This is a genomic window from Verrucomicrobium sp. BvORR106, from assembly GCF_000739655.1.
GTDB lineage: Bacteria > Verrucomicrobiota > Verrucomicrobiia > Verrucomicrobiales > Verrucomicrobiaceae > Verrucomicrobium.
The window spans coordinates 57,672-115,342 of the sequence record NZ_BATR01000191.1 but is presented as its reverse complement, the minus strand read 5'-3'; the positions used below and the strand labels follow the sequence as shown (position 1 = coordinate 115,342).

The 57,671-nt window shown below is 61.1% G+C and carries 32 protein-coding genes (1 of these 32 only partly in view); 14 read left to right on the top strand and 18 right to left on the bottom strand.

Annotated elements, in window-relative coordinates; translation table 11 throughout:
- Positions 1-200: 200 nt before the first annotated feature.
- The 3 genes from BV106_RS34455 to BV106_RS34445 form a co-directional block, all read right to left on the bottom strand.
- Positions 201-953, bottom strand: coding sequence for an SDR family NAD(P)-dependent oxidoreductase (locus tag BV106_RS34455; protein WP_038172725.1), 753 nt, complete (start codon positions 951-953; stop codon positions 201-203).
- A gap of 92 nt (positions 954-1,045) precedes the next feature.
- Entirely contained in the window at positions 1,046-2,836 is a 1,791-nt protein-coding gene (locus BV106_RS34450) for an IlvD/Edd family dehydratase (RefSeq protein WP_051946944.1), read from the bottom strand.
- Positions 2,837-3,145: 309 nt separating this feature from the next.
- Positions 3,146-5,446 carry a family 16 glycoside hydrolase gene (locus BV106_RS34445; RefSeq protein ID WP_063768053.1) on the bottom strand — a complete coding sequence of 767 codons (2,301 nt, stop codon included), beginning with the start codon at positions 5,444-5,446 and terminating at the stop codon, positions 3,146-3,148.
- Between the two features lie 146 nt (positions 5,447-5,592).
- Here BV106_RS34445 and BV106_RS34440 point away from each other — a divergent pair, with 146 nt between their 5' ends.
- Together BV106_RS34440 and BV106_RS34435 are read left to right on the top strand one after the other, a co-directional pair.
- A complete protein-coding gene (locus BV106_RS34440) occupies positions 5,593-6,195 on the top strand; it encodes a hypothetical protein (protein ID WP_265596380.1) in 603 nt (200 codons plus the stop codon).
- A gap of 69 nt (positions 6,196-6,264) precedes the next feature.
- On the top strand, positions 6,265-7,008 hold the full coding sequence (locus BV106_RS34435) for a hypothetical protein (RefSeq protein WP_038172722.1): 744 nt from the start codon (positions 6,265-6,267) through the stop codon (positions 7,006-7,008).
- Positions 7,009-7,091: 83 nt separating this feature from the next.
- On the opposite strand, the gene BV106_RS34430 is transcribed toward BV106_RS34435, so the two are convergent.
- The 6 genes from BV106_RS34430 to BV106_RS34405 form a co-directional block, all read right to left on the bottom strand.
- Positions 7,092-7,787 carry an SGNH/GDSL hydrolase family protein gene (locus BV106_RS34430; protein ID WP_051946942.1) on the bottom strand — a complete coding sequence of 232 codons (696 nt, stop codon included), beginning with the start codon at positions 7,785-7,787 and terminating at the stop codon, positions 7,092-7,094.
- Between the two features lie 138 nt (positions 7,788-7,925).
- Positions 7,926-9,188, bottom strand: a complete 1,263-nt coding sequence (locus BV106_RS34425) for a hypothetical protein (protein ID WP_265596379.1) — start codon at positions 9,186-9,188, stop codon at positions 7,926-7,928.
- Positions 9,189-9,325: 137 nt separating this feature from the next.
- Positions 9,326-11,680 (bottom strand): heparinase II/III family protein, encoded by a 2,355-nt coding sequence (locus BV106_RS34420; RefSeq protein ID WP_038172720.1) that lies wholly within the window; start codon positions 11,678-11,680, stop codon positions 9,326-9,328.
- Between the two features lie 119 nt (positions 11,681-11,799).
- Positions 11,800-13,272: a DUF1501 domain-containing protein gene (locus BV106_RS34415; RefSeq protein WP_038172718.1), complete on the bottom strand. Its 1,473-nt coding sequence runs from the start codon at positions 13,270-13,272 to the stop codon at positions 11,800-11,802.
- A gap of 6 nt (positions 13,273-13,278) precedes the next feature.
- Positions 13,279-16,617, bottom strand: a complete 3,339-nt coding sequence (locus tag BV106_RS34410) for a DUF1553 domain-containing protein (RefSeq protein WP_051946938.1) — start codon at positions 16,615-16,617, stop codon at positions 13,279-13,281.
- A gap of 67 nt (positions 16,618-16,684) precedes the next feature.
- Positions 16,685-17,944 (bottom strand): substrate-binding domain-containing protein, encoded by a 1,260-nt coding sequence (locus BV106_RS34405; protein ID WP_081892570.1) that lies wholly within the window; start codon positions 17,942-17,944, stop codon positions 16,685-16,687.
- A gap of 325 nt (positions 17,945-18,269) precedes the next feature.
- Here BV106_RS34405 and vccA (BV106_RS34400) point away from each other — a divergent pair, with 325 nt between their 5' ends.
- The 6 genes from vccA (BV106_RS34400) (at position 18,270) to vccD (ending at position 35,183) form a co-directional block, all read left to right on the top strand.
- Positions 18,270-22,556, top strand: a complete 4,287-nt coding sequence (gene vccA, locus BV106_RS34400; RefSeq protein ID WP_038172713.1) for a Verru_Chthon cassette protein A — start codon at positions 18,270-18,272, stop codon at positions 22,554-22,556.
- Positions 22,557-22,795: 239 nt separating this feature from the next.
- Positions 22,796-28,009: an autotransporter-associated beta strand repeat-containing protein gene (locus tag BV106_RS34395; protein ID WP_265596378.1), complete on the top strand. Its 5,214-nt coding sequence runs from the start codon at positions 22,796-22,798 to the stop codon at positions 28,007-28,009.
- A 554-nt stretch (positions 28,010-28,563) separates the two neighbouring features.
- A complete protein-coding gene (vccA, locus tag BV106_RS34390; RefSeq protein WP_038172709.1) occupies positions 28,564-32,664 on the top strand; it encodes a Verru_Chthon cassette protein A in 4,101 nt (1,366 codons plus the stop codon).
- A gap of 42 nt (positions 32,665-32,706) precedes the next feature.
- Positions 32,707-33,228 carry a Verru_Chthon cassette protein B gene (gene vccB / locus BV106_RS34385; protein WP_038172707.1) on the top strand — a complete coding sequence of 174 codons (522 nt, stop codon included), beginning with the start codon at positions 32,707-32,709 and terminating at the stop codon, positions 33,226-33,228.
- 54 nt (positions 33,229-33,282) lie between these two features.
- A complete protein-coding gene (gene vccC / locus BV106_RS34380) occupies positions 33,283-34,512 on the top strand; it encodes a Verru_Chthon cassette protein C (RefSeq protein ID WP_051946937.1) in 1,230 nt (409 codons plus the stop codon).
- Between the two features lie 8 nt (positions 34,513-34,520).
- The gene (gene vccD, locus BV106_RS34375) at positions 34,521-35,183 is read left to right on the top strand and encodes a Verru_Chthon cassette protein D (RefSeq protein WP_038172705.1); all 663 of its coding nucleotides are present in this window, start codon (positions 34,521-34,523) and stop codon (positions 35,181-35,183) included.
- On the opposite strand, the gene BV106_RS34370 is transcribed toward vccD, so the two are convergent.
- Together BV106_RS34370 and BV106_RS34365 are read right to left on the bottom strand one after the other, a co-directional pair.
- On the bottom strand, positions 35,177-35,935 hold the full coding sequence (locus BV106_RS34370; RefSeq protein WP_081892566.1) for a polysaccharide deacetylase family protein: 759 nt from the start codon (positions 35,933-35,935) through the stop codon (positions 35,177-35,179). The genes vccD and BV106_RS34370 overlap by 7 nt on opposite strands.
- 132 nt (positions 35,936-36,067) lie before the next feature.
- The gene (locus BV106_RS34365; RefSeq protein ID WP_038172701.1) at positions 36,068-37,999 is read right to left on the bottom strand and encodes a glycosyltransferase family 39 protein; all 1,932 of its coding nucleotides are present in this window, start codon (positions 37,997-37,999) and stop codon (positions 36,068-36,070) included.
- Positions 38,000-38,176: 177 nt separating this feature from the next.
- Between BV106_RS34365 and BV106_RS34360 the strand changes: the two genes are divergently transcribed.
- Together BV106_RS34360 and BV106_RS34355 are read left to right on the top strand one after the other, a co-directional pair.
- Positions 38,177-41,218 carry a DUF1553 domain-containing protein gene (locus BV106_RS34360; RefSeq protein WP_051946936.1) on the top strand — a complete coding sequence of 1,014 codons (3,042 nt, stop codon included), beginning with the start codon at positions 38,177-38,179 and terminating at the stop codon, positions 41,216-41,218.
- A gap of 48 nt (positions 41,219-41,266) precedes the next feature.
- Positions 41,267-42,733 (top strand): DUF1501 domain-containing protein, encoded by a 1,467-nt coding sequence (locus BV106_RS34355; RefSeq protein WP_038172697.1) that lies wholly within the window; start codon positions 41,267-41,269, stop codon positions 42,731-42,733.
- 81 nt (positions 42,734-42,814) lie between these two features.
- Here the strand turns inward: BV106_RS34355 and BV106_RS34350 are convergent, their stop codons facing one another.
- The 5 genes from BV106_RS34350 to BV106_RS34330 form a co-directional block, all read right to left on the bottom strand.
- Positions 42,815-44,980: a hypothetical protein gene (locus BV106_RS34350; protein WP_038172695.1), complete on the bottom strand. Its 2,166-nt coding sequence runs from the start codon at positions 44,978-44,980 to the stop codon at positions 42,815-42,817.
- 54 nt (positions 44,981-45,034) lie between these two features.
- Complete coding sequence (locus BV106_RS34345) at positions 45,035-45,481, bottom strand: type III secretion system chaperone (RefSeq protein ID WP_038172693.1); 447 nt, start codon at positions 45,479-45,481, stop codon at positions 45,035-45,037.
- 29 nt (positions 45,482-45,510) lie between these two features.
- Entirely contained in the window at positions 45,511-45,978 is a 468-nt protein-coding gene (locus BV106_RS34340; protein ID WP_038172691.1) for a hypothetical protein, read from the bottom strand.
- 144 nt (positions 45,979-46,122) lie between these two features.
- Positions 46,123-46,776, bottom strand: a complete 654-nt coding sequence (locus tag BV106_RS34335) for a hypothetical protein (RefSeq protein ID WP_038172689.1) — start codon at positions 46,774-46,776, stop codon at positions 46,123-46,125.
- Positions 46,777-46,894: 118 nt separating this feature from the next.
- The gene (locus BV106_RS34330) at positions 46,895-48,289 is read right to left on the bottom strand and encodes a hypothetical protein (protein WP_265596377.1); all 1,395 of its coding nucleotides are present in this window, start codon (positions 48,287-48,289) and stop codon (positions 46,895-46,897) included.
- Between the two features lie 359 nt (positions 48,290-48,648).
- Between BV106_RS34330 and BV106_RS34325 the strand changes: the two genes are divergently transcribed.
- From BV106_RS34325 to BV106_RS34315, 3 genes are all read left to right on the top strand, one after another.
- Positions 48,649-50,499, top strand: a complete 1,851-nt coding sequence (locus BV106_RS34325; RefSeq protein WP_265596376.1) for a hypothetical protein — start codon at positions 48,649-48,651, stop codon at positions 50,497-50,499.
- 81 nt (positions 50,500-50,580) lie between these two features.
- On the top strand, positions 50,581-51,042 hold the full coding sequence (locus BV106_RS34320) for an antitoxin Xre/MbcA/ParS toxin-binding domain-containing protein (RefSeq protein ID WP_265596375.1): 462 nt from the start codon (positions 50,581-50,583) through the stop codon (positions 51,040-51,042).
- Positions 51,039-51,497 (top strand): RES family NAD+ phosphorylase, encoded by a 459-nt coding sequence (locus BV106_RS34315; protein WP_265596374.1) that lies wholly within the window; start codon positions 51,039-51,041, stop codon positions 51,495-51,497. Before BV106_RS34320 ends, BV106_RS34315 begins: the two co-directional genes overlap by 4 nt.
- A gap of 10 nt (positions 51,498-51,507) precedes the next feature.
- Here BV106_RS34315 and pta read toward each other — a convergent pair whose 3' ends face one another.
- Both pta and BV106_RS34305 read right to left on the bottom strand, forming a co-directional pair.
- Positions 51,508-53,592, bottom strand: a complete 2,085-nt coding sequence (gene pta, locus BV106_RS34310; RefSeq protein ID WP_038172678.1) for a phosphate acetyltransferase — start codon at positions 53,590-53,592, stop codon at positions 51,508-51,510.
- 13 nt (positions 53,593-53,605) lie between these two features.
- The gene (locus BV106_RS34305; protein ID WP_038172676.1) at positions 53,606-54,796 is read right to left on the bottom strand and encodes an acetate kinase; all 1,191 of its coding nucleotides are present in this window, start codon (positions 54,794-54,796) and stop codon (positions 53,606-53,608) included.
- 284 nt (positions 54,797-55,080) lie between these two features.
- Between BV106_RS34305 and BV106_RS34300 the strand changes: the two genes are divergently transcribed.
- A protein-coding gene (locus tag BV106_RS34300) for a right-handed parallel beta-helix repeat-containing protein (RefSeq protein ID WP_038172674.1) crosses the window boundary here: on the top strand, positions 55,081-57,671 show its 5' portion. Its footprint extends 37 nt past the window's final position; the window shows 2,591 of its 2,628 coding nt (coding positions 1-2,591); the start codon lies at positions 55,081-55,083; its stop codon lies off the right edge, out of view.

Sequence of the window (57,671 nt, the reverse complement as noted above, 5' to 3'; positions counted from 1 at the left end):
GATATCCGCAGCTTCAAGGAGGAGGCGACATCCTACCGCTGCGGAATGATCGTCACCACTGTCTGTACCTCTCGCGCGACCCTTCAGGCCGCAACCCAGAGAAACGCTTCAACCCCAGGGTCTGCGTCCACTTCGTGGCCTCCGCCCCTGGGCTGGGCTCGGTGGGCCCTTCAGGCCCGAAACTTCAAACACCGACAACCTTAGTACGTGGCCCGGCCACCGGTGAGGTCGAATGTTGCCGCTGTGCTGAAGGAGCAGTCGGCAGAGCAGAGCCAGGTCGCCATGGCGGCGGCCTCTTCCACTTTACCGAAGCGGTTCATGGGGATCTTGGACCGCATGTAGTCCACATGCTGGGGCGTGAGTTGCTTGAGAATGTCGGTCTCGATCACTGCTGGCGTGATGCAGTTCACACAGATGTTTTCTGTGGCGAGCTCTTTGCCTAGGGATTTGGTCAGGGCGATGACACCGGCCTTGGCGGCACTGTAGTGCGAGGCATTGGGGTTGCCTTCTTTCCCAGCCACGGAGGCGATGTTCACGATGCGTCCGTAGCCGTTCGCCAGCAAGCTGGGTACTACGGCACGACAGCAGAGGAACACGCCGGTGAGGTCGATGTCCACCACCCGCCGCCAGTCGGCGGGATCCATTTCCCAGGTGCGTGCATTGGTCCCGGCGATCCCGGCATTGTTCACGAGGATGGAGAGGGCGCCGAAGCGTTGCAGCGTGTCCTTGGTGGCAGCAGCGACAGAGGTTTCAGAAGTCACATCCACCGTGGTGGAGTGCACCTTTTCTGGTTGATTCAAGGCCTCCTTGGCCTGCTCCAGCGCGTCCCCATCCATATCCCAAAGGCAGACATTGGCACCACTTTCCAAGAGCCGTTTGGCGATGGCAAAGCCGATGCCGCGGGCGCTGCCGGTGACAATGGCCGTCTGGCCAGAGAGATCGTATTGGTTCATAGGGATGTGGCATGATCCCACAGCGCCCCCTGTCAGCGAGGGCCAATACTGGGCATTTTGTGACAGGGGATCTTGGAGGCCTGAAGGACTGGCTAGTGATTGTCCCTTGGCACGGCTGCGCCGACGTTGCGGTAGCAAGTGGCAAAGTCCAGGCACATGCCGGTGCTGAGCTGGCCGGAGCAGCGTCGGTGGATCTCCTGCCACGGCGTCTGGTTCTCCAGCACAGGAGGTTGCCAGGCAGCGCGGCGTTTTTCGAGTTCCTCGTCAGACAACTGCACGTCACAACGGCACTGGTTGAGATCGATGACGATGCGGTCACCGGTCTGGAGGATCGCGAGGCCGCCACCCACCGCGGACTCGGGCGAGGCATTGAGGATGCTGGGGCTGGCACTGGTGCCGCTCTGGCGACCATCGCCAATACAAGGCAACTCGGTGATGCCGCGGCGCACCAGGTAGTCCGGAGGGGTCATGTTCACCACCTCGGGGGCGCCCGGGTAGCCGATGCTGCCGCTGCCGCGGATGACCAGGAAGCTGTTCTCATCGAGCTCCAGGGCGGGGTCGTTGATGCGCTCGTGATAGTCCTCGGTGCCTTCAAACACGACGGCCCGGCCTTCGAACCGGTTGGGACTGTCGGGGTTCGAGAGATAACGTTCACGGAAGCCGGTGCCGATGACGCTGGTCTTGATGATGGCGCTGTCAAAAAGATTGCCGGTGAGCACGAGGAATCCGGCATTGGGGCGGAGCGGGGCCTCATAGGTGCGGATGACATCCTGGTTCGAGGCGTGAACTGCGCCGGTGTTGTCCTGCATGGTGCGGCCATTCACCGTGAGACATTCGCCATGAATTCGGCCGGCGCGAAGCAGTTCGCCGATGACCGCCGGGACGCCGCCAGCCCGGTGGAACGCTTCGCCCAGATAGCTGCCTGCGGGCATGAGGTTCACCAGCAGCGGCACATCATAGCCGTGCGTCTGCCAGTCTTGAATATTGAGCTCCACCCCCATGTGGCGGGCAATGGCAATGATGTGGGGCGGGCAGTTGGTGGAGCCGCCAATGGCGGAGTTGACCACGATGGCATTCTCAAATGCCTGGCGGGTCATGACCTTGGAGGGTTTCAGGTCTTCACGCACCATGTTCACGATGCGGAGCCCCGTCTCATAGGCCATCTGTCCGCGTTCGCGATAAGGGGCGGGAATGGCGGCGCTGCCGGGCAGCGTCATGCCCAGAGCTTCTGCGAGACTGTTCATGGAAAGGGCAGTGCCCATGGTGTTGCAGTGGCCCAGGCTGGGCACGGAGGCGCAGGAGCGCTCCATGAACTCTTCGTAGTCGATCTTGCCCGCCGCATAGAGCTGTCGCGATTCCCACACGATGGTCCCGCTGCCTGCCAGCCTGCCCTTGTAGTGGCCGTCCAGCATGGGGCCGGAGTTCAGCATGATGCTGGGGAGATCGACGGTCGCTGCGGCCATCAGGGCGGCTGGCGTCGTCTTGTCGCAACCGGTGGTGAAGACCACGCCGTCGAACGGGTAGCCGTGGATGACCTCCACCATGCCCAGGTAGGCCAGATTGCGATCCAGCGCGGCCGTGGGCCGGCGCACGGTCTCCTGGATGGGATGCACGGGAAAAACAAAGGGCACGCCGCCTGAGTCCCGCACCCCGGCCTTCACTCGCTCCACGGTCTCCAGGTGCACCCGGTTGCAGGGGGAGATGTCACTGCCCGACTGGCTGATGCCGATGATGGGGCGGCCGCTCTGGAGCTCTTTCCGCGTCAGGCCGTAGTTCACGAGACGCTCCACATACAAGGCCGTCATGCCTGGATTGGACGGATTGTTCAACCACAGTTCACTGCGGAGACCGTGCGGCATGGATTCAGGAGCGTCATAGGACATGCGGAGATCAACGCAAATCCGGGCAAATCACGCAAGCGAATCACGTCAAAAGTTTTAGGACGTGGAGGTTTAACCACAGAGGCACAGAGAACACAGAGGAATACAAAACTTCAAAAGTCAGAGACCAAACTTCAAGGAAAGATCAAGATTCAAACTCAAACCCCAATTCTGTTAATTCTGTCAAAAAAATCAGTCTCTGTGTTCTCTGTGCCTCTGTGGTTTAACCTGCATTTCTTCTCTCCCAAGCACAAAAAAACTCCCGGGAAGGCTCTTGGCCTTCACCGGGAGTTGGGATAGATCGTGTATCTCTTACTTGAGCGGCTTCACGCGGATGTTGCGGTAGCGCACGAACTGCTTTGTGAAGTCGCCACCGCCGTGCACCTGGAGGCCGATGCTGCCGGCCACGGGCAGGCGGGCTTCGGTCTCGGTCCACTCCATGATCTTCATGCCGTTGATCCAGGTAGTGATGGTGGGTTTGTCACCGCCGGTGATGCGCATCTTGAACTCATTCCACTGGCCGGCCTTCCAGAACGTTTTCCACTGTTCGGGAGTCATCGCAACTGGCTGAGGAGTGCGATCAGGATTGAGCTCGATGTCGCTCTCCGTCTTGCCGAAGGTGAAGAAGCGCACGTGGGGTTTGCCGCCCAGACCTTCACCGTAGATGCCCATGAGGCTGCCACCGGTGTGGAAGTCGATCAGGCCCTGGTAGCACTTGCCGTCTTCCGTGCTGCGCAGGAAGAGGCCGCTGTCCGGACCGAAGTCGTTCTTCATCTCGAGTACGACCTCGAACTGGCTGTACTTCTCATCCGTGAGGATAAGGCCGCCGTTGCCGGGGACGTCCTGGCTGCCGGTGATGGCACCATCCACCACCTCCCACTTGCCGCCGGACTCGTTCTTGGAAGTGCGGCTATGGCCGGACTTGGCGCTCACGTGCCAGCCTTTCAGCGTCTTGCCGTCGAAGAGGGAGATGAAGCCATCCTTGTCAGGCTGGGCTGCCGGGACCTCCGCTTTGCGGACTTCCACATCGGTCTTGGCCGGGGCAGGTGCCGGAGCCACCACAGGAGGCTTGGGCTTGGTCACCATCTCGAAGTCATCGGAGCGGAACGGCGTGACGGGAAGTCCTTCCACGCTGTAGAGATTGAAGACCGGATTGTCAGCCCAGGCAAAGCGAACGGCGATGGGCTTGGCCACCTTGGCGCTCCATACTTCCACCTTGTCTTTGCCGACGATCTTACCCTCGGCCCAGGCCCACTTCTTGTCCTCACCGCATACGGCCAGGCCCTTGATCTCGTTCACATCCACGGTGCGCAGGCTGCTGCCGTAGCAGTTGATCGTGACGATGGCCTTGTTTTCCTTGAACTCAGCGCCGGTGAATTCCGGGCTGCGGTAGGGGATCTTCACGCCATAGTCCTTGGCCAGTGCCAGGCGCACGAGGCGGTCGGCCACGTCGCGCTTGTTCTTGGGGTGAATGTCGTTGGCTTCGCCGAGGTCGGTGATGACGGCCTGGCCGGAGTTCGGGAGCTTCTGGGTGAGGGTCTGGGCTTCGCGAAGTTCGGCCCAGGAGCTGTCGCCGGGTTCGGGTTTCTCGGCCATGAAGTCGGCCAGTTGCACCCAGTAGAAGGGGAAGTCCCCCTGCTTCCATTCCTTGCGCCAATGCTCAATCATGAGCGGGAAGAGATCGCGATACTCAAAGGCGCGACCGGCGTTGCTTTCACCCTGGTACCAGATGGCCCCCTTGATGCCGTAGCCGATGGTCGGAGCGAGTACGCCAGCGTAGAGGTTGCCGGGGCGATGTTGGCCTGCGAGCTGGTTCTGCGGAGCCCGGGGCTCGGGCGGCAGAGGTTTGCCGGCTTTTTTGGCTTCTTCCACCTTGGCGGGCCAAGCGGCCTTCGCGGCAGCGAAGTCGGCTTTGATCTTCTCGAAGTCGTAGGTAGCCTCGGTTTGCTTCCAGCGCTCCATCAAGCTGGCAAAGCGTTTGTCGCTTTCCAGGACGTCACGGCGGACCCAAGCCTCCGCAGCAGAGCCGCCCCAGGCGTTGTCGATCAGGCCGATCGGCACGTCCAGCATCTGGTGCAGCGTGCGGCCGAAGAAGAAACCCACGGCGGTGAACTGGCCCACGTTGGCCGGGGAGCAGGGTTCCCACTGGCCGTTGAAGTCCTTCTGGATCTCCTGGGTGCCCACTTGAGGCACGGAGATGAGACGGATGTTGGGGAACTTGGCCGTGGCAGTTTCGAGGTCGGCATCCCAAGAGCCCCCTACGGTGAAACCCATGTTGGACTGGCCGGAGCACACCCAGACTTCACCGATGAGGATGTTGTTCAGCCCCTTCTCGGAGGTGCCCTTGATGGTCATGCTCTGGGGCGTGGCATTGGCGGGCATGGGGTCCAGCTTCACCAGCCACTTGCCGTCTTTGTCCGCCTCGGCGGTCTTGGTCTGTCCGGCAAAGGTCACGGTCACTTTGGTGCCCGGCGTGTCCCAGCCCCAGATGGGGTCAGACTGCTTCTGCTGGAGCACCATGTTGCTGCCGATGATGGCCGGCAGCTTGAGTTCTGCGAAGCCAGCCGTGGAGACGGCCAGCGACGCACAAAGGATGAAGAGCGTTCGTTTCATGGTTGATGACAAAATCCTTGTGAGGAGTGCATGGGAACGTCGCGGGCGCGCCTTTGCTATCGGGAGGCGGCAAATTCTTGGTCCCGCGATGTTTATCCAAGAATCCGACTCCCTGATCGTGAAGCTCGAAAACCCCCTTCGATTTAATGAAATTGCCTTTAGAATCCACCAGCGCCCGCCGCTGTTTGAGCCTCGGGATCATCGTCTTGTTCGTCTGCGTGGGCCATATCGTCCGCGCAGAGCCACCCCCGCTGAGTGCCAAGGGAAAGGCCGCATTTGAGGTGCTCAAGGGCGCTCCGTCTTTCTCCAGCACGACCGTGGGAATCGCCGGGATCACCCCCAATGAGGTGTTTGCGTTTCGCGATCTACTGGACGAGCCGAAGGCAGACGAGGCTTTCAAGGTGCTGCTCAACGAGGCCACGCCTGAGGGAAAGCTCTACGCAGTGTGCGCGCTGTGGTTCACTGATCCGACGGAGTTTCAGACTCAAGTGAAACGGCTCAAGGACACCACCATGAAGGTGAATCATGTGGACGGGTGTGAACGGGGGGAGGAGCGGGTCAGCCGCCTGCTCTGGAGCCCTGAAGCCGGGGCGGTGCGCTTGAAGGACAGCCAGCAGACCATCAAGGAATGGCTGGAGGCGAACAAACCGGCCAACCTGTTCTACGACATCGGAGGAGGGGCCTGGTCATCCCTGCTGCGCGATGAGGGCGGCTTTCGCAAGCCGCTGCGGGAGCCAGCCAAACGCTGACGGTGAACGATCTTTACAGGGGGGCGGCGATGGGGCATTCTGGGAAGGTCTGCCTCATCGTCCTGTTTCATGAAGCCCCGAGCCCATTTCTGGAGTGGTCTAGCCCTGTTGGGCGTGTGTGCCGTCATTGACCCCGCTGCGACTCTTGCCGCGGAACCTGCGGCGACCCCGGCCATCGCGACCAATGCTTCTGATGCTGCCACACCGGCGGCCGCAGTGGTGGATAAGGACCTGCCACAACCCTTTGACCCCAAGGAAGCCGAGACGCTGCTCGCGCACTCGCCTTTTACCCGGACCCTGAACCTGTCAGACTCGCTCGTGCTCACGGGCATCGCCTATCTGGAGGGCAAGCCCGTGGCGACGGTGCTGGATCGGGCCACCAAGGAAAGTCACGTCGTCTCAGAGGTGCCGAATGCTCAAGGCTGGAAGCTGGCGGAGATTCACGCCAGCACCGTGCTGAACCGCACGGAGATCAAGCTCATGGTGGGTGGGGAGACCGTCGCCGTCCGCTACAGCGACGATCAACTCCTGCCCAAGAACACCCGTCCAGGTGGTGGTTTCCGCGGTCCTGGTGGGCCAGGAGGTCCTCCTGGGTCGGACGGGCAACGCTTCCGCACCTCCTCCCTCTTGGGCGACAATGGGCGTGATCGCTACATGGCGCTCTCCGACACCGCCCGGGACAAGTTCCGTGAAATGGTCCGCGTGAAACGCGAAGCCCAGCCCAATGCCTCCACCGAGGAACTCTCTGCCTTTGCGAAAAAGGAGTTTGAGCGGATTGAGGCGGAGGACAAGAGGAGTCGGGAGAGACGTTAGGAGTTATGGGTTAGATCTTATGGGTTATGAGAGGCTCAGTATGACCCATAACATCTAACGTTTAACACCTAACCCTTCACATCTCATTTCTCAATCGCTCTCACCACGAGTTCAGCGAGCGCCTTTGATCCTTCAGGCTTGAAGTGCACGTTCACGGGGAGCTGCCAGGTCTGGTAGTTTTCTTTGGTGGCGGTGTAGAGGTCATCCACGGCGATGTTTTTCTCCTTCATGATCTTCAGGGCTGCGGTGTTGTAGCGCTCCACGTCGGCATTGCTCCGGTACACCTTGTGAGGGCCCTCGGGTACGTAGGTGGTGGTGGCGAAAATGAGCTTCGCGCCAGTGGCCTGGAGTTTGCCCACGATCTCGCGGAGTTGTTTCTCGTAAACCTCCACGGTGGCCTGCGGTGGATCACTGGCCTGGTCGGACGTTTTGGTGGGATCATCACGCAGCATGTGTTTGAGATCGTGGAGGCCCCAGTTGAAGTGGATCACATCCCACTTGCCGCCATCGATCTGCAGCCAGCGGTCAATGTGTTGCACCCCGGCGGTGGTGCCGCTGCAATTCTCCGGCTTGTCGTTCTTCATGGGGCGTAGCACCACGGCTTTGTCCGCCAGCAACTGTTGTACGAAAGGCGTGTAGCCAATCGAGATGGAGTCGCCCAGCAGCAGCACTCGCTTTTTGGCTGGGGTCGCCGCTGGCTCGGCACCGGAGACAAGGGAGGTGAGTGCCAGGGCGGCAAGAACGCAGAACGTGGAGCGGGAGAGATGGCGGACGGACATGCGTGGTGAAACGCCTGCGACGGAGGGAAACTTCAAAAAAACAAACTTCAAATTTCAAACGACAAACTTCAAGATCCAAGGCTGCACCGTGAGGTTCACGTCAATTTGGGTTTTGAAGTTTGAACTTTGAAGTTTTTTTCACTTCGTCTCCGGCGGTGGCGGTGCCAGCTCCAGTTCACGGGCCAGCTTCTCCAGCCAATCCCGACGTCCCGTGGCAGGGACTTCCATGGCCTTGACCACGGGGGTGATGCGGGGGTAGCCACCGACTTGCTCCTGGCTGTCGATGATGTGGCCGGCACCGGTCAGGCTCTCGCGAATGATGCGTTGGTCAATGGCATCCCTTTCTGCAGGGCGGGCCCCGGCGAAGCGGGTGACATGCCAGAGGGTGGAGGCGGGGCTTTGAGCCTGCAAACCCTGCGGCCAGACGGGAGGCTCCGGCAGTGTGTCGAAGGGCTTGCGCAGCAGGGGCAGCGGTTTCCCATCCCAGAACCAGCCTTCGTTGTCTTTGAAATAACCGTCGGCGATGCCCTCGAAGATGGCAGAGGTCGGCTTGCTGCGGTCGCCGTGCAGCACCACATTCCCCACCACGGAGATTTTCGCCTTGGGGAGGTCTCCGGTTGTTTCATCGGGAACGGAGGCGTGAATCGCCCGCTGCCCGGGATTGGCGATGACGTTGTTCACCACCACACCGGAGGTGTTGAGCTTGAAGACCGGGTTGCGCTCCACATTGCTGGCGTAGAGGTTTCCCACCAGGGCGACCTCCTTGGTGCCATCCATCACCAGGGTTCCTTTCGAGTGCGGGCCCTTGCTGTGCGAGGAGTTGTCCAGGCCCTCGGCGATGATGCAATTGCGGATGATGATCTGATGTCCCTGCGCCTCTTCCAGAGGAGCGGATGATGAGGCAGAAATCTGCTCATCCAGACCCCAGGTGGCCGAGCAATGGTCGATCCACACCTTGGTGACACTGCCGTAGGTCGTGATGCCGTCCGGCTCCCAACCGCTCTTGCGGGCCATCCCGGCATCGCCAGGGCGGATGCGAAGGTGCTGCACCAGCACCTGACTGGCCTCGATGTTCAGCCCTCCTTTGATGATGGTGACACCTGGGCTCGGGGCCGTTTGCCCGGCGATGACCACCTGGGACTCCTCCAGTTTCAGGGACTTCTGGTCCAATTCGATCACGCCAGCTACATCGAACACAATGATCCGGGGGCCTTTTGCGCGCAGGGCTTCGCGGAGGCTGCCCGCTCCATCGTCCTCCAGGGTGGTCACCCGCACCACTTGGGCTTGATCCAGATCGAAGCCGAGATCAGGCACGATGGCGTCCTGCCACTGCCAGGCGGCCGACAGGAAGGACGGCGACGAGAAGGTGGCGAGTAATATGGCGGTGAGAATCGACCTCATGGCAGGGCAAACACTTTTCCACTCCAAGGAGTTGCAAAGAATTTACCCTCTCAGTCAAGGGGAGCAAATGAGCCTTAAGTCGTAGAAGCCCGCTCCTCGAATTCCTTCCGGACTGGAGCGGGCACGATGGATATTCGCTAGGGATTGGGCACCACCCGGAGCGTCCCACCTCCCGTGATCCCCGTGAAGTGCAGGCCCAGAGCGTCCCAGGTAAACTGCTCGGCACCGAGGGCGACCCCGTTCTGGTAGGCGGTGTACGTGGCGGTGGGGGAAAGAATGCCGCCATAACCAAAGTGGTAGGTCTTGGCGCCCGCAGTGTCTTCGGTCACTTGGGCGATGATGCCGAAGGCGGAGTACACGGCCGAGATGGCGCTGGTGAGGTGGGGGCTCTCAAAGTACGCCTCCGTGCCCTGGTGCAGCACCGAGCCATTCACGAGGGCAAAGGATGCGAAGGCCCCCGCGGTATCGCGAGTCACGGAGAATGCGGCATCGGTGAAGACGGCTCCGGCGGTATAGTCCGTGCCGGGAGTGGAGGAGAAGGTGAGCACATCATGGTACCCTCCAGGAACCGCGAGCTCCGCAGCGTGGGCGGTGGCCAGGCTGGTGCTGACGCGCGCCGCCGTGATGGCGGTGGCGCTGGAGTCTCGCGTGCTCAGAACCGAGAGAATGAGGCCACCGTTCGATGAAATAGCCCCCTGGACACCGGTGATGGCGATTTCCGGCGCGCCATAGGACTCCGCGTAGGAACCGGACAGGGAGCTGCCGCTGAGGTTGTGACTGGCGGCCATGAAGAGGTCGCAGGATTTGGTGCCCTTGTCCCAGCGATACTGGAGGAGGGCTGGCGCGATGGAGACCGGGTACTGGGTGCCCACCGGATGCCAGTTCACCTGGTTCGTCACGGAGGCGGCATTGGTGAAGCGGTCCAGCACGACGAAGTAAGTTTCATCCACCATCGCGAGGGTGCGACTGACGGTGTTCCCGCTGCCATTGATGCCGTTGACCGTGGTGGTGCTGAGATCGGCGAAGCGATTCGTCAGGCCGCCTTCATCCACACTGTCCAGCCGGGCGGCGCCCGTGATGGCATTGCCGTTGGTGATGTAGGAGGTGTTCCCGTTGACCGTCGGGATGTTCTTTCCGGTGACCGTGTTGATGTAGTAGGCGCGGTTGGCAGAGCTCGTCACCTGAGGGCCGCCGCCGGGCGTGACCACGCGCAGTTCGCCGCCATCGTAGATCACGAGGTCAAGCGGGTTGCGGGAATTGTGCCGGGTGTTGATCAGCTCATCGGACGAGTGATCGGTGGAAGTCAGCAAGGTGGCCTGGCGGGCGTTCGCGGCATGGCTGGAGCGCAGCACGGTCACTTCGACATCCGGAGAGCTCAGAAAGCGGGTGGGGGAGCTCATGGGAACAGTGGTGACAACCGTGTTGTTCACCGCCAGGAATCTCGTGGCCACGTGGTACTGCTGGTTCTCAAAGTTGCTGCTGATGGGGGAGGCGGTGAGATTCGCCTGGGACCAGCGCAGCTCGCCGCCGAGCGAGGTGCTGGTGTATTCACCCCAGATCAAATCTGCCGTGAGCCAGGTGCGGAGACCTTCCTCAAACGGCGCGTTGGAGCCATCTGGCTGGCGGGTGTGCAGGGCGAAGGTGAAGAGCGGTTGCAGGCTGGTGAACCAGTTCACCGTGCCTCCCGTGGCATTCCTCACATGGTGGGCGGTGCTGACGAGGTTGTTCAGGCTGTAGTTGGCGTACCAGGAGCTTTCACGGTACCAGCCGGTCTCGTCTGCCATGCGGTTCAGGGAGGCATTGACCAGCGTCTTGCCTTTGTTCAGCCAGGTGGCGGCGTTGGAGGAGTCCCACAACGCGAGAGACGTGCTCACAAGTGCCGAGCCGAACTTCAATGCATAGTTGTCGTCCGGGTGGAAGGTGTTGAGCTCAAGGTTGTTCCTTCCTGCATCCGCCCATTGCGCGATCTTGTTGCGCATGGTGGTGACATTGGCGGCCGTCACATTGGGCGAGCCTCGCAACAGGTCGAACGCCTCGACCATGGACTGGAGGCGGCCGCTGTCATAGATGTGCTGGAACGGGTTCGAGGGTTTAAACAAGATCCAGGCTGCCCTCGTTCCCATGCGGGAGATCGCCGTGGAGGCGGCCGCCCCGTAGCTCGCATAGGTGCCGGGTGGAACCTGTCCCATGCGTTCCAGGATGGCAGCTCCCTTGGCCACGTTTGCCAGGGTGTCCTCATTCGTGGCGGTGGCCAGGGAGGGGAGCTGGCCGTTCACGTAGTTTCTCACGCTGTTGTAGTATCCCGAGTAGAGGGGATCCAGGGCCCGGGCCTGGAGCGTGGCTGGCGGTGATGTCCAAATAACCGGTTGGGTGGCGGGGCCGGTGGGGACGGCGAAGGAGGTGCTGACCTGGATGCTGGCCGCACAGGCGGGGTGCAGGGGCGCGCAGGCCAGGAACAGACCCAGGCACGCGCAAGGGAGGTTTGATTTCATGAGGAGCAGGCAATTGTGATTTTTGTGGAGCCTGCGCTGGAATATCAAATTGCCCCGGAACCGTCAATGATGGACGGAGTGAGGTGAATTAGTTGCGATGATGAGCAAGTGTCGCCCCGCTAGGCGAGCACAGGCTTGATCACGTGTCCATGCACGTCTGTGAGCCGACGTTCGATACCATTGTGATAAAAACTGAGCCGTTCGTGATTCAGGCCCAGCAGATGCAGCATCGTGGCGTGGAGGTCGTAGATGGTTGTGACATCCTGAACCGCCTGGTGGCCAAAGTCATCCGTGGCACCATGGCTGTGCGCCTTCTTCACTCCCGCGCCGGTGAGCCAGACGGTGAAGCCCTTGGGATTGTGGTCACGGCCGTTGGCGTTTTTCTGGAAGGTGGGCATGCGGCCGAACTCGGTGACGAAGGCCACGAGGGTGTCATCCATCAGTCCACGCGCCTTGAGATCTGTGAGCAGGGCGGCACAGGGCTGGTCCAGGATGTTGGCGTGACTGGGGTACTGGGTTGCGATGGCCTTGTGACCGTCCCAGTTGCCCACGCCTTCCCCCATGGCGTAGCTGCCATTGAAGAGTTGCACAAACCTCACTCCACGTTCCAGAAGACGCCGGGCCAGGACGCAGTTTTTGGCAAAGCCGGCCTTGCTCGTGTTCGGATCATCCATGCCGTAGAGTTTTCTGGTCGCGGCGGATTCACTGGAGAAGTCGCTCACCTCAGATGCGGCGAGCTGCATGCGGGCCGCGAGTTCATAGCTGGCGATGCGGGCCGACAGCTCCGAATCCCCGGCATGTTGGGCGAGGTGACGCTGGTTGATCAGTTTCAGGAAATCGCGCGTCGAGGTCTCGGCCCCGGCACTGATGCTGGCGGGGCGGGCCAGATGAGGGATGGGGCGGTCGGCATTGAAGGCGGTGCCCTGAAAGGCGGCGGGCAGGAATCCGGAGGCCCAGTGACGCGGGCCGATCTGCGGGACCCCTCGTGGATCGGGGATGGCTACGAAGGCGGGCAGGTCCTGATTCTCCGATCCCAGGGCATAGGTGGCCCAGGAGCCCATACCGGGGAAGCCGTCCAGCGTGAACCCGGTGCTCATCTGGTTCTCCGCCGGGCCGTGCGTGTTGCTCTTGCCCGTCATCGAGTGGATGAAGCAAAGGTCGTCCGCATGACCGGCGATATTGGGCAGCAGGTCACTCATCATCTTGCCGCTTTGACCGCGCGGTTTGAAGTCCCAGAGGGGCTTGATCAGGTTTCCATTCTCTCCCTGGAAGGTGATGAGCTTCTCGCTCGCGGGCATGGGGGTGTCGTGCCGCCTCACCAGCTCCGGCTTGTAGTCGAAGGTGTCCACATGACTGAGGGCACCGGTGACAAAGATGACCAGGCAGCGCTTCGCCCGTGGCTCGAAATGCGGCGTCCGGGAGGCATACGGGTTCGAGGGATCAATCAACGGCCGGACCGGCGAGGGTGCGGCCAGGAGGCCGTCCCGGTCAAGGAGGTGGGCCAGGGCCATGCCTCCCAGCCCATGCAGCGTGGTGCCCAGGAAGGAGCGGCGGTTGAGGAGGTGGCTCGAAGCGGGAGTGTGGGCGTGCATGGGGGGTCAAAAGATTTGGATGAACTCGTTCGAGTTGATGAGCGCGCGGCACAGGGAGGGGAGACCATGCTGGGCGACCAGTTCCGCGGCAGCGGCGGCTTCCTCAAGGGATGGAGCCCGGTTGAAGGCGATCTGGAAGGCGCGGTCTACCTGGGATGCAGGAATATTTCCTGCATCCCAGGCCACCCGTGCGGCGAAGAATCCGGCCTGCTCCAGGGCAAACGTGCTGTTGAGCAGGCTCAGGGCCTGCAGCGGGGTGGTGGAAACATTGCGCCGGGGGGCGATCTGTCCGGCGTCCGGGCAGTCGAAGGCGCCGAACACGTTGTCCAGCTGCACGCGGGGCTTGTGCTGGTAGATCATGCGTCGGAAGTCGCCGGCACCGAATTCCGACTTGGAGTTGTAGATCTTCACGTAGTTAGTGTTGGGCTCGAAGAGGTCGAACCCAGGGCCACCCATGTGCAGGTCTAGTTTATTGCTGGCGGAGAGGATGGTGTCGCGCAGGACCTCTGCCTCCAGCCGGCGGGGCGGGAACCTCCAGAGGAGGCGGGTTTGGGCATCATGGGTCATGCCGGCTTGCAGGTCTGCCGGAGAGGAGCTCTGTCGATAAGTTTGGCTGAGGAGGATGACGCGATGCAGGTGCTTGACGCTCCACCCGTGGGTCATCAGCTCCTGCGCCAGCCAGTCGAGCAACTCGGGGTGGGTTGGCCTGCTACCATTGACTCCCAGGTCGCTGGGAGTGTCGACCAGCCCGGTGCCAAAGTGGTAGTGCCAGATCCGGTTGGCCATCACGCGGGCAGTGAGGGGATTCTGCGGATCCGCAATCCAGTCTGCCAGAGCAAGGCGACGCTGAGGGTCCGGGGCATCCTTTGGCAGGGAGGCGATGGGGTGAAGGGCCGCGACCACTCCAGGAGCGACCTCTTCACGGGGCTGGGTGACGTCGCCACGCTGGTAGCGGCGGGTCTCACCTGGCTTCCCCAGCACTCCGGCGTAGGCCATGGGGGCGGTCTCGGCCACGGCGATGGCGGCTTCGAGTTGTTTCCTTTGATCTTGTAGTTTATGAAACTTGGCTGCCTCACCGGGCGGGAGTCCCGTGCTGGTGGCGAGGCTGGCAGCGGCCAGCGTCAGCGTGCGGGGCAGACGGTCCTCATGCCCGGCCACCCGGGTCCAGGCCTGGCCGTCCTGGGAAACCTCCACCCGGTACTTGATGGGGAGCCGGTCGTTGTAGCGGGGGACGTTCTGACGGTCCCGGCTCCACACCACCCGGTCGATACGGGTGGGCCTGGCAAGCTTCAGCTGCACCCAGCCTCGTCCGTTTTCATTGGAGATCCAGCTGTTGTCATTGCCGTACAGGCCGTCGTTGACGTGTCTGAGCTGGTGGATGGCATAGCCTGGCAGCGTGCTGGAGGCCGTGGCCGTCGCGCCGGCGGAAGCCAGACCCACGTTGCGCGGCTCCGGCCCGGCGCTGAACACCTCCAGCTCATCCAGGCAGGGTTGCAGCTGCGTGGTTTCCTCGATCGTGAATCTCACGAAACTTGCTTCGACCTCGGGGAAGCGCTCCACGTTTGCCTTGCGGCTCACGGGCAGTCTCAAGGCTGGCCGCTCCTGGGGGGCGCTTTCCTCCTGCAGCACCAGGATATCTGCCGTGGGATAGCCCGCGTCACCACCGACCTCCAGAATCAATTTCGCCCCGGCCTCCAGCTCGTGCACGCCGATGTCCTTGAAGCCACTCCAGAGCTTGCGGTTGGGCATGGTGCCGGTTCCGTCGGCAAACTTGCGATGATCCGCCCGGGCAATCTCATGCTGGTCCTGGGTGGTTTCCAGCTTCCCGTCATCGTCCAGGATGTAGCGGGCATCTTCGTCATGACTGCGATAACCGGATCCCCAGGATACCCAGATGCGGAAGCGGCCCTGCACCTGGGGCTGCCAGGCCAGCACCTTGCCTGCCGCGTTGTCCCCCAGCCACACCCAGTAGCCATCCGCGAGGGTGGGTGAATGCTGGGCATCGCCTGGGAACGAGTTTTCACCACGTCCGGGGCCTCCCTCATACTTGGTACGCTGTGCGTTGGAGGGCTTCAGCTTCACCACGCGTGCGGCGTCATCCGGCGGGATCACCACGGTCCGGCGAGTGTGGGCCATGGGCTCAAATTGGTTGAGCTGGGTTACCACGGGAGCGAGCTCCGCGCGAAGGCCTGCGGCCCGGGCCAGACGGACCGCGTCATCCGCAGTTTTCATTGGCCGTGTGCCATGTCGCACCCCGGCGAACATCGCGGCAAGTGCGTAGTAGTCGGAATGGGTGACCGGATCGAACTTGTGACTGTGGCATCGGGCGCAGCCGATGGTGAGTCCCAGAAAGGTGCTGCCAGTCGTGGCCACCATGTCATTGAGATCATCCGCCCGCTGCTGGGCGGTGAGTACGGGATCCGGACTGCGGACGGTGTCGGTCGGGCCGCCCACGATGAAACCGGTGGCCACATCCTCACCCAGAACGTCCCCTGCCAGCTGCTCGCGGACGAACTGGTTGTAGGGCCGGTCCTCGTTGAACGCCCGGATCACGTAGTCGCGGTAGGGCCAGGCTTCCGGCCGGGGCGTGTTCTTCTCAAATCCGTCACTTTCCGCGAACCTCACGACGTCCAGCCAGTGGCGCGCCCAGCGTTCCCCGTAGCGAGGGGAGGCCAGGAGCTTTTCCACCAGCTTCGGGTAGGCGAGGGGGTCGGGATCCGCTACAAACTGGGCCACTTCCTCAGGGGAGGGCGGGAGGCCTACGAGGTCGAAACTCAATCTCCGGATGAGCGTGCGGCGGTCCGCCTCGGAGGCCCGGTGGAGTTGATGCTTCTCCAGCTGGACGGCAATGAAGTGGTCCAGAACGGCGGAAGGTCCCTCCTTGGCTGAGAGATCGGGAAAAGAAGCGATCGGCTGGTAGGCCCAGTGGGTCTTCGCCGGATGGGCGGGAGTCTTGTTGTCGTCAGGCCACTGGGCTCCAGCATCGATCCAGCGCTTGAGCAATTCCAGCTCTGCGGCACTGAGCGCAGGCCCCTTGGGAGGCATTTTTAGGTCAGGATCCTTCCCGCTAGCCAGGTGGTACAGAGGGCTTTCCAGGCTTTTGCCCGGCAGGATGGCCGCTCCATGCTCATCCCCACCCCGCAGAGCGACGTCGCGGCCATCCAGGCGCAGGCCCCCTCGTTGCTTCTCCGCGCCATGGCAGTCCAGGCAGTGCTCCTGCAGCAGCGGCTGGATCTGAGTGGCAAAATCCACCGGCACTCCTGCAGCCACTCCTGGCGCGGTCGGGCTGCAGGCCGCCACGAGGATGGAGGTGCTCAGGAGAAAACGCCGGGGAGTGCTGTGCATGCCCGATTATACGGAGGCACAGCGTTGTCTTCGACTCACGAGAGTACGTGAGTCCGTCTGCGGCAGGTCAGGGCTCGTCCTGTTTGCGCGCGCGCCACTGCTGGGGCGTCATGCCGTAGCGCTGGCGGAAGACCCGGCAGAGATTTTTGGCATCGCGGAGCCCCACATCGGCGGCGATGGAGTCCAGCTTGAGGTCGGTTTCTTCCAGCATCTCACTCGCGGCCGTGACGCGCAGGCGGGCGATTTCGTCATTGAGGGTGAGCTGGGCCTCCTGGCGGAGGGCGCTCTGGAGGCCGCGCAGGGACATGCGGGCGTGTTTGGCTACGCGGGAGGCCTGCAGCGGTTCGCGGAAATGTTGCCGGACAAACCTCAGCGCCTCGCTGACCCCGTGGTGAGAGCCGGCATAGGTTGCGGTGGATTCGCGCGCCAGCACCCGTCGGCTGGGGATGCGTATGGTGCTGGTCGGTTTCTCCTTGCCCTGGATCAGATCGGCCAGGATGCTCGCGGCGGCATATCCCACCCCACGAAGGTTGGTATCCACCGAGGAGATGGAGACCGGGGAGACACTGAGGGCCAGCCGGTTGTCATCAGAGCCCAGGATGGCCACATCCGTGGGGATGCGCAGGCCCATGGCGCGGACGGCATGCATGACCTCGATGGCAAAACGATCATCCTCGGCCATGATAGCCAGGGGCTTGGGCAGCGCGCGGATGCGCCGGGCCAGCCACTCTCTGCGATCCGCCCTGGGTACCCGGGTGAAAGCATCCAGATTGGGATGATCTCCCATGAAGTCCAGCACCGTCACTTGTTTGCCAGCCGCTTTCAGGGTCTCCACAAAGCCGTTGCGAATCGCCAGCACATCTGGTCCCACTCCCCGTTGATAAAAGGCAAAGTGCGGTTGCCCCAGCGTGAGCAGGTGCTTCGCGCCCAGCCGTCCGGCGCTTTCGTAGTCGGCTGAGACCAGAGGGATGTGGCTGGAGGCCTCCTCCAGCTCAGGGCTGGGAGCGATCAGCATGCGCACCATCGGGCAGTCGTACGGCTTCAGCCACTCCAGCGTCTCGGGGCGGGTGATGGTGGTCAGAATGCCATCGCACTTCGCCGTGGGCGGACGAGTCAGCACCGGGAAGTTGGAAACGTCCAGCTCCCAGTCATTTTCTCGAACCCACTGCACGATGCCGTCGTGGAGCGACGCATCATAGAAGCTCAGCGCCATGAACATCACGGGCTTGTGCTTGAGCGTTCGACTCCTGGGAGCAGGCACCACTACTGGACGCGGGCGGGAGCCTGCGACGGGTGCTGAATCTTCTGCGCGTTCTCGGAACGTCATTGCGTGATTTGCGAATCAGGAGTTGTGCCATGGGCACGGGAAAAGCATTCAAGTCGGGGCCGTTTCGCCCTTGTGCGTGAAGAAATGTCACGCTTTGAGTGCCGTTCCTGTCATGGCGTCAGGGAATGTGAAATGCGCAATATGTGAATGTGGAGCGGTGAAAAATAACGGGAAAACTGGCCCTACATGAGGCAGAGTCCTAGCGCTCATGAGAAGCGATGCGGGAACTGAACAGAAGGTAGAGGTCGGATCCGGGCGATCAGACGACCTCTTTGGCTTCATACCTGCTCATGTCCGGCCATCCCAAAGTGGGGCGCGTTTGACGATGAAATTTTTCACTTTGGGTGCGGGCAAGGACAGGCGCGGCGTCGCGCTGGTGCTCGTTTTGAGCGTAGTAGCATTGCTGGTGTTGCTCGTGACGGGCTTCCTCATGATGGTCCAGACGGAGACCCGGGCGAGTGGTGCCTATGCCAAGGTGGAAGAGACACGTCTGCTGGCGGAGATGCCGCTGAACATCGCCATCGCCCAGGTGCGCAAGGCCACGGAAAACAACGGCACCCAGTACACCTGGGCGTCACAGCCGGGGATGATCCGGCGCTTCGGACAGACGCTGGATTCCGCCACCCAACGTTCCCGGCTGGACCGCGCCTACAAGCTGTACAGCGCGGTGTCCATGGAGGTAGGTCCGGATGCCTCTGGTCTCGCGCCAATGGTGGATGTGAATGAGGAACTGCCCGCCACCTGGAGCGCCCTCCCCGCCCTCTACACGGATCTCAATGCCCCGGTGTTCACGAGGCGGGATGCCGACGGCCTGCCTGCTGACCCCGTGTACCCCATTGTGGATCCACGGACGTTTGAGGCGGGTGTCAATCCGGCCAATGCGACTGCGGTGATAGATGGCGTGGCGTTGGTCAAGAACGGGACGGGTCTGGAGCGGCTGTCCCCAGCCACGGGGACCTTGGCCAATCCTCTGCCCATGCCGCTGCGCTGGCTCTATGTTCTCCAGAATGGAGCCATTCTGACCGGGGAGGATCAAGGGGGAGGGAAGGTGCGGCTGAACGGGGCATCAGCCTCAAACACGGTGGTGGGGCGCATTGCCTTCTGGACGGATGATGAGAGCTGCAAGGTGAATATCAACACCGCGTCAGAGGGAATGTACTGGGATGTTCCTCGAACCAACGGCTGGGTGCATGGTGACCTCTTCGCCAACCGGCAGCCGGTGCGCAATGAGTTCAACCGTTACCCCGGGCATCCCGCCACCACCTGCCTCAGTGCCGTGTTGGACCCCTGGATCGGCCTGGGATACGTCAACCAGACCCGGCTGCCCAACTACTTCATCCCGCAGAGCGGAAACAAGAAGGAACCAGGAAACTACGGCGAGCTCAAACCCAGGCTGGAGACCTATCTCAAGCTGAGTCCGCGCATCGTGATGGGGCCCACGGAGGGCGGGCTGAATACGGTGAACATCTGGCAGAACAACACCCAGGTGGCACTCCCCCCGGTGCCCACACCAGATCGTGATCGCTTGTACGCCAGTGTGGATGAACTGGCCTTCCAGGCCTCCCGGGTGGCTCAGCCAGCGGCAAGCCCCTTTACGCGAGATGCCCTGGACCGCGTGCGGTTCCTCCTCACAGCGCACAGCCGCGCTCCTGAGGTGAACTTGTTCAACAAGCCGCGCATCGCCCTGTGGCCGGTGCAGCAGGATGCGGCCGACCGCAACGTGCTGGACAAGCTCATCGCCTTCTGTGCCCAGACGGGGACAGCGAAAGGGAAGAATCTAAATCCGTTTTACTTTCAGCGCCTGACCGCTCATCAGAAAGGCCAGTCTGATCCGTCGAAGGGGCACGGCAGTGCGCTCAGTCCGTCCCAGGACTGGAGCATCGAGCGCAACCGGCAACTGTATGCCTATCTCCAGGCCTTGACCTCGCATCCCATTCCGGGATTCGGCGGTACCTTTACTGACAAGTATGAAGAAGCCAACTCGCGCCGGGACCAGATCCTGACGGAGATGGTGGATCATATCCGGTCTGGGCTGAACACTTACTCCGTGCAGGTGCCCAGTGGCGGGCCAGGCAGTGAGACAACCTACTGCTATGCTCCGCCGCGCGCCTTTCCCGGGTATCCGACTCTGGCTGCTGGCGAGTCCCAGGTGGTACCGTTGCGCATTGGGGCCTCCACCAAGGGCTTCGGCCGCTGCATCACCGTGACGGAGGCGGCTCTCGTCTTCTATCCGACCTCCACGGTGGCGGGTGCCACCGATACGGTGACTGCGGTGCCAGACATCAAATACAGCGTGCCGGGCAGCGCGGACCGGTGGGGCTTCGCCGCCAAGGAAATGAAGGCCTTCCTGCTGCTGGAGTTCTTCAATCCCATGGTGGGCAACCCTTCCACCAGTCCGTTTTTGGCCATCGACGTGAAGTCGGGGGTGAAAGTGAACGGGCAAGCCCTGGCCTTCCCTGTGAATGCATCGAACCCGCAGCTGGGAGATGTGTCCCGGGTCGTCTTGAAGACGGCAATCGGAACGGGGCCCGGTGCGGGGCACAACACGGCGCATTCGGCGATGTTTCAGCCCTTCTTCCAGGGGCCCTACGGAGGGGGGCGGCGTGATCCGGCCAGCAGCCATCCTGACACGGGATTTGCCTGGCAGAGCGCCACACCGCTCACCGTGCCAGCCCCCTCCGGCACCACACCGCCTACCATGACCCTCGATGGCGGTCCCCTCGAGATCAGCATCCGGACGCCAGATGGGAGCGAGGAAATACAGCGGGTGCAGATCTCGTTCGACTCTGCCCCAGCGATCCCGGCACCGTATGCGTACATCGTCGACGGCAACTACGGCGGACTTACCGTCGCGGCAGGCAAGGCCACCTCAAAGCACAAGCTGGACGGCCGGGAACTGAGTCTGAAAAGCCGGATTGCTGAGGGGCCCAACAACTACTTCGCCTGGCTTATCCGCCCGGGGGATTGCGTACGCTCCATGGAGGCTGCCTACGATGCCCGGCCCAAGGGGGACTTCCGGCTTTATGCGGCCAGGACCGAGGTACCGGCTGCATGGTTTCGCCGCAGCGGCACCTACAGTATGAGCAATGGGGCCGTGGTGTGGGCGGATGCTTACCGCAATGCGTCGGCCCGGTTCGCCCATGGCCTGCGGCATTCCTCGGACTGGCAGTATTGGGGTCACTTCTGCTCGGCCAATTCGGCAGAGTGGAACATGTATCTGGTGGGAGGCGGTGGCTCCGGGACGCTCGCCACGCATCCCTACTATCGCAACTCCTCCTACTTCATCGCTGGCAGTCTGGTTAAAGGCATTGGTGGTGGGCCGATCGACAATTCGGACCAGGTAACCTACTTCCGCGATGCGCCGCCTGTGACGGCACGAGGTGTGGACTCCGCAGCGAGGGCGGATGGCATGCCGGGCGACTGGGACAATGGATTGGGCAACGTGGAAGACGGTCCCTATGTGAACAAACCGGACGAAGACGCCGCCAACCTGACCGCTGGCTACTCCAACGACGCAGGGGGCTACTATGGACGTGCGGGCTCCAGCCATGACTCGGCCAGTGGAGATCGAGGGATCAACTACGCCCCCAACCGTCAGACGGCCTCAGCGGTGCAGTTCGGCTCGCTGCCCACCGGGGTGGTGCCGGGCAATCCTGCCTTGGACCGGCCTTGGGAGACCCTGCTCTTCTGCCCCAATCCGGCGGGAAGGACGAGCGCCTCCGGCAACCGGGGGCTGGACACAGATCACATCGGCTTTGCCACGCCGCCGGATCACCTGCTGCTCGATTTCTTCTGGATGCCCGTGGTGGAGCCCTATCCCATCAGCGAGCCGTTTTCCACGGCGGGCAAGATCAACATGAACTATGACATCTTTCCCTTCCGCTACATCAAGCGGCGCACAGGATTGCATGCGGTCATGAAACGGACGGGGATGGCCGCGATCCCCAGCAGTGGTGCCTCCTATGACCAGCCGCCCAAGCCGGCCAACTGGCCATGGTTCAACAAGACCTCCAACTACAAGGGCGGCAGAGACCATGCTCCCTATCAGTCCCGCTATGACATCAATCTGAGCCCAGTGGACGGCACGCTGGCTGCCTTTGAGCGTCGTTTTGGCCTCCAGGGGGATGTGTTCCGCTCGGCTTCAGAGATCTGCAGTGTGTTCCTCATCCCCCAGATGTGTCCTAACCCCTATATCCCGTATCCGCCGGAGGCCACCAGCCGCACGCATCTGATGAATACAGACCGGATCACGGAGTGGTGGAACGGCGACCCAGCCCGTGCCGATGCATTTGAGCTGACGGGGGACAACACCCGCGAGGCTCCGTACGGCCAGATCTATCCACGGCTCACCACCAAGTCGAATGTGTATCAGGTGCACTACAAGGTGCAGTTGCTCGGCAAGGTGCGCAGCACGGACCCCGCCGTCTGGGAAGAGGGGCGGGATGTGGTCACGGGAGAGCAGCAAGGCTCCGCTTTGTTCGAGCGTTATCTCGATCCTGGAGACCGGCACATGCCGGACATGGCGAGTGCTTCGAGCTTCGGGAACTCCGGATATTCTGTAGATTCCTATTACCGCTATCGCGTGGTGAGCCAGCGTCGTTTTGCGCCGTAGATCATCTGACTGGGCGGGTTGTTCGATGTGCGCGATCCGGGAATGCGAGTGCGTTCATTGCGAAGAGTGAAGTGCACGGCAGGGCACGCTAGTAGCGTTCATCCGGTCCGTCGTGATGCTCCTTTTCGCCATCCAACTTGATTCGCAGTCTGTGCGGTTCTGCTCCGGTTTCCGGAGGAGGACTGGATCGCAGGTTGCGCAGGCTGGCATCTGACCCCTTCACCATGACGCCCCCCAGCATGAAGAAATCCCTTAGTCGCGACTTCGTTTTCCGGTATGCAGGATTCTATGTCCGGTGTCTAGGAATGGCTGCGTTGATGCTCCTACAGTGTCTCACCACCGCGCCCGGATATGGAGCGACCTACACCTGGCAAACGGCGGGCACGACGAATGGCTGGAGCACGGCGGCTGGAGATACCAACTGGTTCGTTGATAGCGGCACGACACTGGCCACCTGGCTTGATGGGAATGCGGCGGTGTTCAATGCCACCACCGACACGACAGTCACTGTGACGGGAGTTGTCTCTCCTACCTCCATCACTTTCGGATCCGGCTGGGCCAACAACTTTGCCATCACGGGCGGGACCATCAGTTTTGGATCGTTGCTTGGCGTCATTGACTCCTCGGCCGTGACCAGAACCGGTGCTCGCACCATCACGATAAGCAGCAGTCTGACAGGCACCGGCGGACTCACCCTCAATGCCCATGGGGATCTTACCGGGAGCGGTGGAGGCAACGGGGCCTACCTGGCATTGGGTGGGAACAACACGGGGCTTACCGGAGGGATTGCCATTACCGGCGGGCTGGTGGATGCGGTGACCAGTGCCGCTTTTGGAAACAACACGATCACGCTGAGCAATTTCGGCGGCATTCTGGATGCGAATCACAGCGTTACTCTGGCCAACAACATCATTGTCCAATTCACAGGGGGAACCCTGCGCACCTGGGGCAGCGCGACCATGGCGCTGAATGGGGCTATTTCCGGCACGGGCGCGCTCAATCATACAGACAGCGGAAAGGTGGTGCTGGCAGGAGATTTGTCGGGCTACTCCGGTGCCTACAGCAACCTGGCGGGCACGACGGTGATCGATACCAATAGCTCGCTGACGGGCTCGGTGTCGATCACGGGTGCCCTGTGGGTGGGAAACAACAGCACCCGGGGCTCTCTGAGGAATGCCACTTCCATTGCCATTGCAGCCAGCTCCAGCTTGCAGATCCGCCGCAGTGACACGGTCAATGCCTCGGACATCCTTCCAACGAACATCACCTTTGCCGCCACCTCTTCCGTGGTTGAGTACAACCCGACCAGTGCGACGGCGGTGATGAATCTCGACATGGCGTTGGGATCCAGCACCACCCTAGGCACTTTCCGTGTCTCGGGCGGTACCGTGAATCTTGTGGCGGGCGGCTCTGTCACAGTGAACTCCGTCTCCATCGGGCTCCAGTCCAGCACGAACCGCGGCACCCTGAACATCGGTGTCGGATCAAGCCTGACTACGGCCTTCTTCAACATTGGAGCGGATGGTAGCAATTCCGGAACGGTGAATCAGACCGGAGGCCTCGTTACCCTGGTGGCAGGAGGCAACGGATTTCGCCTCGGTCACTGGACGAATGGCACCAATCCCGCGAACGTGTACAACCTCACCGGAGGAGTGCTGGACGGCACCGCTTTGTCAGCAAATTCTGGTTCGGCGCGATACATCAACATCGGTTGGGATGGCAACGCCACCATGGTGGTGGGGGGCGGCGGCGGGGCGGCCACGCTCAAGGCATTTGGCATTTCCATCGATGCTTCGAGCCAGACGGCGGGGGCAGACACACTGACAGTGAAGGCCAACGGGACGGTCGAAATTGGGACGGGTGGCACGGTGACCACCTCCGCGACAGACGCGATCATCCTGGATGGCGGTACCTTGAAGGCCACGGCAGCGTCAACCTGGGCGGCAACGATCGATGCAGGGGCTGGGCCGGGATCGGTTTTGGACACGAACGGTGTGGTCGTCTCATTGACGGGCAACATGACAGGCTCCGGGATCATCACGGTGGCAGACTCTTCAGGATCCTCTGGCGTGCTCAACTTTGCCCCGACGTCAGGAACACAAACCATCTCTGCCAGCCTGGCGGGTACGGCCGCCATGACGAAAACTGGAGCGGGCACCACGGTGTGGTCCGGGGCTGGCACTTACTCCGGGACCATCACCGCATCAGCGGGCGCATTGGTCGTATCAGGAAACTACGCGAGTGCCAATGTGAGCCTGGCAGCGACAGCCTCACTGGGCGGGGAGGGGACGGTGGGTTCGCTGAACAGCAGCGGAACACTGCTGATTGATCCCACGACCATTGCGACCAGCTTGGCCATCACGGGAAATGCCGTCTTCAATAGCGGAGCACTGGTCGATTTCAGTCTGTCTCCTACAGCCACTGGGCAGGCGATCAGAGTGTTCAGTTACGGAGGTTCCCTGACAGGACTGGCCAATCTGGCTCTGGTTGGGGCTGCGAACTATCGGAACGCTGTTTTCAGCAATTCCGGCGGCGTGGTGTCGCTGACGTTGGGCAACAAGTCCCTCGTGTGGAACGGTGCCTCCGGTGGCCAGTGGCAGGTGGGAGTGAGCCGGTGGGCGACAGGCGAGGCAGATGCCTTCTACTGGGCGGACAATGTGAGATTCGACGACACAGGAACGAATCCCAGCATCACGCTGACGGGTGAACTGCGCCCTGCTTCCATTGTGGTGGATTCTGATGTGAATCAATACACCTTCACAGGGAGCACGGGCAATTTCATCGGAGGGCTCTCGTCCTTGTACAAGAGCGGCAGCTCAACGCTGACTTTGAATGGACCGAATACTTTCAGCGGCGGTACCATCATCAGTGAAGGCACCGTCGCGATCCGGACAGCCAGTTCACTGGGCACAGGCACGATCACGCTGGGCGATGCCCTGACCGGAGCGTCCAATGTGGCTCTCTATCAGGAAACATCGGCCTTCACCCTGGCCAATTCTGTCATCGTCTCTGCCAACGGAACGGGCACGGTGACGATTGGATCGAATGTGTTCACGGGTGCCGCAAAGTACAACAGCATCATTCTGAACCGGGACGTCATCTTCGACAGCAATGCGTCGGATCGCACGGACTACAACAATATCTCAGGCACCGGCAACATCCGGATCACCGGCACCAAACGGACCATCTTCACGACCACGAATACTTTCGTAGGGGATGTCACAGTGGCCACCAGTTCCAGTGCGCCGCTGCAGCTTGGCGTTGTCTCCACCAACAACTATATTCCCGATGCCAGCAACGTCACGGTGCTCGCGGGGGCCATCATGAACTTGTCCCTGGGAACCAACGGGGTGGAGTCCATCAACGGATTGTTCGGGGCGGGCACGATTGGCACCAACTCGGGCACGGGCAATGTCCTGCTGGTGGGCGCGGCGAATGGCAATGGCGACTACTCGGGGCTCTTGCAGCACACCATTGGCTTCACCAAGGCTGGCACCGGGACGCAAAAGCTGACCCATGTGGCCAACACCTACACGGGCGTGACGAGTGTGACAGGCGGTGTATTGGAAGTCTCCGCTCTGGCGAATGGCGGCAGCAACAGCTCCATCGGTGCCTCAAGCAATGCGGCGACTAGCGTGGTGCTCAATGGCGGGGTGCTGAGGTATGTGGGTGGGGACGTTTCCACGGACCGGAGATTCACCATCGGAACTGCAGGAGGTGGGGTGGAATCCTCTGGAAGCGGAGCGCTCACGCTCGCGGCGGTGGATGCCCTGACGCTCTCTGGCACCAATGCGGCTCGCACCTTCACTCTGGGAGGCACGAACACGGCAGCGAATACCTTTGCTGGCATCATCGGCGACAATGGCACTGGGGCAACGGCCTTCACCAAGTCGGGTGTTGGCTCCTGGGTCCTCAATGGGCTGAGCACCTATACAGGCGTGACCACCGTCAGTGCCGGAACGCTGAATGTTTCTGTGATCGCAAACGGGGGCGTGGCCTCCAACATCGGGCAGTCGGCCAAGGCGGCGTCCAATCTGGTGCTCAATGGCGGGACGCTCCGGTTCACCGGGGCGAGCACCACGACCGACCGGGCTTTCCAGACCGGAACATCCGGCGGAACTATCGACGTCGCGTTGGCGAGCACGGTCCTTCAGTTTGGATCCGCCTCCACTCCGTTCTCCTTCGGCGGCACGTTGACGAAGACGGGAGAAGGGACGCTGCGCTTTGTCAGCTACAGCGGATCGTCGGCCGCGGCAGCCACAGACTTGATCATCAATCAGGGGGCGGTGGAGTTTGGCACGGGCTACTTCAACAGCAGCCCGTTCGGGAAGTACGGGTTGTTCATCACCGTCAATACTGGAGGCATCCTCCGCACCACCACCTCCCATGCTTTGGGCGGCGACAACATCGAGGCTGGGACCTCACTGGGGCAGATCCGGTTGTTGGGGGGAACCTTCCAAGTCAACGGCACTCAATACCTCAGCAGTGGTCTGGTGTCGGGAGAAGGCCGCCTGGTGCTCCAGGGAGGAGTGGTAGAGGGCTCGGCGGATCTGCGTTCCGTTCCCAATGGCGCAACCATCACGACCCTCGCCAGCAGCACGACCTCTGAAATTCGCAACGTGGGCGGCATCAACTTGCAGTACGGCGCTCTCGTCACCGATGTCGCGGATGGTGAGGCTGCGGTGGACTTGTGGATCTCCTCTGTGATCAGCCACGTCAACAATGGTGTCACCAAGAACGGCGCGGGTGTCCTGGAGCTGACAGGCGCCAACACTTACGGCGGTGGTACCACGGTCAATGCGGGAACGCTGCTCGTTAACAACACCGCTGCCGACCAGTCGGGCGTAGGCACTGGAGCCTTTGTGGTTGCTGCTGGAGCAACCGCAGGGGGCAGGGGGGCGATCCTGGCCAACAACGCCAACATCACCATCAATGGCACGCTGAGCATTGGAAACAACGGCGACGACCTGTTCACCTCGGATCTCAATCTCCATCTCGGTACCGGCACGGGGGCGGTGATCTTCAACGGTGTGCTGGTGTTCGATATCTTCGGGCAGGAAGATGATACCCTGGGCAGCGAGCACGGGCAACTCTATGGCGACGTTCTCAAGTTCAGCGCCACTGGATCGGTGCAGCTCGGCGGTACGCTCAAGGTGAATGATGCCACAAGTGATGCCCTGAACTGGAATGAGGGGGATTCCTGGCAGCTCATTGACTGGACGAATGTGGTGGCAGGCACCATCACCGGGAGCTTTAGCAACTACGAGCTTCCCACGCTCGCGGAGGGGCTGAAGTGGGACACCAGTCTGCTGGCGGAAACGGGCGTCATTTCCGTGACGGTGGTCCCTGAGCCCGGCCGGATGCTGCTGCTTTTACTGGCTGGTGGACTGCTCCTGGTCCGCAGAAAGCGAAAAGTAAATACACTGCCGGTAGGATTCACAACTCGCGCGTGATCAACGTGTAACAGGTGGTCTAATGCATCATTTGGGAATGATCTTTCGCGCTTCGGGAATCCAGACGGCTCGCCAGAAGGCGGCAATTCGTTGTTCAATCCTGCGTGACGCTGGCTTCACCCAATCGGGAAAGCTGGTGGCCCAACCTAGTGCCAGAGCATCCCGTGTGATCGGGTAGCTCAATCAGTGCCCTCCGGGGATTCCGGATGATCTCATGAGAAACAACCCACAGACGAAGATTCACAGTTTCAGTGTCCGGTATATCGGATGCTTCTTCCGCTGTGTGGGGGTATTGTTATTTCATGTATCCGAGAGGGGTGCGGACTTTGTTTGGCCCGGGAAAATGGCGCTTTTTACACCGAGCAAGGTGCCGAGTGAGTTATCCGGTGATGCGCCAAACGCGAATGCGAATGCGCAATTTGCGAATCTGTCCCGTGCCCTGTTTGGCATGGGCGGCATGCTCTTAGCTTTCATCCAACCCAATCCCACCTGGAAAGCTTGCTGAAGTCTTTTCAGCATTTTTTCGAGACTAACGAAACGCCTCCTGAAGCACAATGAAAAACTTCGAGTTTGTTTTCCTGCCGACAAAAAAGGTTTATGAAGCCGGAAGGAAGTTCTTCAAGCCGGGAGTCGCTCGCCGCCGTCAGTCGGGAGTCGCATTGATCATGGTGTTAAGCGTGGTGGCTCTGCTGGTTTTGCTGGTCACTGGCTTCCTCTCCATGGTGCACACAGAGACCCGTGCGAGTGGTTCCTATGCCAAGGGTGAAGAGGCCCGCTTGCTGGCAGACTTGCCTCTCAACATTGTCATCGCTCAGGTTCGCAAGGCGACAGAAAACAACGGCAGCACCAAGACCTGGGCCTCACAACCAGGGATGATCCGGGTGTTCGGTCAGGATGTGGATCCGACCACCCTGCGGACCAAGCTGGATCGGGCTTACAAGCTGTATTCTGCAGCGGAGCTGGAGGTGCAGCCCACTGCAGGAGGCATGGCCCCTGACATCAATGCCACGGATGAACTGCCCACCCAATGGCATGAAAAAAAGGCGCTTTTCACCGACCTGAACGCCCCGGTGTATACCTCCCGTGATTCGAACGGAAAGGGGATCAAGCCTGTGTATCCGATCGTGGACCCGGAGGGGTTCAAGGATCATACGGTGGCCGTGGGCGGGCAGAGCCGCATTGCGGGAGCCGAGCTGCTGAGCGCAGGCTCAGGGCTTGAGAAGCTGCCCCTGGCGCCGGCGACAGGAAACAACCCGAGCAATCCACTGCCCATGCCGGTTCGCTGGATCTACATCCTGCAGGACGGCACCATGAGTGCGGGCACTGCGAGCGGAGCAGACGGCTTGAAAGTGTCCGTCCCAGGCGCTTCTGCCAGCAACCCTGTGATGGGACGCATCGCCTTCTGGACGGATGACGAATCCGGCAAGGTGAACATCAACACCGCAGGGGAAGGTGCATTCTGGGACCTGCCGCTGGGCAACACCAACATTGAGCGAGGCAACGCGGCCGCTCTGAACTCCGTAGCCACCGCGCCCTACGGGTACGCCACGAGCCTGCTTGTCAGGGATGAGTTCTCCCGTTATCCGGGGCACCCCGCCCGGACCAGCATGAGTTCCGTGCTCGGCACCTGGCTGCCCATGAACAAGTCCCCGCATCTGGCGGCGGAGGCTGCTGAGTATGCCACGCAGCTGGAGGCCTACTACAAGCTGGCTCCCCGCATCGCCATGGGGGGCACGCGCGGGGGCACCGCCATCACCACCAGTGGCACCTCTGCTGGGGTGAACCCTCGTGATGCCGACCGACTCTATGCCTCCACTGATGAGCTGATTTTTAATCCAGCCCGGTCCAATGCGGGCTCGAGCGTGATCAATTCAGAGGTGCTTTCTCAAACCCGCTTCTTCCTCACTGCACACAGCCGGGCACCGGAGGTGAATCTCTTCAACAAACCCCGCGTCTCCATTTGGCCGATCAACTTCAACACCGCTCATCGTAATGCGGTGGACAATATGATCGCCTTTGCTTCCACGGCGAACAAGCGCCCGTTCTATTTTCAAAGGGCAAGTTCGAATCCCACTCCTCCGGCTGCTCAGCAGCTTACCAGTGCCCACTACCTGTCGAAAGACTACACAGATGCCACCATGACACGGAATCGGTCGATCGTCAGCTACTTGCAAAAGATGGCAGAGACCAATATACCTGGGTTCGGCGGTAGCTTTGCCCAAAAGTATGCAGACGACTCCGACCAGATTCTGACTGAGGCTTTCGACTACGTCCGTTCGGCTCCAAACATGATGTCGAAGGCTTTGTCTCCGACGTACAACTATTCAGGATCGGGTGGGACTGACGGCTTGCTTGGCGAAAGCTACGTGGTGCCCCTACGGCTCGATCTTAACGGTAAGCCATGCAAAGGCTTCGGGAGGTTTCCCACACTGACCGAGGCGGCGCTGGTCTTTACTGGCACGGAGAAGGATGCGGAGAAGCGCGTGACGAAGGTGGAGTGCTTTCTTCTACTCAACTTTCTGAGACTCATGCCAGGAGAACCACAGTTGTCTCCTCGCTTCCGTGTCAAGATTACGGGCATGGACGGCTTCCGGCTTGGTCCAGTGCTGGCCTCCACCTCCAATCCGCCAACGCTGCCCATGGGCTTCTTGAGCAGCGCCACCACTCGCCTCCACACCAACTCCACATCCGGTGGATGGGGATCTTGTCAGGCTTATCAGAATCTACTGGTGTTGCTCATGAAGGACCTGAACAATTTCAAAAGTCCCATAAAACCCGCAGGCGATGAAAGGACTGACTATCCATTCTTCTCTGATCAGGTGTCTGTGCCAGTGGGAGATGACCCTACCAAGATGACCTTCACCGGCAGCAATATCACAATTGAACTGCGCACCGTGACGGATAGCCCGCAGAACGGTGGCGAGCTCATTCAGAAGCTGACGATGGACTTCTCCGGCTCGCACGTGTTCCCCCGCCCGAGGATGGACGATGAGAATCTTGACGGTACGAACACCAGCACCAACAAGGATACTGCGTCACTGGAAGGCAAAGAGCGACGCACCTTCGCCCAACGTCTCAAGCGGCTGAGCGTCAACAGTGACTACAACTATCCCGCCGCGCCTGCGGGGAAGTTTGGCAGCCCAATGTACACCAGCATGGGTTACTGGAAGGATCATCGCTTCACCCTGATCAACAAGGAGGATGTCGTGCGGGCCGTGCAACTCAATCCCGCGGGGCCGAGCAAGGGTGACTTCCGTCTGCTTGCGGCTACTCCCGAGGTGCCCGCAAGCTGGTTTTCCAAGAACACGAAGTGGAGCAGTTCGAACTACGCGGATCGCGACGGATGCTCGCTTCGTGAAGACCGGTGGAACTTGCTTGGCCAAGTGGGCTACAATCCCACGCCGAACACGACGGATGCTGACATCGCCCTGACCGGGATTGCATCGAACGCGAACCGACCTACAAACATCTCGCGGGCTGGTTATCTGGTTTCAGGTATCAAGTACGGCCCCAGTGCTGTTCCCATCGTGCCCAAGGGGCAGACGGCGGCTTTGAATGCAGACAATCGTCCCGGCGACTGGGAGACAGGGGTGGGCATCTTTTCGGACGGTCCCTTCTTGCGATACCCCATCCTTGCTAGTTTCAAGTACAATGGCGGGGGGTTTTACTCCTACGGCTACGACCCCAGTGATGCCACAGACACGAACTATACCCCGAACCGCCAGATCGCCTCACCTGTCATATTGGGCGCCCTGCCCACCGGCGTGAAGGCGGCCCGTCCCTGGCAGACTCTCTTGTTCTGCGCCAATCCGGCCTCGCGGCAGACCAGTTCAACCGCGAACCCGACAGTGCAGGATCACTTTGGGTTTGGTTCCCCCAAGGACCATCTGTATCTGGACTGGTTCTGGATGCCGGTGGCAGAACCCGGAGCCATCAGCGAGCCCTTCTCCACGGGCGGCAAGATCAACATGAACACGGAGATCTACCCCTTCCGCTACATCAAGCGCCGCACCGGTCTGCATGCGGTGTTGAAGAACACCCGCATCACCGCCCTGCCTCCGGACCTGGCTGCTGACAAGACCCTGGGGAACTCAGACAACTACAAAGGCCTCAACAAATCCCCCTATGACTTCCGCTATGACATCAACCTGGACGCCACCACCGGCACCCTGCGCGGTTTTGAGCTGCGCTTCCAGGCTGGCGATGTCTTCCGTTCCGCCTCGGAAGTTTGTGACATATTCCTCGTACCTTCGGCGTTGAAAGGGGCGGTCTACCACCCGAATGCTCCTGCGGCGCCCACCTATGCCAGTTCGGTGCTGTGGTGGCGCAAGATGACGCTGACCGGAGACAATGCTCGTGAAAGCCCCTACAACGACATCTACCCACGCCTCACCACCAAGTCCAATGTCTTCCAGGTGCACTACAAGGTGCAACTCCTGCGCAAGGCCCGCAGCACAGACGCGGCCGTGTGGGATGAAGAGAATGACCAGGTGGCCGCTGAGCAGCGGGGATCCTCGATCTTTGAGCGCTACATTGATCCCGGCGACCGCAACATGCCGGATATGGCCAGCGCCTCCGAGTTTGCCAATCCCAACTACAGCCTGGACCGCTACTACCGCCTTCGCGTGATCCAGAGCCGCAAATTTGCCCCTTGAGAAGACTGAATCCACCCCTACTGAACCTCAATATCCCGCCCTATGAAACTCATCACCCGCCGCCCCTCCCGAAGCCGGGGCTTCAGCCTGGTTGAAGTTGTTCTTGCCGTCGGCATCGCCGCCACGACCGTGGTGCTGCTGATCTCCCTGCTGCCCACCGGCATGGACCAGATGCGTGCTTCATCGAACCAGATGGCCACGGCCCGCATTCTGCGCTGGATCTCCCAGGATCTGCAGATGCGTGACTTCGACGAGTGGGCCAACAATGCGGCCGCCATCACCTACAAGTTCGATGCGGGTGGGGATCCCGTGCAGGGCGGAAAGGTGGATGTGGTGAACAGCATCTACACCGTGCAGGTCTCCCCTGACACCTCCGGCAGCGTATCCGGAGTGGACCTCCCGGGAAACGCCCGCAATGGATTCCTCCGGCAGGCGACGGTGGCCATCAGCGACAGCCCCCGCAATGATCCCTTCAGTGATCCCAGCCGGGTGTGGAAGCGCGCGGTGACCGTGGTGCGGATGGAGAAGACGGAAGTCGCCGGTCCGGCCGCCGCATCCCTCTGACCGCCCTCCCCTTCCTCCTCCGGCACGCACCGAACAACCTCGACCGACTGAACGATGACTCGCCCCACTCTGCCCCCTGCCCGCGGCTTCACCCTGGTGGAACTGCTGGTGTCCATGACCGTGGTTGCCCTCCTCATGGGGGTGCTGTTGCAGACGGTGTTCCAGACCCAGGTCATCTGGACCGGGGCGAGGAATCGCGTGGAGGAGTTTCGTGAAGCCCGGGTGGCGTTCGAGGCAATAACGAGGCGGCTCTCCCAGGCCTCCCTCAATTCCGTGTGGGACTATGACAACCCCACCGCGCCCACGCGGTACCAGCGGTACTCGGATCTGCATTTTGTGACCGGTCCCTCCCACAAGACCTCCGGAGGCCAGGGTGTGCTGCAGACGGTGGGCAACACCTGCGGCCACGCGGTCTTCTTCCAGGCTCCGATGGGATTTGCGGGGCAGGAGGTGGGCGGCACCAGCGCTTCCGCCGCCTACGACAACATGGAGGAGTTGCTAAATGGTTGGGGGTTCTACGTCCAGTACCGCAGCGACCTGGCTGACCGGCCTGAATTCCTGCGGAAGGATAGCGGGCCTGGGGGGCGGAATCCCGAGCGGAACAACTTCTCGCTCATGGAGTTTCGCCAGCCCTCAGAGTCGCTGCCGGTTTTCCTTCAGGGCACGGACCTGAAGCCTTTGCTGGCGACCCAAACGGCTTCCGCCGGTCTCTACAGCTGGTTCCGTGACGGTACGGTAGGAGGTGTGAACCCAACGGTGACTTGTGACATCAATACCGGCTCCCGGGTGCTGGCCCGCAACATCCTGGCCCTGATCATCAGCCCCAGGGTGCCCACCCAGGGGGTGGGCAGCGCCTGTGACTATGACGTGGCTCCTAGTTATTTTTATGATTCCCGGGAGTTCCAACTGGGCACCCCCACCAACAGCGGGACGGATCGCAACGGCACCCAGCTCATTCAAGCCTCCCGGCACCAGCTGCCCCCGGTGCTGGAGGTGACACTCGTCGCCCTGGATGACGCCAGCTGGGAGAACTATCTGGCAGGCGGGGGTGATCACTCCAAGTATCTGGACTACGTCCGCACCCACTTCCAGTCGGTGGGCACCGTCACCAATCGCAACTCCTCAAGCTATGAGGGCACGCTGAGGACAGATCTGGCCAATCTCGAATCCATGCTGGCAGACGACAAGGTCAGCTACCGGATCTTTTCGTCCTCTGTTGAAATGAGGGCTGCCAAATGGACCACCGACGCGGACCTGCCTGCCACGGCCTCCTCCACCCCTTGAACCTCCCTATGAACCGGCACCATCCCCTGTCCCGGGCTGCCAGCAGGCAGGCCTTCACCCTCATTGAGATGCTGGTGGTCATCGGCATCGTGGGGCTTTTGCTCGCCCTCACCGGAATGGGTTCCGTAGGGAGCCAGACGGCCCAGAAGCTCAAGACGGAGGCCATCAATCTCGCGGGAGATGTCCACAATGCGCTGCTCGAAAGCGTGAAAAACAATCACCCAGTGGTGCTGCGGTTCTATGAGCATGCGGACCCTTCACAGCCTGGTACGGAAGTGAAATGGCGCAGCTGGCAGACACTGCGCCGCACAGATGAAGGGGAGATGAAAGCGGTCACGGAGCTTCACCGGATGGACACCGGAGTGGTCATCAATGAGAGCGAACAGTTCTCCACCATCTTTGACCAGGCCGCGCTGACCAGCGGCACCCAGAATGCGAATGCCAACAAGGATCCTGAACTCACTGCGGGTATAGGTCATAACTATCGCTACATCGAGGTGGAGGTTCGGCCGAACGGGTCCAATTCACTGAAGTGGAATGCCACCAACCGCACGTGGGCGGTGGTCTTTGTCGCGGAGCATGGGCCTGCCTCCGCTGATGCCGGGGTGCCTGCGGACAACTACCGCGCAGTGTTGATTGATCCCTTCAATACCCGAGCGACCGTTTACTGAGGGGGGATGACTTCCGCTTCGGGAATCCAGTCCGCGATCGTGGCGAACTCGAAACCTCGATCCCTCAATGCGGCGATGATCGCTGGCAGTGAGGCCACGGTGTCGGGTTTGCCAATTGTGAAGTGGAGGATGGCACCATCCAGGTCCTCGTTGCTGTGCTGAAGAATCCGATTCGTGATGAATGCGGCAGACTTGGGCGGTGGAGAATCGTCCAAGCTGTCGATGGACCAGCCCACGATGTGGTAACCAAGGCTCTTCACCAGTTGGTGGACCGGGGCCGAATTTACTGGGTAGGGAAGCCGGTACAATTTGCGATATTGCGTGCCATAGAGGCTGACGAAGCGGTCTTCCACACGCATGACCTCCTGTTGCACCTCCCAGGCCTCCATCTGTGACGGGTCCCTGTGTCCCCAGGAATGGTTGCCGATGATGTGACAGCTGTCCGCAATGAGGGAGGCCCATGCGGGGTGTTCATCGGCCCACTTGCCGGTGAGAAAGAAAGTGGCCGACACCCGACCGTCTTGCAGGGCGGACAGCAGATCGGCCATGTCTTCATCACCGCCTTCGGCATCGAAGGTCAACGCGATCTGGTGGCGTCCCATGGGGCCGTGCTCCATCGGGCTCGACGAGGTGGTCTGTTCCTCGGTCGACGGTGTTTGAGATGGGGGCGGCGAATGCTGCGGAAAGATTGCCGTCACGATGATGGCGACCGCGAGCAGCACCAACCCCAAAACCATCCTGGATGACTTCATGATCTTTCGAAGGAAGAGGGGATGTGACACTCCTCCTTCGTGAGACTATCATCCCAGATTCATCGCCCCGGTGCGCCGCAAGCATTGCGCATTCGCTCGCGTGGTTTGCGCGCAGGGGGGCTAGAATCGGGGCTATCGCATGCGATAGAGCTCCATCATCTGAATGGATTGGCGGGAGGGGAAGAGGCGCACCTTCTCAAACAGTGCCGGATCTTCCACCATGGCGATGATTTCTGCATTCGACGATTCCGCCAGAGTCCTGAAACCCACCACCATGTAGAGCTCGCCTTTTTTCGCCTTTATTTCCTCCATCCTTGCTCTGAGCCCGGGGCCGGACCTGACCTGGATCTCCCCGCGCGGATCATAGACGGCGCTGTAGCGCCACAGCCAGCACATGAGCACATTGGAAGTGGCCTTGGGGGAGAAGTTCTCGTGCTTCTCGCGCGATGCAGCAAGCACACCGCGGTAGTCTTCGAAGGGCAGGCGCATCTGGCTCCAGTTCATCACCCACAGGGAGGCGGCCGCGATCAGCAACAAGGCGATGGCGACGGTTGCCGTGGCAAGGTGAGACCGTAAACGAAACACCCGGCAGAGTCCCGTGCCCAGCAACTGGAGCCCGCAGGCCACGGTGATGCTGAGGGCGGGCAGGGCGAAGATGAGATACCAGGAACGGAGCTCGTCTTTGATCCCGAACTTGAAGTGCACGGTGCACAGCACCACTGCGATGAAGGTGCTGATGACGAGCAAGGCCCGCTGGCGGTGCCACTTCCACAGCCCGACGAGACCGGTCAGAAAGGCAAGGATGATGAGGGCGAAGCCTGAATAGGTCAGCACAGGGGATGTCTGCATGAGGCCTTCCCAGCTGATCTCGCCCGGGTTGCTCGCGATCTGGCGATGGTAGGGGATGCCCGTAAAGAATTCCGCCACCAGATTGTGAAACCAGACGGCATCCATGGGCAGGCCGCGCAGCCATTGCAAACGTTCGTGGGCCTCTGCGATCTGCGGTACATGGGGCGCATAGAGGGAAATGAACAGCATGGCTGCGACGAGGTTCACTGTTACCCAGCGCACTATTTGCTGGGCCCGACCGGCCTTGGAAACCATCAGCCCCAGCGCGACCAGATTGAGCAGGGCCATGGCGTAGGCCATGCCCGCCCAGGAATACATGATCAGGAACTCCAGCAGCCCAAAGGTCAGCCACGCTCGCCAGCGGCCCCGATCAAGCGCATGCGAGAGGGCCAGCAGGAGGAAGGGATAGAACGCCAGGGCCAGCGCGTAGCCCCGCGCCTCTGCCGAGTAGCGAACATGCCACGGATGGAGCGCCATGAACAGCGTGGCCAGCAGGCCGAGCCACGGCACGCCCCACCGTCGCAGCAGCAGAGCCAGCCCCGCCAGGGAGACGAGGCCTCCGATGAGGCTGGGGATCCTCGCGACCCACTCCGTGAACTCCGTGTCCTTGCGGCTCGTGATTTTCCGCCAGGCCTCCAGGCAGAGACGGCTCGATGCACTGAAGAGCACATGGTTGTTCGGGCCATGTCGGGCGCTGAAGAAGGTCTGCGGCCAGATGGCCCCCTCAAAGTACACAGGACCTTGCCGGTCCTTCTTCTTCAGAGGCTTGTACATGCCGTGCACATAGGTGGCCAGGGCGTCAGCTTCGTCGCCCCAGAGGGAGTGCGTCATTCGCGGTACCCGCATGGCCAGCGCTCCAGCTAGGATGGCTCCCAGAAGACTGTAGAAGACGACAGGTGATGGCGATGAGGCCGCCTCGCTGGTGGCCAGCAGCGTTTGTGTGCCCGCGGAGGTCGGCGCGGTCGTCCTCCGCCAGGCCAGGGAGAGGAGCAGGATGGCCCCCGCGATGCCAGCGCGAGCGGCGGTCCCATACCACAGCCCGGCGGACACATGTTCCCGGAAGCTGGGATCCACCCCTTCAGCCTTGTGGCGTCCCCAGGCGGATTTCCAGGGGGGCTTTTCCTCACGCAGATATCCAATGGCCTGAACACAGATGATCAGCAGGACGATGCGAAAAACGTTGGGGAGGGTGAGAAGGCTTCGGAGTCGGGGCATGGCTGGCTTGCTGCTTGAACTTTGGCCTGACACGGCTAGCGTCCAGCGCCATTTTTTGGACCGGTTTTCATGATGTTCCCCCGCCCATCAGTTCTGCTTCTCCTGACCGGGTTACTCGGTCCAATCGCCGCCAGTGCTGCGGAGAAGATTAGTTATAACTTTCAAATTCAGCCAGTTATGGCTGAACACTGCCTCAAGTGCCATGGGCAGGATGAGAAGCAACGGAAGGCGAAACTGCGCCTCGATGTCCGTGAAAATGCCCTTCTGAACAAGGTCATTGTGCCCGGCAAGCCAGATGAAAGTTCGTTCATCGAAAGGCTCCTCACCCATGATGAGGATGAGGTCATGCCGCCGCCGAAGGAGAACAAGAAGCTGACGGCCGCTCAGATCGATCTCTTCAAGCGCTGGATCGCTGAAGGAGCCGTCTATGAGCGACACTGGTCATTCATCCCACCGGCCCCGGTTCCAGTCCCAGACATTCCCAATCGCGAGATCGCCATCGAAAATCCCATCGATGCCTTTGTCGTGCAGCCGCTGGTGGCGGCGGGCATCTCCCAGGCGAAGCCCGCAGAGCGCGTGGAGTGGCTCCGCAGGGTGACCTTTGATCTGACGGGGCTGCCTCCGACTCTGGAGGAGTTGGACAACTTCAGTACGGACACCGCGTCGAACGCCTATGAGAAGGTGGTGGATCGTCTGCTGGCCTCGAGTGCGTATGGCGAACGTATGGCGATTGAGTGGCTGGATGTCTCCCGCTTTGCAGACACCTATGGCCGTCACGAAGATCATGACAGTTTGACTTGGCCGTATCGCGACTGGGTGATCCGGGCCTTTAATGATAACCTTCCCTATGACCAGTTCGTCACCTGGCAGACGGCGGGGGACATGCTGCCTGCTCCGACGCAGGACATGTACCTGGCCACGGCCTTCAACCGCCTGCCCCAGCAGTCCAACGAGGCGGGCAGCAATGAGGAGGAGTTCCGCCAGGACATCGTGGCAGACCGTGTTCATACCAATGGTATTGCCTTCCTAGGGCTCTCCATGGAGTGCGCCCGCTGTCACGATCACAAGTATGATCCGATCAGCACCAAGGATTACTACAGCCTTTCGGCCTTCCTCAACAACATCGACGAGTGTGGCCTGTACACGGTGTACACCTCGAATATTCCGGCTCCGTCTATGTTTGTGTACGAGGGCGACGACGAGCGTCGTCATGCGGAGTTGAAGCTGCAGATCAACCTCAAAGAGCAACAGCGCCAGGCCATGCAGGAGTCGGGGCGTGAACGCTTTGCTCATTGGATGGCCTCCCGTGACGCTTCGGTCACCCCTGTGAAGCCGCAGGTTCATCTCGACTTTGAGTCCTTGAGCGATGACAAGGTGCTGGCCAACCGGGCGGATGAGACCAAGCCGGGCAAGGTGCGGCTCAAGACGAAGCTCATGGACGGGCACGTCGGCAAGTCGATCCGCTTCCAGGGGGACAACTCCTTGAGCATTGCCAACGCTGGCGATTTCTCCCGGACAGATCCGTTCTCCTTCTCCATCTGGATGAAGTTGGAAAAACCACTGGCCCGTGCCGTGGTGGTGCATCATAGCCGCGCAGGCCTGGATGCTGGCTCCATGGGGTACGAGCTTCTGCTGGAGGATACCAAGCCCTCCTTCGCCCTCTGTCACTTCTGGCCCGGCAATGCGGTGCGGGTGCGATCCACCAAGCAGCTTCCGCTCAACCTCTGGACGCATGTGGCGGTGACCTACGACGGCTCCAGCCGGGCCTCGGGCATGCGCATCTATGTGAATGGTCAGCCGGTGGAGCAAGAAGTCGTACGCGACAATCTCTACAAGGACATTGTTTACGACAACTCCTACGAGGGCAAAGACATGGTGGAGATCGCCACGCTGACGCTGGCGGGCCGCCACAATGACGTCACGCTTTCCGCTGCATTGCTGGATGACTTCAAGGTGTATGGCTGCGAGCTCTCTCCCGTGGAGGTGCGTCTGGATGCCGGTGCGGCCGTCTTGAACCAGCCGCATGAGTGGTTCCAGTGGTGGCAGCGGGAGGCGGATGCTCCTTTCAAGAAGGTGGTCGCTGAACTCAAATCCCTCCGTGAAGAGGAGAACAAGATTTCCAATCGCATGCGGGAGATCATGGTGATGCGGGAAATGCCGGGCGAACGCCGCGTCACCCATGTGCTCAACCGCGGTCACTTTGAGGCGAAAGGGGATCTCGTGCAGCCGGATACGCCCTCCAGCGTGTTCCCGTTCCCGTCGGAGTTTTCCCGGGATCGCCTGGGCTTGGCCAAATGGCTGGTGGACAGGCGTAATCCGCTGACCTCCCGCGTGTACGTCAACCGGGTCTGGCAGATGTTCATGGGACGCGGCATTGTGGGCACCAGTGAAGACTTCGGTGTCCAAGGACAACTGCCTACGCATCCGGAACTGCTCGACTGGCTGGCGCTGTGGTTCATGGACAACGGTTGGGATACCAAGGAACTCTGCAAGCTCATCACGATGAGCGCGACCTATCGCCAGTCATCCCTGCCGCAGCGGATTGAGATGCTGAAGGAGGATCCCGATAACAAGCTACTGGCCCGCGGTCCGCGGCAGCGCCTCACCGCTGAACAGCTGCGTGACAATGCTCTCGCGGTCAGTGGGCTGCTGGATCGTCGCCTGCTCGGCCCGCCCGTCATGCCCTATCAGCCAGCCGGACTGTGGGAGGACTCCGGCACCCAGCACAGCTACAGCCAGAGCAAGGGTGCGGACCTCTTCCGGCGCAGCGTGTACACCTTCTGGCGTCGGACCCTGCCGCCACCGGCCATGAGCGTCTTCGACGCACCCACTCGCGAGTTCTGCAAGACGCGTCGCGACCGCAGTGCCAACCCGTTGCAGGCTCTCGTGTTGTTCAACGATCCGCAGTTCCTGGAGTCTGCCCGTGTGCTGGCAGAGAATCTGGTGCGCGAGTTCCCCAACGATGATGCCGGTCGGATTCGCAAAGGCTATCGACTGCTCACTTCCCGCCAGGCCGCAGACTGGCAGGTGGAACTCCTTACCGGTCTGCTCAAAGAGCAGCGCGAACACTTTGCCAGCCAGCCTGCGGATGCAGACAATCTGCGCCGCAAAAATGGCGAGGCCGCCGTGGATGACAAACTGCCAGCGGTCGAAGTCGCTGCCACCACGCTGGTCACCCGGGCGCTCCTGGCCATGGACGAATGTGTCATGAAGCCCTGATCCACGTCAGTCTCTCTTTCTCTCCATTTCATCACCCCGATTTCCCTCATGTTTTGCCAACAGCGCACTTCTGCCTTCGGACTGACCCGCCGGGACATGCTGAGCCGTATGGGCTTGGGTTTTGGTGGGCTGGCCCTGGCGGACATGCTCCAGCAGGGGCAAGCGGCGGCTGCGCCGTCAGCTGCCGTCGCCTCGGAAGGCGGACTTCCTGGGCTGCCTCACTTCGCGCCGAAGGCCAAGCGGGTGATCTTCCTGTTCATGAGCGGCGGTCCTTCGCAGCTCGACAGCTTTGACTACCGTCCTGAGCTGATGAAGCGGCAGGGCGAGGGGCTGCCGGACTCCTATTTGAAGGGAAAACGCCCGCCCGGCATGGCCGGCTCCCAGACGTCGTTCCCGCTGGTGCCATCTGCCTTTGAGTTCAAGCAGCACGGCCAGAGCGGCGCATGGGTCTCGGAGATGTTTCCTGAAACTGCGAAAGTGGTGGATGACCTCTGCTTCATCAAGAGCATGACGTCGGAGGCCGTGAACCATGACCCGGCGCTGACCTTCATGCAGACGGGGGCCCCGCTGCCGGGCCGCCCGAGCATCGGATCCTGGCTCCAGTACGGGTTGGGCACGGACAATCGTGACCTCCCGGGCTTCATCGTCCTCATCTCCCGCCGGCCGGTGGACCAGCCGCTGAGCTACCGCCTCTGGGATGCGGGCTTCCTGCCCACCCAGTACCAGGGGGTGCAGTTTCGCGCCGGAAAGGATGCTGTGCTTTATTTGAGCGAACCCGAGGGGATCGCCCGCGGGGCCACCCGCAAGATGCTGGACACGCTGAAGGCCATGCATGAGCGGCAGTTCGTCTCCCGGCCGGATGCGGAGATCACCGCCCGCATCGAGCAGTATGAGATGGCCTTCCGCATGCAGGCCTCCGTGCCGGATGCCACGGACTTCAGCAAGGAGCCGGAGTCGGTCTTCCAGATGTACGGCCCGGATGCGAAGACGCCGGGGAGTTTTGCCTCGAACTGCATTCTTGCCCGCCGCCTCGCGGAGAAGAACGTGAAGTTCATCCAGCTCTACCATCCTGGCTGGGACCACCACGGTGGCCTGCCCATGAACTACCCCGTTTCCACCAAGGAGATCGACCAGCCCTGCGCCGCGCTCATCAAGGATCTGAAGCAGCGGGACATGCTGAAGGATACTCTGGTCGTCTGGGGTGGGGAGTTTGGCCGCACCAGCTACTCCCAGGGCAGCTTCAGCACCAAGAGCAAGAGCTACGGCCGCGATCACCACCGGGAGTGCTTCACCTTCTGGATGGCCGGCGGTGGCATCAAAGGTGGCATCACCTACGGCGAGACGGATGACCTCGGCTATGAGGTCGCCCGCGATCCCGTGACGGTGCATGACTTCCACGCCACCATGCTCCACCTGCTGGGCATCGATCACGAACGCCTCACCTACCGCTTCCAGGGCCGAGACTTCCGGCTCACGGATGTAGCGGGGAACATCGTGAAGGGGATTCTGGCGTAGGCAGACTGGCCCGTCTTCCAGTTTTGCGCCGTGTGCTGGCTTTGGCCGACCAGCACACGTTGACTCTGTGAGGACGAGGCATCAACCCGCCAGCTGGCGGAGATAGTTTCGGCCCGCCCAAGACCCCTCGAGAATGCTCTGCGCCTGGATGGTTTTGGATGTCACTCCTTCTGGTAGTTTCCCACCTGGGAAAGCTTTCTCCGCTGCCTCATCCCGGGCGGCATTGTAGAAGCTGGACCAGCTTTCAAAGCGGTCATCGCCAAAGTCAACATGGTGCGTCTCGGGTTTGTCCAGGACGTAGGGGTCGAACGCCTGACAGAAGCGGTTCATGCCCTGGCTCAGGAGGAAGTTCGTGAAAATGATGTTGGTCATGGCCACTGTCCTTTCCCCTTTGAGCTGGGCCATCTGACTGATGTGCTTTTTGCCCTGGTCGGAGACGATGCTTAGTGAGGCCTCCACCGCGTGGTTGTCGAGCAGGGTATGCACTACGGGGAACTTCCTGTCGAGCATGATGTCTTCCAGGGCCTTCTGATTGCGGATGAGCTGCTGTTTGCCCGCATCACTCTTGTACTTGGAGTTCTTGAGCTCTGAACACACGTGGTAGTGCAGGCGGGTGAGCTCAGCGGTGGAGAAGGGGGCGAGCATCTCCGAGGTCAGATCCGTGGTGCGGTAGGGGAGTTGTTTCACGGAATCCCCGGAGAGGTCCGGCACCAGGAGGTCCAGCACCTCGTCGCGGTTGCTTCGGGGGTGATCTGGCGAGAAGTGCGCCATGTGATCGAGGATCATGGCGGCGTAGATCTCCCCATCACCCTCCTCTGGCACGGGAATGGAGGGGTCCAGGACGCGATGATGATGGGCGAGACCCCGGGTGACCTCGGCCCGGAAGGCGTTCATGCTCGTCCAGAGACGATCGAGATGGATGGGGCTGGCAGTCATCTCGGACAGCACGGCCTGACCGAGGCGTCGGACTTCCGGGTAGCTGGATTCGATCCTCGCCTTGGCGATCTCTCGCACTTGTTCTCGCACATTGATCTTCGAGGCGGGCAGCTCATCGAGGTTGACGCCTGCTTTGCCGCCGATCTCCATCAGCGTGGTGAGATCTTTGCTGCTGAGCTTTTCAAGCAGGCCATCCGTCGTCGCGACCTCTTCGAAGACGGAGGTCAGAACGCCCTCGAAGCCACCTTTGAGCATGCTTGTGAGGGTGGTCTCTCCCGTGTGGGATTCCAGTTCCTGGGCGACCTTGAGAATGCTGGAGAAATCCGAATAAGCGGTGTCCAAGGTGGGAGCGATTTTGTCCGGCGCTCCGAAGTCCAGCGCGGCGAGCGGCGCTGTTAGGGAGTTCATCCGGTCCAGAAGCTTGTGGGTAACGACCTCCTTCAAAACGCCAAGGAGGGGCTCCTTGGCATTTTTGGCCATGGCCGCAAGCCGGGAAGGCTCAATGAACTGAGCCACCTGTTTCATTTGGTCCGGATCGGTGAGCTCTGACATGAGCTTCATCCGGATGTGGGTCGACAGGGCGAACGGCAGGACCTCGACCCCATTTTGCTTTGGGAGAGGTTCTCCCTTGAGGCGTTTAGCCACGATCCAGCGGTCGATCAGCACTTCGACGTCATCATTCAAACGCCGGGCGGCTTTGCCGGCGTCCATGGTGGGGTTTGAAAGCTCTGCCCGTATTGTTCCCAGACCGCCTGCGAGGCGGGCATCAACCTCCTTGATCACCGCCTGACGAAGGAGCGGGCCATCGGGCCCCAGCTCATTTTGCGAGTCGGTATTCACGAGCTTGGCCATCGTGAACAGGGTGGCGTCATCGATCTGCGCTAGGTGTTTGCCAAGCCGGACCTGCAGGATGTGATCTGCCACCTCCTTGGGCGTGTGTTGGCTGCCGGAGAGTTCAGAGGCCTGAGCCAAAACCGCCTTGTCGAGCATGGGTTCGAGGTTCTGACGGGCCTGGGTCAACCACTTGCCTGCCGTAGGGATGCTGCCAGAGGCCAGTGCGCCCAGCGCCTCACCCATCGCGCGGCTGGCCGTTCGCACCGATTTTTCAGTGATGCGGGTGGCGCGGGTCGTGGGCTGGCCTACCGTGGTCAGCTTGATGCGGGTCAGATTGGTGCTGGAAAAACGTGCGCTGCCCCGCGCAAACGGCGTGCGCTCGCCCCGACCGACTTCAGGTCGGCGTCCGGTGCTGAAGTCTTTGGTGACGAAAGCGGACAGGTCGACACCGTGGATGGTAGGTCCTATGGAGGGCATATGGCTGGCGTTTTACTTTTTGAGAACGGGAGGTTTTCTATGCTGCGAAGCGGGTTAGGGAGAAGACAGGTCTGAGAGCAAAAGGTCCAGACTGTCCTGAGGTCCGGGACTGTGACGGCTCATGCTCAAGGAGCGGTTCAAGTCTCCCCGCAGTTCATCGATCTGCTGAAGCGCTTCTCGTACGACGTGCGGGTGAAGGTTGTTCTGATGCCATTCCTTTCTCCAGACGATTTCACCCTCCAGCCTGTCATAGGAGAGGGTTCCCATCCCTGCGGCATGGAGGTCCATGTTCGCCTTCAACACCGCCAGCATGCCATCGGGATGCAGGGAATCGGGTCGGGATGCGGACGAAATCACTCCCAGGCAGCAGAAGCGTTCTCGTGCTTCATCGTGCTCCAGTATGAAGGTGGTGTTTCCGATAACCACCTCCAGCGCAGATGACTGCGGAAGGTTGCCGAGATCGTTCCCGAACAATGCATAGGTCAGTTCTTGCCAGTCCATTTTTGGGCAACTTGAGGGTTTCAGGAAAGCTAAGCGATGAAGCGATAGATGTCGGGAGAGGCCTGCAGCCCGAGCGCGGAATGCTCTTCTTCGTCTGCAGACAAGGCCGTTGTGGCCAGGCTTCCATCGAGTCGTCCGGGAATCGTTGTGCCAAGTTCCGCAAATCGCTTCAGGCAGTTCGCGAACTCGCCTGGCATGAACTCTGTCGCCTTGACCGACTGGAGCAGGTGTAGCTCACCGCCTTCATCGCAGGCCAGAGTGGAGTCCTGCAGATCAGCATTGAGCGTCAGGACGTCCAGATAGTGTTGGGCGAGGTCCTCTGGAACGCTGACCAGGATGGACCGGTGCAGGGTGACCAATGGCCAGTTGGCGAGGTTCATGCTGACCACTTCGTCGTGGCCAAAACTGAGACCGACTGTGTCCCCGCCTTCTGGAAGGGACAAAGGAGCATCGAGAATATCTCCAGTTTCTTCGAGGTAGGTCGAGCAGTTGATCATGGATGAGGAGGGCCGGCGGGGGGAGTTTTTTGCCAGCCTGGTGGCGTGGCGACCCTCCTGTCTACTCATCGAACTGCCTGAAAGGAAACTGGAGTTACTGAAAAAACTGTAAATTTCAAAGCTTTCTGGACCGCTCCACCATCACTACTTCTTCTCCATGGCGGACTTAACCCGCAGCGGTTCCTCGTTGCCCTCAGGCCCGTCTTTAGGGTCATCGGACGAATTGTCATCGTCTGACGATGGTTGGGACTTCGCCAGCGGTGCCGTGCGAGTGATGTCCACGCTGGCCGTGGCGCTCAGGACGGGGATGCTCTGGCGTTCAGGGTCGATGTCGGTAACGAGTTGTCCCTGACCCTGCACGAGAGCCTTCTCGAGCCGGACGTAAGAGATGAGGATGCTCAGTTCTTCTGACGTGTCATTGCTGGCATGAAGGGCGTGAAGGTGACCCTCCAGATCATCGAGGTGCTGGAGCATGTCTTCGGCCCGCGCTGACTCATCTTTGAGCTCCTCGTGGTAGCGTTCCGCCGCCTTGAGGGCTGCCTCGGTTTCGACCTTTGACGTTGAAATTGAGGCAGAGTCCGGAGAAATGGTCCGCGTCACCAAAGGTTTAAATCCATCCCGGCTGATGCGTTGTTCCGGGGAAAGATCCCGCCAGCCTCCGGGCGCTGACTCGGTGCGGACCCGCATTTGTTCCCAGAGGACCTCCTGAGTTTCGCGGGGATCTTCGACTTCGTGCGGCGAGGGATGGGTCGAGATTGGGATGTCGCGTTTTGCGGAATCGGATACGGGAGTGGTCATGGGAAGGCAGGCGAAGGAGTTTCCGGAGAAGGGGGCAGGCGCGGTGCAACCCTCTCCTCCTAATCTGGCCGGGATGCCTGCCTGATTACACCCATTTGCCGAACAGAGCCCCGGAGGGTCAGGGCGGTGAAGTTGGTGCGCTCTGCTCGATAACCTTTCGATTGAGCCAGAAGGAACTATCGTCCCGGGCTGGCAGCTCCCAAAGACCAGGCGTCGCGAATGCGACTGACAGGGAGAAATGGTCTTCAGGAAATGGGCGGGGCAGTGTGACGAGTTCCCACCACCTTACTTCACCTGCTTGAATGCTCTGCCCCGGTTCCAGTACGACTTCGTCTGCTGGCGACGAAGACGGGCCGGGGGCAGGGCTGCTGTATTCTCGCCCGTCACTCAAGGCGATGCGAACAATGAGAAGCTGCCGCAAGTCTTTGCAGGGAAGTCTGACGCGCTGAGGGGAGATATTGGTCACTGTGAAACTCGCAAAAGGCTGCAAGCTTTCGGTGCTTGTAAAGCCTCCGAAGGGATCCCGACCTTCAGGGCTGGAGAAACCAGAGCTTAACTTGAGCGCAATGAAGGGGTTGGCGAAGCTCGACTCAAAAATATCCCGGGCTGCGCGTCGGGCTTGTGCGGGATATCCAACGTTCGCTATGGCTGCCTTCAACATCGAACCTGATTGTTGTTTGGTGTAGGCTTTGGGCAACCCTTGGAGTGCCACGATGAGCGCCTCATCGCCAGGATCGGCCAATACAGACTCCATCAGAGGATGAATCACCTTCCCTCCATTGTAGGGTTGATTGATCAGCCATCGCAGAACCGTGCTCCGCCAAGGGTTGGTCTTATCCCGAAACTGTCCTTCCAGATGAAACCACACCTCGCCATTCCCCGGCGTGTACAGCATGGGGCTTCCGAGAATTCGAAGGGCAGATTCATAGCGCCGCAGATGCACGGACCGGTTCCAGTCTTCACTTTTGGCGGCATTGCCGCTGCCGGCTTCCAATTCCGCGACCCTCGCGCGTTCTTGCACCAGCTTCAGCGTGTCGATGACCCTGTCACTCTTGACGAATCTCTCCAGTGCCTCCACCGCTGAAGTCTCTGGATCCTGCCATTGATGGGGATCCTTTTTCAGGGTGATGGCACCCGTTGCCAATGCCGCTACATCATCAAAGGGAGCTGTGCGCATTGCAAGGATGTCATAGCGACAGCTGTGGATCTCTTCTGCGAGAACAGTCGCTTCTCCCTCATTGGAGACGAGATCATTCGGAGCGGCTTGGTAAAGGCGGAAGCGAACCTGTGCCTTGGTGCCGCCCGGCGAGTTCAGTTGCTGGGTCCAAGAAATGAACTCTCCCTCAGGAACAGTGCGCATGCCGTAGCTGTTGCCGCAGTCGCTGAAGATGTGGCCGTCACAGCGTCTCCAGACTGCATCTGAAGCAAAAGATTCACGTTTGGACAAGATGTCACCGTCTTGGGAGTGGAGGACGATAGGGTCGGTGGTCGGGTTGAGGAGATAGACCTTCACCTGGCCGTCCACTGCATTCTTGAAGTCCGCGTACAACGTCGCCTTCCCTTTCACCGCCTGCTTCCTAATGGCTTCTGGCAAAAGATCGAGGTCGCCCTGCGCACGCCCGAAGGCGGATAGAGGAAGGACAAATGCCAGGAGGACGAGGCAATACGAGGTGAGGGGCATTAGGAGGTTCTACCAGTTGCCAATGTCCTTGGCATCGATAAAATTCTCGATGGCATCTGAGAATGAGCATTGCCCTAGCTGGAAGCCCTCCCGAGAGGATTTTGGTGTCAGGAGTGGCCCGTTGTGGGGGAATGAGGAATAGACTTCCGTGCTTGCTCTTCGCTGTGGAGGTGAGGTAAATAAACGATCAAATGCGTGGATTGAAAATGACCCTGCCGCTGTTGGCGGCCATCCTGCTTGGAATCGCTCCTCAAAAAGGGGCGGCTCAAGGTTCGTCCCGGGAGTTCCAGCTGAAGCTCGATCTGGCCCCGCTGCTGGTGATCCCGGAGGTCTGGCAATTGTCCCAGGACAATCTGACGGGCAAATTCCCGGCAGAGGGCTTCCGGTCCAACCCCTACATCAACTGGCAGGGGCGCAGCCAGGGGGCACGGGATCTGGCCGTGTTCTCCCCCCGGCCGTTTGAGAATGTCGGGGTGGATCTCAGTCTTTTCGAGCAGAAGGTCCCGGTGGAACGGGCCATCGTGGAGTTTCGCGAAGGCAAGGCGATCCGTACCCAGATCCTCATCAATGGACCGGGCAGCTTGCCCAATGGCGACCTGAAGGCGCTGAAACAGACCTGTGAACAGCAGTTGAGCTCCCTCCTGGGAGTGCCTGCGGCTCCGCTCCAGCGGGAGTTCGGGACTTTGGCAGAGAGCAAGGCGGAGTGTCTGGTGTGGAAAGGCGAGCGCGGGGTGGCCTGTCTGGACTATTCCAGCTCCAGCGGCTTGCTGAGGTTTTCCATCGCGTCGGCCACCGTGAATCCAGGAAGTCTCGCCGCGCTCTATTCCAACGACGGTCCCACCATGGGAGAGGATGGAAAGCTCCAGTTCTTTCTGAATCTGGACTCCATGCTCAACATGCCAGATCTCTGGAATCTGACGCCAGATGCTGTTGAGAAGAAGTTCGCTCTGAGCGGTATGAAGGAGCCGCCCTACTATCAATGGCTCACGGCAGACAAGTCAGGGGTACGTTTCACCCGCCGCCCCTACGGGAATGTGGACGTGGACATCTCCCTCTTCGGCGGCACGGTCCCTGTGGAGGAGGCGGTGGTGGAGTTTGTGGACGGCAAGGCTGCCAAGGTCTCTGTCTCGCTCTATAACCGGGGTGACAGCGGCGGACTAAAGCGGCCGGAATTTGAGCAGCGCTACAAGACTGCAGGCGTCGCGATGGGGAAAATGCTGGCGGTCCGCCCCACGGAGCGGAAGCCCAATGCACAAACGGCCATCAAGATCAGCGGCTGGATGTGGAACTCCCCAGGAGGGCTCGCGGCACTGGAATACAATACCGAAGCCCTGACTGGACCCGCTGAGCCGGAGTTCCTCCGCATCAAGCTCGCCGCCCCGGGTCAGAAGGCCGCTTTCCTGCAGGAGAGCGGGCAGACGATTCGCAAGACATCGTTGGGCCGCTCGGAACTCCCGCGATTTGTGAAGCGGGAAAGCAATGGCGATACTTATGTGAGCAGTGTGCCAATGGTGGACCAGGGGGCCAAGGGCTACTGCGTGGTGGCCTCCTGTCAGCGCCTCTTTGGCTACTTGGGCATTCCGTGTGACCAGCATGAGATGGCTCAGATTGCGGGAAGCGATGCCGACCGGGGCACCAGCCCCAGGGCCATGGAGGAGGCATTGAAGAAGATCGACTCCAGGTTCAAGGTCAACTTCAAGCCTCTAGCCTACCGTTTGCGTGACGGAGGGCTTGGTGTCCCCTCTGGCACCCGTCTCGTTGATGTGAACCAGGCAAAGTTCCAGAAATCGATCCAGGATTACACCAGCAAAGGAGTTCCCCTCCTCTGGGCCTTGCAGCTCGGGCTCTACCCGGAAGTGCCACAGATCTCCCTGCAGGCGGGTGGCGGGCACATGCGCCTCATCCTCGGGATCAACGCGGAAAAGGGAGAGCTCATCTTCACCGACTCCTGGGGGGCGGGACATGAGGTCAAGCGCATGAAAATCAGCGATGCCTTCCAAGCCACGCTGGCAGTCTACGTCATTGAGCCCAAAGAGTACTGAGAGGCGGTTTGTGGCGAAAAAACTTGAAATGGAATCAAATGAGGTTATTTTTAGTCTCAAATGAGAAGAGAGGAGAGCAAGGTGAAATACCAAACTGCCGCGGAGCAGGGCCCCATGGTCGTCTCGGACGTCGTGGCCACCTACATGGTCCCCTCAGCCACCACCCATTGGCCCACCTCGGGTGAGTTGATCGCCTCCATCGTCAAAGGCCTCGCCTTCAAGGAACTGACTGCCCTCCAGGAAGGTCTCGGCGTGAGCCTGGACAAGCTGGCAGGCACGCTTGGCATCGCCAAGGCCACCCTGAGCCGTCGGAAGGTACAGGGGCGGCTGGATCCTGAGGAGTCGGACCGGGTGGTGCGTTTCGCCCGGCTCATGGGCAAGGCCGTAGAGGTGCTGGAGTCCCAAGACGCCGCCCGCCAGTGGCTGAACGCGCCCCAGAAAGGTTTGGGAGGCGCTGTCCCGCTGGACTACGCCCGCACGGAAGTGGGGGCCCGGGAGGTGGAGGCTCTTCTCACCCGCATTGAGCACGGCGTGTACGCATGATGTTGGAGGCCTGGCGCATCTGCAAAAGCCGGCACGCCGCTACCGCCTTCACCGGTGAAGGGGCGGCGATTGCCGGAGGTCGTTGGAATTCGCCGGGCATCCGGCTGGTCTATGTGAGTGCCTCCCAGTCTCTGGCGCTCCTGGAGAATCTGGTGCACGTCAATCCGGCGGTGCCCTTCAAGCTGGTGGCGTTTCACCTCAAGTTTCCTCCAGCTTTGGTCAAGGTGCTGGAACTGGCAGATCTCCCTGCGAACTGGGACGAATCACCCGCACCCGTGGCCAGCCAGAGGGTGGGCGACACCTGGGTGGCGGCAGGTGACTCCGCCGTGCTGTCCCTTCCCAGTGCCATCGTTCCCGGCGAGCGCAATTATCTCCTGAACCCGGCGCATCCCGACTTCAAAAAGATTGAGGTTCGTGGGCCGGTTGACTTCCCGGTCGATTCCCGGTTGCTGTGATGCAGGCTCCTCAGTTCTGACCCGCCTGGATGGAGGTGAGGGCGATGGTGTACACAATGTCCTCCACCAGGGCTCCCCGGGAGAGGTCGTTGACCGGCCGGCGCATCCCCTGCAGCATGGGGCCGATGCTCACCACGCTGGCACTGCGCTGCACGGCCTTGTAGGTGGTGTTGCCGGTATTCAGATCGGGGAAGATGAAAACGGTCGCCTTGCCCGCGACCGGGCTGTCGGGTGCCTTCGAGGCCGCCACTTCAGCCACGGCGGCCGCGTCATACTGGAGCGGGCCGTCCAGCGTCAGATCGGGGCGCTTGGTCCGCGCGATCTGCGTGGCTTCGCGGACCTTGTCAACATCCACCCCGCTGCCGGACTCACCAGTGGAGTAGCTGATCATGGCCACTCGAACCGGAAGGCCGAAGGTCGCTGCGGAATCGGCACTCTGAATGGCAATGTCCGCGAGCGTCTCCGCATCTGGATCCGGATTGACTGCGCAGTCGCCATAGACAAGCACCTGGTCGGGCAGGCACATGAAGAAGATCGAGGAAACGACTTTGGCCCCGGGCCGGGTCTTGATGATCTGCAGCGCCGGCCGGATGGTGTTGGCGGTGGAATGCACTGCCCCTGACACAAGACCGTCCACCTCGCCCAGCGCCAGCATGACCGTGCCGAGCCAGACGTTGTCCTCGAGCAATTCCGCAGCGGCTTCAGGAGTCAACCCCTTGGCCTTGCGCATCTCCACCAGGGGGGCGATGTAGTTCTGCCGTAGTGGCGCGGGATCGAGGATCTCCACCTGCGGCGGGAGTTCGACCTCCTGACCCCGGGCGACGCGGCGGATCTCCTCGGGGGAGCCAATGAGGACACAGCGGGCAATGCCGCGCTGGGCGCAGATGGCAGCGGCGCGGATGGTGCGGGGTTCGTTTCCTTCAGGCAGAATGATTCGCCGGGTGGTCTGGCGCGCCATCTCCGTGAGACGGAAGCAGAATGCGGCTGGCGACATGCGGGCCTCCACGGGGATGGCGGCGTGAGAAGCGATCCACTCGCTGTCAATGTAACGGGCCACATAGTCCATGCTCTGCTGCACCCGCTCGATGTCGTCCACCGGCACCTCTGCACTCATGCGGGTGAGGGCGGTGGCGGTATGCCAGCTGTTGGTGGGGACCTGGAGAATAGGCAGGCCGGTGGCGAGCCCGGCCCGGCAGAGGTCGAAGATGGCCGGGGGCACCTCCATGTCACCCGTCAGCAGCAGGGCAGCGATGGGGATGTCATTGAGGGTGGCCATGCAGGCGGCGACGATGACGTCACTGCGGTCTGAAGGCGTGATCAGCACCGATCCCGGCACAAAGGTGTCCAGCATGTTGGGCACGGTCCGGGCCAGCATGGTGAAGCGGCGCACCCGCCGCGTCTTCAGCTCCCCCTCATGCAGCACGGTGGCATTCAGATAGCGGGCCACATCCACAGCGCGGCAGGAGGCCAGTTCCGCTTTCTCCGGCACCGCCCCGATGAGGTGGAATCCACTGCGATGGAACAGGCGGCTGCGCAAGGCGAAGCTCACGGCGAGTTCCTTGAGCGACTGGTCAACGGCGTCCGGAATCCGATTGATGATGCAGCCCACCACGGAGTCGCCGAACTTCTTGGAGGTGTACTCCATGCGGGACTCGAACTCCGCGATCGGCACATCTCCCAGGGACCCCACAAGGATGACTTCTGCGCTCAGGGTCTTGACCAGTTGAAGATTGAGTTCGTCAGCTTGAGGGGTCTCGGCCGTGTGGACCAGCCCTTCCACGATCACCACATCCGCATCTGCCGCAGAGGCGTGGTAGTTCTCTATGACCCGTTCCATCAGTTCGTCCAGGCGGCCGGTGGTGATCAGCCTCTCTGCCTGATCCAGCGGGATTGGTGTCGAAGGGCGCAGATGCGTCGCCTCCCGAACGAAGTGGGTGGAGCGTTCCGGTCCCTTGTCCTGGCTGGTGGACTGGCCAATGGGTTTGCAGAACGCCACCTTCACACCGTGAATGTCAAGGGATCGAACCAGGCCGAGGGCGATGGTGGTGAGGCCGGCGCTGCTGCCGCTGGGGGCGAGATAGAGGGTGTGGGGCATGCAGGAGGGGCGTTCAGGGTTCAGTCAGACGAAGCCGGTCGGCCTCGCGGGCAATCACGAGTTCTTCATTGGTTGGCACCACCATGGCCAGCAGACCCGAGTCCGTCGTGGTGATGCGTCCAGCGACCGCCGAGCCGTGTTGGGCATTGAGATCATGGTCAACCCGCGCCTTCAACAGCCCCAGATGAGCCAGCGTGCGGGCGCGCACTGGGGCGGAGTTCTCACCAATCCCACCCGTGAAGACCAGGGCATTCAGGTGATCAAGAGAAGCGCAGAGGCCCAGAATGGCCTTGGCAAGCCGGTAGCAAAAGACCTCGATGGCGAGGTGGGCGTGGGTGTCGCCCTGTTCGCTCGCGGCCACGAGGGTGCGCATGTCATTGCTCAGCCCAGAGAGACCCAGCAAACCGCTTTCACGGTTCAAGAGGTCCGTAATTTCCTGCAACGTGCGCCCGGTGTGTTCGGCCAGGTACTGGTGGAGGTTGGGATCCACGTCCCCGCTGCGGGTGCCCATGACCAGGCCTTCCAGGGGCGTGAACCCCATGGTGGTATCCACGCTGCGACCATGCCTCACCGCGCAGGCGCTGCACCCGTTCCCCAGATGGGCGGTGATGAGTTGCAACTCCGTCGGCAGCCGACCCAGGCGGGTGGAGGCCTCACCTGCGACAAAGCGGTGACTTGTGCCATGGAAGCCGTAGCGACGGATCCGGTGTTTCTCATACAGCTCATGCGGCACCGCATAGAGGTAGGCATGAGGCGGCATCGTCTGGTGGAACGAGGTGTCGAAGACCGCAACGTGGGGCAGTTCCGGGAAACGCTCCATGGCGGCGCGAATGCCGGTCACGTTGGCCGGATTGTGCAACGGTGCCAGTTCGTTGCAGGCTTCGATGCCGGCGAGCGTGGCCGTACTCAGCCGGACACTGTCGGAAAACTGTTCCCCGCCATGCACGACGCGATGCCCCACCGCACCCAGCGCAATCCCCTGCAGCCCTGCCAGGATGACGTCGAGGGCTTCTTCATGGCCCGCTTTGGGCAGGAGTTTGGTGTGCTTTCCCCCATCCGTCGCCGTCCAGATTAGGCGCGCCTCCGGAGTGCCAAGCCTCTCGGCCAGACCCTGGCTCAACACCTTGCCCGACACAGGCCAGATCACTGCGAACTTGAGCGAAGAGCTGCCGCAGTTGATGACGAGGATGTTCGGGGAATCCATAGGCTCAGGGGGCAAGGGGGCTGCGACCGACGTCGTGCCAGCGTCGCGCACAGACCATTGACGGGATGAAGTGAGGCAGAAGAGGCATGTGGTGACGATTCTGTGAGGTGCCTGCCTGCCGTCATTTTATACGGACTTGCCACGAGCCGTGCTCGTCTGCGGGTGTTTGATGGTGATATGATGCACAAAAATGGCGGTTGTGTCGAGCGGGTAGTGCCTGCCCCGGTTTGCTCCGCCCTGCTTCGGCGGTTGTGCAGCGCCCGACCCTGACTCATGGTGGAGCCATGAGATCGTTCGTCGCGCTTTGTGCCCTCAGTGCCAGTGTTTCCTCCCTCCTCGCGCTGGAGGTGCAGGTCAGCCCGGATGGACCGGTGAAGACACTGGAGCAGGCGCGGGATGCGGTGCGGAACTGGCGGGAGGGTGAGGGCAAGGGAAAGGCGGAGCCGGTCACCGTGCGACTTGCGCCGGGCACGTATCCCATCACTCAGCCGGTGACCTTCGGTCCTGAGGACGGTGGCACTGCCGGGGCATCCGTGACTTATGAAGGCGGCGGCAAGGCGGTCATCAGCGGGGGGCGGGGCATCACCGGGTGGCAGGATGCGGGCAATGGCACCTGGGTGGCTGAGATCCCGGAGGTAAAAGAAGGGAAGTGGTACTTCCAGGACCTGTGGATCAATGGCCGGCGTGCCACCCGGGCCCGCACGCCCAACACCCGCTACTTCCACGCCACGCGTCCCGCTCTGGAGGCTCCGGAAGGGGCTCCTCCCATGGGCAAGCCGGAGTTCACCGCCTTCTATGCAGAGGTGGGCGACTTGGCCCCGCTGGGCAAGCTGGAGGCGGGGGAGCTGAAGGATGCCGAGGTGGTGGTGTTCCAGACCTGGCAGATCGCCCGTCACCGGGTGGCTTTCCTGAAACCTGAGGCAGGCTATGTGCAGTTCACCGCCGACTCGCGCTGGCCCTTCCTGGTCTATGAGACCCGGCAGCGTTATTTCCTGGAGAACATGAAGTCGGCGCTGGACGCCCCCGGGGAGTGGTTTCTGGACCGGTCTGGGAAGCTCTTCTACAAGCCGCTTCCAGGTGAGGAACTGGGCAAAGTGGAGGCGGTGGCTCCGGTCGCGGATCAGCTGATCCAGATTCAGGGCGCTCCGGACAAGGGCGAGTTCGTCCAGAATCTTCACTTCAAAGGACTGGCGTTTAAGCACAGCCGTTTTGAGCTGGGCAAGGACGGGCACATCGACTCCCAGGCGGACTCCAAGGTGCCGGCGGTGGTGATGCTGGACGGCGTCAATAATGTGACGTTCGATTCGTGCGAGATCGCCCACACCGGCATCTACGCCATCTGGTTCCGCAAGGGGTGCACAGACAGCGCCATCACCCGGTCCTATCTGCACGACATGGGTGCGGGAGGCGTGCGGATTGGCGATGTGCCGCTGGACCCGGATCCCCGTGGGCGCACCCACCACATCACGGCGCACAACAACATCATTCACACCGGCGGGCGTTATTTCATGGGCAGCGTGGGGGTCTTCATCACGCACAGCGGTGAGAACACCATCACGCACAATGACATCGGGGACTTCTTCTACAGCGGTGTTTCGGCTGGCTGGGTATGGGGCTATGCGGAGAGCGTGGCTCACCACAACAAGATTGAGTTCAACCACATCCACCACCTGGGGTATGGAGTGTTGAGCGACATGGGGGCGGTGTATCTCCTCGGACCTGCCTCCGGCACCACCGTGTCCAACAACCACGCCCATCACGTGAACGGCTACCGCTACGGCGGCTGGGGACTGTACACGGACGAAGGGAGCTCCGGTGTGCTCATGGAAAACAATCTGGTCCACCACACGCGCCACGCGGGATTCCACCAGCACTACGGGAAGGACAACATCATCCGGAACAACATCTTCGCCTTTGGCGAGGAGGCTCAGATTCAGCGCTCCCGCACGGAGGAGCATCTCTCCTTCAGCTACCAGAACAACATCGTGTACTTCGACAGCGGTCTTCTTCTCTACGGCCAGTGGAAGAGCCCCAAAGTGCGCATGGAGCAGAATCTGTATTGGGATGCCAGCAAGCGTCCGATCGACTTCGGGGGCGGGGACTTCGCCGCGTGGCAGAAGCAGGGCTATGACCGGGGGTCAAAGATCGCTGACCCGCTCTTTGTGGATGTGGCGAAAGGCGACTTCCATCTGAAGCCGGAGTCACCCGCTCTGGCCATGGGCTTCAAGCCATTTGACTACAGCCAGGCTGGCGTCACGGGTGACGATGCCTGGAAACAACTCGCCGCCAGTCTGAAGCCTCTGGAACTGGAGCGCGAAGAGCTGCCCAAGTTCACCCTGCATGATGACTTTGAAAGCACTCCTGTGGGCAAGACGATGTGGAATGGCCGCGTCAGCACGGATGAGAAGGGCGGCACCATCCTGGTCAGTGAGGATCGGGCAAAGAGCGGCAATCGCAGCCTGAAGTTTCAGGATGCCCCCGGGCTCACCCAGCGTTACCAGCCGCATCTCTCCTTTGATCTGAATCACAAAACGGGCACCACCACCGTCCGGTTCAATCTCTGGCTGGAGCTGGAGGCTGAGTTCACCCATGAGTGGAGGGACAAGAATGCGCCCTATCGGGCAGGTCCGAGCCTCGAGATTCGCAAAGGCTCGCTCAAGGTGGCTGGCAAGGAGTTGTTGAAGCTTGAACCCGCCCAATGGGTGGGGATTGAGATCCGTGCCGCCCTGGGCGAGTCCAGTGCTGCGAAATGGGATCTGACCGTGACCTTGCCGGATGGGACCCGTAAAGAGTTTAGGGAACTGGCATTCAAGAACCCAGACCTTCGAGAACTCGAGAGCATGGTGTTCGTGAGCGACGCCAATGTGGCCACCTC

Bases quoted from the DNA above. Each gene is read 5' to 3' on its own strand.
- vccB (WP_038172707.1), top strand. From the start codon at position 32,707: ATGAAACTCATCACCCGCCGCCCCTCCCGAAGCCGGGGCTTCAGCCTG.
- BV106_RS34315 (WP_265596374.1), top strand. From the start codon at position 51,039: ATGATGTTGGAGGCCTGGCGCATCTGCAAAAGCCGGCACGCCGCTACC.
- BV106_RS34435 (WP_038172722.1), top strand. From the start codon at position 6,265: ATGAAGCCCCGAGCCCATTTCTGGAGTGGTCTAGCCCTGTTGGGCGTG.
- vccA (WP_038172713.1), top strand. From the start codon at position 18,270: ATGAAATTTTTCACTTTGGGTGCGGGCAAGGACAGGCGCGGCGTCGCG.
- vccD (WP_038172705.1), top strand. From the start codon at position 34,521: ATGAACCGGCACCATCCCCTGTCCCGGGCTGCCAGCAGGCAGGCCTTC.
- BV106_RS34450 (WP_051946944.1), bottom strand. From the start codon at position 2,836: ATGTCCTATGACGCTCCTGAATCCATGCCGCACGGTCTCCGCAGTGAA.
- pta (WP_038172678.1), bottom strand. From the start codon at position 53,592: ATGCCCCACACCCTCTATCTCGCCCCCAGCGGCAGCAGCGCCGGCCTC.
- BV106_RS34350 (WP_038172695.1), bottom strand. From the start codon at position 44,980: ATGCCCTCCATAGGACCTACCATCCACGGTGTCGACCTGTCCGCTTTC.
- vccC (WP_051946937.1), top strand. From the start codon at position 33,283: ATGACTCGCCCCACTCTGCCCCCTGCCCGCGGCTTCACCCTGGTGGAA.
- BV106_RS34345 (WP_038172693.1), bottom strand. From the start codon at position 45,481: ATGGACTGGCAAGAACTGACCTATGCATTGTTCGGGAACGATCTCGGC.
- BV106_RS34430 (WP_051946942.1), bottom strand. From the start codon at position 7,787: ATGTCCGTCCGCCATCTCTCCCGCTCCACGTTCTGCGTTCTTGCCGCC.
- BV106_RS34425 (WP_265596379.1), bottom strand. From the start codon at position 9,188: ATGAGGTCGATTCTCACCGCCATATTACTCGCCACCTTCTCGTCGCCG.
- BV106_RS34415 (WP_038172718.1), bottom strand. From the start codon at position 13,272: ATGCACGCCCACACTCCCGCTTCGAGCCACCTCCTCAACCGCCGCTCC.
- BV106_RS34455 (WP_038172725.1), bottom strand. From the start codon at position 953: ATGAACCAATACGATCTCTCTGGCCAGACGGCCATTGTCACCGGCAGC.
- BV106_RS34355 (WP_038172697.1), top strand. From the start codon at position 41,267: ATGTTTTGCCAACAGCGCACTTCTGCCTTCGGACTGACCCGCCGGGAC.
- BV106_RS34410 (WP_051946938.1), bottom strand. From the start codon at position 16,617: ATGCACAGCACTCCCCGGCGTTTTCTCCTGAGCACCTCCATCCTCGTG.
- vccA (WP_038172709.1), top strand. From the start codon at position 28,564: ATGAAAAACTTCGAGTTTGTTTTCCTGCCGACAAAAAAGGTTTATGAA.
- BV106_RS34335 (WP_038172689.1), bottom strand. From the start codon at position 46,776: ATGACCACTCCCGTATCCGATTCCGCAAAACGCGACATCCCAATCTCG.
- BV106_RS34395 (WP_265596378.1), top strand. From the start codon at position 22,796: ATGAAGAAATCCCTTAGTCGCGACTTCGTTTTCCGGTATGCAGGATTC.
- BV106_RS34325 (WP_265596376.1), top strand. From the start codon at position 48,649: ATGCGTGGATTGAAAATGACCCTGCCGCTGTTGGCGGCCATCCTGCTT.
- BV106_RS34445 (WP_063768053.1), bottom strand. From the start codon at position 5,446: ATGAAACGAACGCTCTTCATCCTTTGTGCGTCGCTGGCCGTCTCCACG.
- BV106_RS34370 (WP_081892566.1), bottom strand. From the start codon at position 35,935: ATGAAGTCATCCAGGATGGTTTTGGGGTTGGTGCTGCTCGCGGTCGCC.
- BV106_RS34360 (WP_051946936.1), top strand. From the start codon at position 38,177: ATGGCTGAACACTGCCTCAAGTGCCATGGGCAGGATGAGAAGCAACGG.
- BV106_RS34305 (WP_038172676.1), bottom strand. From the start codon at position 54,796: ATGGATTCCCCGAACATCCTCGTCATCAACTGCGGCAGCTCTTCGCTC.
- BV106_RS34440 (WP_265596380.1), top strand. From the start codon at position 5,593: ATGAAATTGCCTTTAGAATCCACCAGCGCCCGCCGCTGTTTGAGCCTC.
- BV106_RS34340 (WP_038172691.1), bottom strand. From the start codon at position 45,978: ATGATCAACTGCTCGACCTACCTCGAAGAAACTGGAGATATTCTCGAT.
- BV106_RS34420 (WP_038172720.1), bottom strand. From the start codon at position 11,680: ATGAAATCAAACCTCCCTTGCGCGTGCCTGGGTCTGTTCCTGGCCTGC.
- BV106_RS34365 (WP_038172701.1), bottom strand. From the start codon at position 37,999: ATGCCCCGACTCCGAAGCCTTCTCACCCTCCCCAACGTTTTTCGCATC.
- BV106_RS34405 (WP_081892570.1), bottom strand. From the start codon at position 17,944: ATGACGTTCCGAGAACGCGCAGAAGATTCAGCACCCGTCGCAGGCTCC.